This is a genomic window from Peribacillus simplex, from assembly GCF_900156045.1.
Classification (GTDB): Bacteria; Bacillota; Bacilli; order Bacillales; family DSM-1321; genus Peribacillus; species Peribacillus simplex_D.
The window spans coordinates 461373-519043 of the sequence record NZ_FTMX01000001.1 but is presented as its reverse complement, the minus strand read 5'-3'; the positions used below and the strand labels follow the sequence as shown (position 1 = coordinate 519043).

General features: G+C 42.9%; 56 protein-coding genes and 1 other annotated feature (1 of these 57 only partly in view). Of the genes, 9 read left to right on the top strand and 47 right to left on the bottom strand.

The features are described 5' to 3' along the window. Positions 1-301 carry the 5' portion of a dUTP diphosphatase gene (locus BW986_RS02475; RefSeq protein WP_076364800.1) on the bottom strand. The gene continues 188 nt to the left of window position 1, outside the view, so the window shows 301 of its 489 coding nt (coding positions 1-301); its start codon is at positions 299-301; the stop codon falls past the left edge of the window. Between the two features lie 109 nt (positions 302-410). Between BW986_RS02475 and BW986_RS02470 the strand changes: the two genes are divergently transcribed. Continuing rightward, positions 411-791, top strand: a complete 381-nt coding sequence (locus BW986_RS02470; RefSeq protein WP_076364798.1) for a sigma-w pathway protein ysdB — start codon at positions 411-413, stop codon at positions 789-791. 53 nt (positions 792-844) lie between these two features. Here the strand turns inward: BW986_RS02470 and BW986_RS02465 are convergent, their stop codons facing one another. The 26 genes from BW986_RS02465 to BW986_RS02340 form a co-directional block, all read right to left on the bottom strand. Continuing rightward, a complete protein-coding gene (locus tag BW986_RS02465; protein ID WP_034309063.1) occupies positions 845-1414 on the bottom strand; it encodes a TVP38/TMEM64 family protein in 570 nt (189 codons plus the stop codon). Between the two features lie 60 nt (positions 1415-1474). Beyond that, a complete protein-coding gene (locus BW986_RS02460) occupies positions 1475-1750 on the bottom strand; it encodes a DUF1294 domain-containing protein (RefSeq protein WP_076364796.1) in 276 nt (91 codons plus the stop codon). 68 nt (positions 1751-1818) lie between these two features. Next, entirely contained in the window at positions 1819-2178 is a 360-nt protein-coding gene (gene rplT / locus BW986_RS02455; RefSeq protein WP_034309067.1) for a 50S ribosomal protein L20, read from the bottom strand. A gap of 35 nt (positions 2179-2213) precedes the next feature. Further along, positions 2214-2414, bottom strand: coding sequence for a 50S ribosomal protein L35 (gene rpmI, locus BW986_RS02450; RefSeq protein ID WP_034309070.1), 201 nt, complete (start codon positions 2412-2414; stop codon positions 2214-2216). A gap of 34 nt (positions 2415-2448) precedes the next feature. Beyond that, the gene (gene infC / locus BW986_RS02445) at positions 2449-2949 is read right to left on the bottom strand and encodes a translation initiation factor IF-3 (protein WP_034309072.1); all 501 of its coding nucleotides are present in this window, start codon (positions 2947-2949) and stop codon (positions 2449-2451) included. 98 nt (positions 2950-3047) lie between these two features. Beyond that, positions 3048-3184, bottom strand: a sequence feature (ribosomal protein L20 leader region). A 127-nt stretch (positions 3185-3311) separates the two neighbouring features. Then, positions 3312-3806: a GNAT family N-acetyltransferase gene (locus BW986_RS02440; RefSeq protein WP_076364794.1), complete on the bottom strand. Its 495-nt coding sequence runs from the start codon at positions 3804-3806 to the stop codon at positions 3312-3314. A gap of 52 nt (positions 3807-3858) precedes the next feature. After that, positions 3859-4029 (bottom strand): hypothetical protein, encoded by a 171-nt coding sequence (locus BW986_RS29970; RefSeq protein ID WP_179085987.1) that lies wholly within the window; start codon positions 4027-4029, stop codon positions 3859-3861. A gap of 333 nt (positions 4030-4362) precedes the next feature. Then, positions 4363-6294 (bottom strand): threonine--tRNA ligase, encoded by a 1932-nt coding sequence (thrS, locus tag BW986_RS02430; protein ID WP_076364790.1) that lies wholly within the window; start codon positions 6292-6294, stop codon positions 4363-4365. 389 nt (positions 6295-6683) lie between these two features. Further along, a complete protein-coding gene (ytxC, locus tag BW986_RS02425) occupies positions 6684-7544 on the bottom strand; it encodes a sporulation protein YtxC (RefSeq protein WP_076364788.1) in 861 nt (286 codons plus the stop codon). Between the two features lie 120 nt (positions 7545-7664). Beyond that, on the bottom strand, positions 7665-8603 hold the full coding sequence (gene dnaI, locus BW986_RS02420) for a primosomal protein DnaI (protein WP_076364786.1): 939 nt from the start codon (positions 8601-8603) through the stop codon (positions 7665-7667). After that, a complete protein-coding gene (locus BW986_RS02415) occupies positions 8590-10002 on the bottom strand; it encodes a replication initiation and membrane attachment family protein (protein ID WP_260320610.1) in 1413 nt (470 codons plus the stop codon). The genes dnaI and BW986_RS02415 overlap by 14 nt, the downstream gene beginning before the upstream one ends. Positions 10003-10066: 64 nt before the next feature. After that, positions 10067-10528, bottom strand: coding sequence for a transcriptional regulator NrdR (gene nrdR, locus BW986_RS02410; RefSeq protein ID WP_076366265.1), 462 nt, complete (start codon positions 10526-10528; stop codon positions 10067-10069). Between the two features lie 270 nt (positions 10529-10798). Then, on the bottom strand, positions 10799-11179 hold the full coding sequence (gene speD / locus BW986_RS02405; RefSeq protein WP_034311443.1) for an adenosylmethionine decarboxylase: 381 nt from the start codon (positions 11177-11179) through the stop codon (positions 10799-10801). A gap of 356 nt (positions 11180-11535) precedes the next feature. Then, a complete protein-coding gene (locus BW986_RS02400; RefSeq protein WP_076364782.1) occupies positions 11536-12573 on the bottom strand; it encodes a glyceraldehyde-3-phosphate dehydrogenase in 1038 nt (345 codons plus the stop codon). 159 nt (positions 12574-12732) lie between these two features. Beyond that, entirely contained in the window at positions 12733-13332 is a 600-nt protein-coding gene (gene coaE, locus BW986_RS02395) for a dephospho-CoA kinase (RefSeq protein WP_076364780.1), read from the bottom strand. A 24-nt stretch (positions 13333-13356) separates the two neighbouring features. Continuing rightward, the gene (ytaF, locus tag BW986_RS02390; protein WP_076364778.1) at positions 13357-13989 is read right to left on the bottom strand and encodes a sporulation membrane protein YtaF; all 633 of its coding nucleotides are present in this window, start codon (positions 13987-13989) and stop codon (positions 13357-13359) included. 79 nt (positions 13990-14068) lie between these two features. Then, positions 14069-14899 (bottom strand): DNA-formamidopyrimidine glycosylase, encoded by an 831-nt coding sequence (gene mutM, locus BW986_RS02385; protein WP_076364776.1) that lies wholly within the window; start codon positions 14897-14899, stop codon positions 14069-14071. Positions 14900-14918: 19 nt separating this feature from the next. After that, positions 14919-17543 carry a DNA polymerase I gene (polA, locus tag BW986_RS02380; protein ID WP_076364774.1) on the bottom strand — a complete coding sequence of 875 codons (2625 nt, stop codon included), beginning with the start codon at positions 17541-17543 and terminating at the stop codon, positions 14919-14921. Positions 17544-17671: 128 nt separating this feature from the next. Beyond that, entirely contained in the window at positions 17672-18604 is a 933-nt protein-coding gene (gene hflC, locus BW986_RS02375) for a protease modulator HflC (protein WP_076364772.1), read from the bottom strand. Then, the gene (gene hflK, locus BW986_RS02370) at positions 18601-19635 is read right to left on the bottom strand and encodes an FtsH protease activity modulator HflK (RefSeq protein WP_076366263.1); all 1035 of its coding nucleotides are present in this window, start codon (positions 19633-19635) and stop codon (positions 18601-18603) included. The genes hflC and hflK overlap by 4 nt, the downstream gene beginning before the upstream one ends. Positions 19636-19887: 252 nt before the next feature. Next, a complete protein-coding gene (gene pnpS, locus BW986_RS02365) occupies positions 19888-21666 on the bottom strand; it encodes a two-component system histidine kinase PnpS (RefSeq protein WP_076364770.1) in 1779 nt (592 codons plus the stop codon). Next, the gene (locus tag BW986_RS02360) at positions 21663-22382 is read right to left on the bottom strand and encodes a response regulator transcription factor (RefSeq protein ID WP_076364768.1); all 720 of its coding nucleotides are present in this window, start codon (positions 22380-22382) and stop codon (positions 21663-21665) included. The genes pnpS and BW986_RS02360 overlap by 4 nt, the downstream gene beginning before the upstream one ends. 237 nt (positions 22383-22619) lie before the next feature. Continuing rightward, on the bottom strand, positions 22620-23555 hold the full coding sequence (gene mdh, locus BW986_RS02355; RefSeq protein WP_076364766.1) for a malate dehydrogenase: 936 nt from the start codon (positions 23553-23555) through the stop codon (positions 22620-22622). A gap of 121 nt (positions 23556-23676) precedes the next feature. Then, positions 23677-24993, bottom strand: coding sequence for an NADP-dependent isocitrate dehydrogenase (gene icd / locus BW986_RS02350; RefSeq protein ID WP_260320605.1), 1317 nt, complete (start codon positions 24991-24993; stop codon positions 23677-23679). Between the two features lie 95 nt (positions 24994-25088). Continuing rightward, on the bottom strand, positions 25089-26204 hold the full coding sequence (gene citZ / locus BW986_RS02345; protein ID WP_076364762.1) for a citrate synthase: 1116 nt from the start codon (positions 26202-26204) through the stop codon (positions 25089-25091). Positions 26205-26742: 538 nt separating this feature from the next. Then, on the bottom strand, positions 26743-27204 hold the full coding sequence (locus tag BW986_RS02340) for a DUF441 domain-containing protein (RefSeq protein WP_076364760.1): 462 nt from the start codon (positions 27202-27204) through the stop codon (positions 26743-26745). Between the two features lie 192 nt (positions 27205-27396). Here BW986_RS02340 and ytvI point away from each other — a divergent pair, with 192 nt between their 5' ends. After that, positions 27397-28521, top strand: coding sequence for a sporulation integral membrane protein YtvI (gene ytvI / locus BW986_RS02335; RefSeq protein ID WP_076364758.1), 1125 nt, complete (start codon positions 27397-27399; stop codon positions 28519-28521). An 86-nt stretch (positions 28522-28607) separates the two neighbouring features. Here ytvI and aceA read toward each other — a convergent pair whose 3' ends face one another. From aceA to dnaE, 10 genes are all read right to left on the bottom strand, one after another. Continuing rightward, positions 28608-29900, bottom strand: coding sequence for an isocitrate lyase (aceA, locus tag BW986_RS02330; protein ID WP_179086013.1), 1293 nt, complete (start codon positions 29898-29900; stop codon positions 28608-28610). 32 nt (positions 29901-29932) lie between these two features. After that, positions 29933-31525 carry a malate synthase A gene (gene aceB / locus BW986_RS02325; protein WP_076366259.1) on the bottom strand — a complete coding sequence of 531 codons (1593 nt, stop codon included), beginning with the start codon at positions 31523-31525 and terminating at the stop codon, positions 29933-29935. A gap of 380 nt (positions 31526-31905) precedes the next feature. Next, the gene (locus BW986_RS02320) at positions 31906-32298 is read right to left on the bottom strand and encodes an FxsA family protein (RefSeq protein ID WP_076364756.1); all 393 of its coding nucleotides are present in this window, start codon (positions 32296-32298) and stop codon (positions 31906-31908) included. Positions 32299-32379: 81 nt separating this feature from the next. Beyond that, the gene (gene pyk / locus BW986_RS02315) at positions 32380-34140 is read right to left on the bottom strand and encodes a pyruvate kinase (protein WP_076364754.1); all 1761 of its coding nucleotides are present in this window, start codon (positions 34138-34140) and stop codon (positions 32380-32382) included. A gap of 101 nt (positions 34141-34241) precedes the next feature. Continuing rightward, the gene (pfkA, locus tag BW986_RS02310) at positions 34242-35201 is read right to left on the bottom strand and encodes a 6-phosphofructokinase (RefSeq protein ID WP_076364752.1); all 960 of its coding nucleotides are present in this window, start codon (positions 35199-35201) and stop codon (positions 34242-34244) included. A 279-nt stretch (positions 35202-35480) separates the two neighbouring features. Beyond that, complete coding sequence (accA, locus tag BW986_RS02305; protein ID WP_076364750.1) at positions 35481-36479, bottom strand: acetyl-CoA carboxylase carboxyl transferase subunit alpha; 999 nt, start codon at positions 36477-36479, stop codon at positions 35481-35483. After that, positions 36476-37339 carry an acetyl-CoA carboxylase, carboxyltransferase subunit beta gene (accD, locus tag BW986_RS02300; RefSeq protein ID WP_076364748.1) on the bottom strand — a complete coding sequence of 288 codons (864 nt, stop codon included), beginning with the start codon at positions 37337-37339 and terminating at the stop codon, positions 36476-36478. Before accD ends, accA begins: the two co-directional genes overlap by 4 nt. Positions 37340-37429: 90 nt before the next feature. Further along, the gene (locus BW986_RS02295; protein ID WP_260320599.1) at positions 37430-38059 is read right to left on the bottom strand and encodes a FadR/GntR family transcriptional regulator; all 630 of its coding nucleotides are present in this window, start codon (positions 38057-38059) and stop codon (positions 37430-37432) included. A gap of 5 nt (positions 38060-38064) precedes the next feature. Next, positions 38065-39306, bottom strand: coding sequence for an NADP-dependent malic enzyme (ystJ, locus tag BW986_RS02290; RefSeq protein WP_076364744.1), 1242 nt, complete (start codon positions 39304-39306; stop codon positions 38065-38067). 112 nt (positions 39307-39418) lie between these two features. Next, positions 39419-42778 (bottom strand): DNA polymerase III subunit alpha, encoded by a 3360-nt coding sequence (gene dnaE, locus BW986_RS02285; RefSeq protein ID WP_260320598.1) that lies wholly within the window; start codon positions 42776-42778, stop codon positions 39419-39421. 183 nt (positions 42779-42961) lie between these two features. Between dnaE and ytrH the strand changes: the two genes are divergently transcribed. Further along, complete coding sequence (ytrH, locus tag BW986_RS02280; RefSeq protein ID WP_076364742.1) at positions 42962-43297, top strand: sporulation membrane protein YtrH; 336 nt, start codon at positions 42962-42964, stop codon at positions 43295-43297. Then, complete coding sequence (gene ytrI, locus BW986_RS02275) at positions 43294-43797, top strand: sporulation membrane protein YtrI (protein ID WP_076364739.1); 504 nt, start codon at positions 43294-43296, stop codon at positions 43795-43797. Before ytrH ends, ytrI begins: the two co-directional genes overlap by 4 nt. Positions 43798-43853: 56 nt before the next feature. On the opposite strand, the gene BW986_RS02270 is transcribed toward ytrI, so the two are convergent. Beyond that, entirely contained in the window at positions 43854-44792 is a 939-nt protein-coding gene (locus BW986_RS02270) for a DHH family phosphoesterase (protein ID WP_076364737.1), read from the bottom strand. Between the two features lie 168 nt (positions 44793-44960). Here BW986_RS02270 and BW986_RS02265 point away from each other — a divergent pair, with 168 nt between their 5' ends. Continuing rightward, a complete protein-coding gene (locus tag BW986_RS02265) occupies positions 44961-45263 on the top strand; it encodes a YtpI family protein (protein WP_076364735.1) in 303 nt (100 codons plus the stop codon). Between the two features lie 27 nt (positions 45264-45290). Here BW986_RS02265 and BW986_RS02260 read toward each other — a convergent pair whose 3' ends face one another. From BW986_RS02260 to BW986_RS02250, 3 genes are all read right to left on the bottom strand, one after another. Further along, positions 45291-46610: a DRTGG domain-containing protein gene (locus tag BW986_RS02260; protein WP_076366255.1), complete on the bottom strand. Its 1320-nt coding sequence runs from the start codon at positions 46608-46610 to the stop codon at positions 45291-45293. Positions 46611-46681: 71 nt separating this feature from the next. Next, positions 46682-46906 (bottom strand): hypothetical protein, encoded by a 225-nt coding sequence (locus tag BW986_RS02255; RefSeq protein ID WP_076364733.1) that lies wholly within the window; start codon positions 46904-46906, stop codon positions 46682-46684. 198 nt (positions 46907-47104) lie between these two features. Continuing rightward, the gene (locus BW986_RS02250; protein WP_076364731.1) at positions 47105-47785 is read right to left on the bottom strand and encodes a metal-dependent hydrolase; all 681 of its coding nucleotides are present in this window, start codon (positions 47783-47785) and stop codon (positions 47105-47107) included. A gap of 119 nt (positions 47786-47904) precedes the next feature. Between BW986_RS02250 and BW986_RS02245 the strand changes: the two genes are divergently transcribed. Then, entirely contained in the window at positions 47905-49002 is a 1098-nt protein-coding gene (locus BW986_RS02245; protein ID WP_076364729.1) for a M24 family metallopeptidase, read from the top strand. Positions 49003-49439: 437 nt separating this feature from the next. Further along, positions 49440-49874, top strand: coding sequence for a universal stress protein (locus BW986_RS02240; RefSeq protein ID WP_076366253.1), 435 nt, complete (start codon positions 49440-49442; stop codon positions 49872-49874). Positions 49875-49930: 56 nt separating this feature from the next. Here BW986_RS02240 and argH read toward each other — a convergent pair whose 3' ends face one another. After that, the gene (gene argH / locus BW986_RS02235; RefSeq protein ID WP_076364727.1) at positions 49931-51310 is read right to left on the bottom strand and encodes an argininosuccinate lyase; all 1380 of its coding nucleotides are present in this window, start codon (positions 51308-51310) and stop codon (positions 49931-49933) included. After that, positions 51307-52512, bottom strand: coding sequence for an argininosuccinate synthase (locus BW986_RS02230; RefSeq protein WP_076364725.1), 1206 nt, complete (start codon positions 52510-52512; stop codon positions 51307-51309). The genes argH and BW986_RS02230 overlap by 4 nt, the downstream gene beginning before the upstream one ends. 213 nt (positions 52513-52725) lie before the next feature. On the opposite strand from BW986_RS02230, the gene BW986_RS02225 reads away from it, so the two are divergent. Next, positions 52726-53040: a hypothetical protein gene (locus BW986_RS02225; protein WP_076364723.1), complete on the top strand. Its 315-nt coding sequence runs from the start codon at positions 52726-52728 to the stop codon at positions 53038-53040. A gap of 59 nt (positions 53041-53099) precedes the next feature. Here the strand turns inward: BW986_RS02225 and BW986_RS02220 are convergent, their stop codons facing one another. The 4 genes from BW986_RS02220 to BW986_RS02205 all read right to left on the bottom strand — a co-directional run bounded on the left by BW986_RS02220 (position 53100) and on the right by BW986_RS02205 (position 57028). Then, positions 53100-53612: a MogA/MoaB family molybdenum cofactor biosynthesis protein gene (locus tag BW986_RS02220; protein WP_076364721.1), complete on the bottom strand. Its 513-nt coding sequence runs from the start codon at positions 53610-53612 to the stop codon at positions 53100-53102. Further along, entirely contained in the window at positions 53609-54451 is an 843-nt protein-coding gene (locus BW986_RS02215; RefSeq protein WP_076364719.1) for an EcsC family protein, read from the bottom strand. The genes BW986_RS02220 and BW986_RS02215 overlap by 4 nt, the downstream gene beginning before the upstream one ends. A 207-nt stretch (positions 54452-54658) precedes the next feature. Continuing rightward, positions 54659-55864: an acetate kinase gene (locus tag BW986_RS02210; RefSeq protein ID WP_076364717.1), complete on the bottom strand. Its 1206-nt coding sequence runs from the start codon at positions 55862-55864 to the stop codon at positions 54659-54661. A gap of 177 nt (positions 55865-56041) precedes the next feature. Then, positions 56042-57028 (bottom strand): class I SAM-dependent methyltransferase, encoded by a 987-nt coding sequence (locus BW986_RS02205; RefSeq protein WP_076364715.1) that lies wholly within the window; start codon positions 57026-57028, stop codon positions 56042-56044. A 266-nt stretch (positions 57029-57294) separates the two neighbouring features. On the opposite strand from BW986_RS02205, the gene BW986_RS02200 reads away from it, so the two are divergent. Next, positions 57295-57612 (top strand): hypothetical protein, encoded by a 318-nt coding sequence (locus BW986_RS02200; protein ID WP_076364713.1) that lies wholly within the window; start codon positions 57295-57297, stop codon positions 57610-57612. Positions 57613-57671: the final 59 nt, after the last annotated feature.

Sequence of the window (57671 nt, the reverse complement as noted above, 5' to 3'; positions counted from 1 at the left end):
GCGTCAAATCCTCCTGATCCACCTTGAGGGCGGATGGAACTTCCGGTACAAATCCCCGTTCGATCCCGAGTGACAAAATGAAATGAATGCCATCCACGTATTCAGCCAAAATCGTTTCTTTATCAGATGGGCCTTTAAGACTCCAGAATTTAAAACATCTAGTTTCATTGGCAAGCTCTCCAAGCTCCACTAAAAGAGCAAGTATCTTTCTTTCCACTAAATCTTCAGCACCCAAATCATGCTTGGATTGTATATGCTCGTCCAAGGCTGCCTGCATTTCCATTAATTTACTTATGTTCATTTTCATCACTTCTTTCTATCGTCTTCCCCTAAATTATATCAAATAAATGAAACTTATTAAAAACCCATACGTAAATGAAGGGAATCACTCTGTTTAAGGAGGTAGCGCCATGGTATTGATCATGCGGTTCATTCTTTTGGCTCTCATCATTTTCTTAATATATACAGTCATCAAATACCTATTTAATCCGAAAAGAAAATTAGAACTGGCACATGAACAGAAAAAGTTCTTTCTGCTCGACGATACAGCCAATATACGAAAGAATTTTTTATTGACGTACAATGGGGTGATGTTTGAAGGGGAAAAGTATCTAGGGACGACGGATCGCTCCTTCGAGGTCATCTCCATCTTCATATGGCCTAAAAAAATGGCCGGCCTGAAAGGCTTGAAGCGAAATGACTTCTTAAAAATCGAGGCAGCCATTAAAAAACAATATCCGGATGCCGTCATTGATTGGAAGAGCCCGGTTAAGGAGTTTTTACAAAAATGAAAAAAATCAAACGTAATGAAGAGCCTTGAGAAAAATGGACTCAAGGCTCTATTTTAATCATCTGAACGAAAAAATTCCTTCCAAGGGACGACCGTCTGCTTCTCCCTCAATAAATAGATCAATAAGGTTAAGGATAATAAAATGATGACAATCAGCGTTGGACTGAAATCTGCAATATAGTGGCCAAAAACCGTGTATACGAAGGCTACAGGGAGATTGGTCATGAAGGATAGATAAAAATAATTTTTCAATCCTTTATTGGATTCCAATAAGCAAAGCGACAGTAAGTAAAAGTGTATGAATGGTATTAGCCTCAGTACAGCAATTTGCCGGCTATTTAGCTTTCGATTTCCAAACAGCTTATTCTTAAGCCGCAGCAGCCTATCCTTTGTTTTCGGAAATTTGCCTATCACGAAATAAAAGGCCATACTGGACAACGTCAAACCGATTACCGAATAGATGGTTCCAAAAGCTGCCCCGAATAATACTCCGCCAGACATGCAAACCACAATGACGGGAATGAATAAAAATTGCCTTAATAAATGAAAAGTGATAAAAATCAACGGTGCAAACACGCTTCCAGATTGAACGTAGCTCATCACAAGTGTCAGTTTATCATTCATGCTCTCCCTCCAGCTACTCTTTGCTGCTTCTACAAGCATATACACTATACGGGCTACATATTACAATTGAATGAATATCTTGATCAATAAGGCTATCTGAAGAATCATCAATATGGGCAGGCCCCACTTAAAAGCCGCATGCTTCGTCTTATGGCGGAATTGCTTCATCCCCAAAAAGGACCCAGTCCCTCCGCCTATGACCGCCCAAAACCAAAGTGTCCTTTCGCTGATCCGGTACTCCCCATTACGCGCTTTCCTCTTGTCGATTCCCATTAAGGCAAATCCGATGATGTTCGTGATGATCATATAAGCTGCAATGAACCATACTCCTTGCATTTTCATTCCCTCCTTTAAATATGTAAAAAGCCACCCTCTTGAAAAGAGAGTGGCTGTATCAGTCAGACTTATTTGTCTAATTGTTGTTTAGCAGCAGTTGCTAATTGAGCAAAAGCTTGTTCGTCAGCAACAGCAAGATCAGCAAGCATTTTGCGGTTCACTTCGATACCAGCAAGCTTTAGACCATGCATTAAACGGCTGTAAGAAAGACCGTTGATGCGTGCTGCAGCGTTGATACGAGTGATCCAAAGTTTGCGGAAATCACGTTTCTTTTGACGACGGTCACGGAAAGCATAGTTTCCTGACTTCATTACTTGTTGGTTAGCTACTTTGAAAAGAATATGTTTCGCGCCATAGTAACCTTTAGCTAATTTTATTACCTTTTTACGACGTTTGCGAGTAACAGTACCGCCTTTTACACGTGGCATGTTATTTCCCTCCTATTTAACTCGATAAATCGAACTTATTTAATGTTGTCTAGCATATGACGAATACGTTTGAAGTCACCTTTGCTTACAAGGCTAGCTTTGCGAAGCTTACGCTTTTGCTTAGTAGATTTGTTAGCAAATAAATGGCTTGTGTAAGCGTTAGAACGCTTAAGTTTGCCGGATCCAGTCTTTTTGAAACGTTTAGCAGATCCGCGGTGAGTTTTCATTTTAGGCATAAGGTATTCCTCCTCATTACAAATTACTTTACAATTACTTTTCGTTTTTCGGTGCTAAGATAATGAACATGCTGCGCCCGTCCATTTTTGGGTGTTGCTCGATTGTAGCCACTTCTTTACATGCTTCAGAAAAACGAACGAGTACACGTTGACCAATTTCCTTATGCGTAATGGCACGTCCTTTGAATCGGATAGAAGCTTTTACTTTATCGCCTTTTTCAAGGAATTTAATACCGTTGCGAAGCTTCGTATTGAAATCATGTTCTTCAATCGTCGGGCTCAAACGAACCTCTTTCAGACTGATGACTTTTTGATTTTTACGTGCTTCCTTGTCTTTCTTTTGCTGCTCGAAGCGGTGTTTTCCGTAGTCCATGATCCGGGCTACCGGAGGCTTTGCATTTGCAGCAACTAAAACTAGATCAAGATTTACACGAGCGGCAATTTCCAATGCTTCGAATTTCGTTTTAATTCCAAGTTGTTCTCCGTTTTGGTCAATAAGACGAACTTCACGGGCTCGGATGCCCTCGTTTACCATCGCGTCTTTACTAATAGTTAGCCACCTCCAAAGATATTGGCGAATACGAATATTTGAATAAATTCGGTCACGCTCACAACTCGCTTACAGGATATAATCATAATAAAAAAGTGTGGATGCATGCTGCACCCACACTGATAGACTCATTCAGAAAGATCCAAATAATCAAATCATGACCTGTTAACTGCATTGTTTGCGTCAACCAGGTGAGAAGCGGGTGCTTCTTCTTTTCATCAAACACGTATTCAATTCACTTTAGAAATATATCATAAACACTGATGACTTGTCAAATGCTAAATTTTATTCGTTTTTCACAACAAAATTAATATTATCAGACATTCAGTTATTTGACAATACGTTTTTTAAAGTAATTTGGACAAAAAATATTCATCATGATACTTTCCATCAAAAAACAGTGATTCCCGCTTTATTCCTTCCTTTTCAAAACCCATCTTTCGATATAAGGAAAGCGCAGGGGCGTTGTTTGCGATCACGGACAATTCCAGGCGCCGTATTTCGTTTGTCCGTGCATTCTCCTCCATTTTCTGAAATAGCTTCGTACCGATGCCTTTTCCTCTGTCCTGTTCATTGATGCCGATGACGATTTTGGCGGAATGCCTCGTTCGGCCCATTTGATTGCCCAATAAAATTAGGTAACCATTCAACTCATGGCCGCTAGCAGCAACGAGGAAAACGGAAAGGGGATTTTTTTCGATTTGCTCCATTTGCTTTTCCATTTGTTTCCCCGTCGCTTTTCTTTCCCCAGGGTTGTACAGCATATACCCGGAATCTTCGACATGATTGAACAGAGCAGCCAGGTTATCCGCGTCTTTCCTTGAAGCCTTTCTAATCTCCATTTTTCCCCACTCCCCCTTTGTTACAGTCCATACTGAGCGAAGCGATCAAATGCTAAGAGTTTTCCTTCGCCTTTTTCTTTTTCTCGATGGTGTCCCAGGAAAATAGGACTATCCAAAAAAGCAGGACCGGGACAATGGCATATTGTCGATAATCATCCAATAACAATAAGATGATGATGACAAGGAATGTCGGTCCGAATAGATAAGAAAATTTCTTTTTCATGCTGACCCTCCTTTTCATTGCTGTACATATTTTCACATGATGGTTTCATTTTATCATGACTTAATTAAAAAGAGGGACACAACTGTATGTGCCCCTCTTTTTGTTTTTGGCTGTTTTCGCTTACTTTGTTGCTATTTTCCAAGTAAAGCGGTGTGGTTGATTTCCCCTCCAGATGCTCGCTTTCCGCGGGGCGGGCGGTGAGCCTCCTCGGCGTAAACGCCTGTGGGGTCTCACCTGTCCCGCTGCTCCCGCAGGAGTCTCGCACTTGCGCTCCAATCAACCTTAAATAGTTTCGTTTTAAAAATAACAATCTTTACGAAAAGAGCCTTGTTTTTAACGGCTTACTTCCGCCTTAATAGCTGAAACGAAATCTTCAAAAGCGATCGTTTCGGATTTTTGTTCACCGTATTTACGTACATTCACGCTGCCTTCTTTGACCTCATTGTCTCCAACAACGAGCATGTACGGGATTTTTTGCATTTGCGCTTCACGGATTTTGTAACCGATTTTCTCGTCGCGTGTATCCAGGTCGACACGAATGCCTTGCGCTTTAAGTTTTTCCTGTACTTCTTTCGCATAATCCAAGTGCACTTCAGGTGAGACCGGGATCACTTGTGCTTGGATAGGTGCAAGCCAAGTCGGGAATGCCCCCTTGTATTCTTCGATCAAGTAAGCGACAAAACGCTCCATTGTGGAAACGACGCCGCGGTGGATAACAACCGGACGGTGCTGCTTGCCGTCCTCACCGACGTAATTAAGATCAAAACGTTCAGGAAGCAAGAAATCAAGCTGGACAGTGGAAAGCGTTTCATCTTTCCCTAAGGCAGTACGCACCTGAACATCAAGCTTAGGACCGTAGAATGCCGCTTCACCTTCCGCTTCAAAGTAATCCAGGCCAAGTTCGTCCATGGCGCCTTTTAACATACTTTGTGCTTTTTCCCACATGTCATCATCATCGAAGTATTTTTCTGTATCCTGAGGATCGCGATAAGACAGTCGGAATGAATAATCCTTGATATCGAAATCTTTATATACTTCCAGAACCAGGTTCACAACGCGCTTGAACTCTTCTTTGATTTGGTCGGGACGGACGAAAATGTGCGCATCATTCAATGTCATTCCACGTACACGCTGAAGGCCTGAAAGGGCACCTGACATTTCATAGCGGTGCATCAAGCCTAGCTCGGCAATCCGAATTGGCAGTTCGCGGTAGCTGTGGATACTGTTTTTATAGACCATCATGTGATGCGGACAGTTCATAGGACGCAGGACAAGCTGTTCGTTTTCCATCTCCATGACAGGGAACATGCCGTCCTGGTAATGATCCCAGTGTCCAGATGTTTTATAAAGGTCCACGCTTCCCATTACAGGTGTGTAGACATGGTCATAACCCAGACGTTCTTCCTTGTCCACGATATATCTTTCGATTGTCCGACGGATGGTCGCGCCTTTTGGCAACCACATCGGCAGCCCTTGTCCCACTTTCTGTGAGCTCATGAACAAGTTCAATTCTTTGCCGATTTTACGATGGTCACGTTCTTTGGCTTCTTCAAGGAAACGCAGGTGTTCGGCCAAATCTTCTTTTTTATAGAAAGCCGTACCGTAAATTCGTTGAAGCATTTTATTTTTGCTATCGCCTCTCCAGTAAGCTCCAGCGATGCTCAATAGCTTGAACTCTTTGATTTTCCCGGTTGATGGAACATGAATTCCACGACAAAGGTCAAAGAATTCACCCTGCTCATAAAGCGTTACCTGCTGATCGGCAGGAATCGCATCGATCAATTCCAATTTATACTCATCGCCGATTTCCTTAAAACGGGAAATCGCTTCATCACGACTCACTTCGATGCGGGAAACTTCCAAGTTTTCGTTGACGATTTTCTTCATTTCTTTTTCAATCAATGGAAGGTCTTCAGGAGTCAATGATTCCTCCAGATCCATATCATAGTAAAAGCCGCCCTCGATGACCGGACCTACGCCGAATTTGGCGTTTTTGTACAAACGTTTGATCGCTTGTGCCATCAAGTGTGCTGTACTGTGACGCAATACTTCAAGAGCATCCGCTGCGTCCTGTGTGACGATTTCGATTGTACCATCTTGTTCAATCGGACGTTTCAAATCAAATAATTCACCATTGAATTTTCCGGCAATGGATTTTTTCCTTAAACCAGGACTGATGGATGCAGCGATGTCTTCAGTTGTTGTGCCTTTAGCAAATTCCTTAACCGCTCCGTCAGGAAAAGATATTTTCAGTAATTCTGACATTCAGTTTCACTCCTTCTTATTGTTCGAACAAATTACAGGTTTTTGATTCCATTACAACACAAAAAAGCCCGCCCCTGTATAAAACAGGGACGAGCTTAGTAACAAATATCATTAACCCGCGGTTCCACCCTCGTTCCAGCTTGCTTTTCACGGCAAAATGGCACTTGTAACTTGGTAACGGCAGCTTCCCGTCAGCTCATATTCGCAGAATGCCTGCTTTCCGAGCCGAAGTTTAAAGGTGGTAAGTGTTCCATGCGAATAGGAAGCTTACAGCCTGTTGGCTCCCCTCTCTGATAATCGGCGACTAGAATACCCTTGTCCTCATCATAACTTTTAGTTTTTTAATAGTATGTAGGAAATTATAATTTGTTATACGGTGAAAATCAAGGTTAATTTTCTTTTTTCCACGAAAGGTCATTCAAATGCATTGAAAATGACGAAAGTGGCAAGATGGTCGCCCGTTCTTCGAAAATCCTTGAAATGGTCTGGATCAACCCTTCTTCCTTGTCATCGGTATAGATGCATAAGTTTTCGGGAGCAATCGATAAAAGCGGGGCAAGTATCACCGTATCGAGAAAAAGTGAACTTTTGGCAAGAAGCCTCCTGTCGATCATACTATTGATTTTTGGACGGTCGAGTTTGCTGAATTTTTGATCATAGAAATGAAAACCATCCCGGTTGACCAGGTGAAGCTTTCTTAATTTCGACTCCTGCCCATGAAGGCAATCACGGAGAGTGGCAATGAAATTTTGATAGTCCTGCTCCAGCTTGTATTCATCAATCGCCTTAAGGACATACTTTTCCAAAGTGTGCTGAAATGATTTTAAACGGAAGGTCGTAAAAGAATCGAATGAAAAAGATACCTTTCCAGCCAAGATGCTTTGAAGTCCTTCCTCAATCAATCGTTTCTCCGTACTGAATGCTCCATCTTGATTCCTGGCTCTTTCCACCTCGATGATCGATGATGCAATTTCAATGATGGCTTCAATTTCTTCCCGTTCCCTATAAAAAAATTTACCGACTATTATTTGCTCCAAAACAGGAAGTGTCTTTTCTTCCAATAAAAAAGAATGAAATGCATCACGAAGCAGAATTAGCCATTTATCACCTGAAGACTTCGTCATATCCACATGCATGCCTTGTTGCGGAAGAAATCGAATGTATGCTTGAAATTCTGCCCCGAGTGGATGGACAGAAACGAAATTCAGTAATTTCAATGCCTCTGAATCGTTTTGAAACGAAATTTGCACTACGACATCCCCCCTTCCCCCTTGCCTCTTTGTTCATGTATATGGGGGTGGGGACATGTTTAGAAGTAGGATGGGCCTTGTAAAAGAAAAAAGTGACCTCCATTAAGAGACCACTTTCCTTCATCTTCTCCGATTCACGCCATCCAGCTTGACCGGCTCCGCTAAATATTGAATTCTTTCCATTATCCTGGCCGCCTTCACTTCTTCCTTCTCTCCACGCTGTGAAAAGGTTAGGTGGTTCTCCAGGCCATTCAGGTCAAAATTCGAAGTGAAAAACGTCGGCAGGTTTTCCAGCATCCTAAATTGCAAAATCGGTCCAAAAACCTCATCGCGTCCCCAGCTCGTCATGGACTCCGCTCCAATATCATCCAGCATGAGGACAGGTGCCGTTTTCACCATCTCAATTTTTTCATTGACCGTATTATCACCTATTGATCCCTTAAGTTCCCGCAAGTAGTCAGGGACATAGACAATAAGGGAAGAAATTTGCCTTTCTGCGAGTTCATTGGCAATCGCACCTAATAAGTACGTTTTCCCAACACCGAATTTCCCATATATAAATAAGCCTTTTTGCATTTTACCTGGCTCATATTCCATGATGAACGACATCGCCTTACTTAAAACACCCAAGCGTTTATTTTCATTATCCGTTTGCGTAAAGTCCTCAATGGTCGCACTTAAAATATCCTTCGGTACATACAGGCTGCGGATCAATTTTTCCCGTTTCCGCTTTTCATCCTCTGCCAATTTCCGCGGGCAGATTTCATAATTCAGGTTCAGGGCCTTCCCTTGAACCACCAATTTGGGATAATACCCTTGCATCATATTGATGCAGCCATTCAAGCTTGGACATTTATCACATTTATTGCTTTGTGAAGTGAACTCATAAAGCTTCCCCAAGTTTTTATCAATCATTTCCTTCGTGACCGTCGAACTGTTGGCATTCAAAAATAACCGCACTTGTTCGTCTTCAAAAATCTCCTGTTTCAGCTTTTCATAACGCTGTTGAAATTGGTTTGTATTGGCCAATTTATTAAGGGATCTATTAATCTTTTCCATCGTTCATTTCACCTCCTGCTTTCCACAGCTTCCATTTCTCTTGAAGCTCGCGTTTCTGGGCATTCAATTCCGGCTGATCTGCATTCTGCTCCTGCTGTGCTTCTTCTTTTTTCTCAAGCCACTCCGGAACCACTTCTTCCCGTATCGCCTTTTTCCGGCTGCCCTTCGCAGCATTCCTGCTTCCTTGAGCCCAGTCCTGATATTTCCTATGTTCATTTTTAGCCAGTTCCATCGCCTCGACGACCGTAGAGACCTTCAGCCGTGCCCAATGGCCTGCCAGCTTTTCCACATAGCCCTTGGTGAACTTCATATCCGTTTTGAGCATGACGTATTCAATCAAGACATTGACCACACCCGGATTCAGCTTTTGATTGATCATCACGCCCTCAACCACTTTCAAATCACCGCTTGATGGCTCTGCACCGCCAGACAATTGCATCAGCCGCTCCCTCGGGGAAATCGTCTCCAAATGACGGATTAACTCTTGTTCCTGTGTTTTCGGTTCTTCTTTTTGTGTCCGTTCACGAATCGGCTGCACCCGATTGACCAGGGAAGGCATATCTGCCTGCCGTTCGATCTGATACCAGTCCCTTGCCGCCTTTCTGAGCACTTCCTCATCGATCTCATCATCCAATGAAACGGCATCCATTACTAGTTTTTGCATTTCCAGCGGATCGATGCCATATAAAAAAGCAAGTTTGGCGATCGTACTTTTTATTTTCGGAGTAAAGGCCTTTTTCGGTACGATCGATGATTTCATCCCGGATAATAAAAGGTCAAAATCAAATAAGTCGTCAAACCCCGATGGCTCGACGCCTTCCGTCCGATCGATGAATTGCTGTTCAGGCATCGGTTTCCATTCGTTTTTCGCTTCATCCGTTACATATAAAGAGTCCAAATGATCTGATGAGAATACTTCCGCAAAAGATTTAGTCACACCTTCATATTGATCGGTTAAGATATGATCATCACAAAAGAATCTCTTTAACCGGTTGAACTGCGCTTTGCCGACTTTTTTGTATAAGTAAATATTCAGCATTCCATCCGTGAAAAACTGCTGGGGGGAAAGCGGCGGGTTTAACTCATAGATGAATTCCTTCGTTTCATTTTTCGATTTCTTATATACATTCAACAGACCAATTCCTTCAAGTAAAAGGCGTGCTTCGTAAATATCACCTAACTTAAGGCCGATGGTATTCATTAATTGATAATGTGAGGAGGTTTCCGACCATAGCCTGTTTTCCTCCAGCTCACTCCATAACGTCATATATAGGCTAATGCAGATAGGTCCAATAAGAGGTTGATATAGTCGGGTAAGTATTTTCCGATCATAATCATGAAGCAGCCCCGCAGATGAGACCAAATATGAATCCGCTGGGAGCAATTCTTGCCAATGCATTGACATCTCCATTCAAACCTTTCAAAAGATGTAGTGAAAAAAGAGCCAAAGTGAATCTTCAGCTCTACTTTCTTTCTTTATTTATTAAATCTTTCAATTCATCGATAAAGACATTGATATCTTTAAATTGTCGATAGACGGATGCGAACCTTACATAGGCAACCTCATCGATTTCCGCCAGCTTGTCCATCACCATTTCTCCGACATTGTCGCTTTTCACTTCCGATATGCCCTGGTTGCGCAGTTCTTTTTCTACATAACTGGTAATTTGCTCTAGTTCCTTCAAGGGAACCGGGCGTTTTTCGCAAGCCCTGATTAAGCCACGCAGGATTTTATCACGACTGAACTCTTCCCGTGTCCCGCCCTTTTTCACTACAATAAGCGGTGTTTCCTCCACCTTTTCAAATGTCGTGAATCGAAAACCACATGCCTCACATTCACGGCGTCGTCGAATTGATTTACTTTCATCGACTGGCCTGGAATCGAGCACTCTTGTTCCGTTATATTGACATGATGGGCATTTCATCATTATCAGCTCCGTATTTTATGTAGGACTCCCCTATCTAAATGTTCCCCAAGGATTTACTTCTCTATCTTAATCTTATATTAAAAGGAACGGCCAGTACAAGTAAAAAGTGTAACTTCCAGCAGCAGGCACTTTTTGTTCTGCCCTTGGAGCACCGTTGTCAAGGTCTTTGTGCTGCAAGACAATCCTTAGCAATAAAGTGAAGCAGGCTGCCGATTCATTGCATTAAAAAAGAGATGCACCCATGGCATCTCTGTGTATACGTGTTTTTTATAGGGCACTTATATTGGCTTTTTTCATTTGTACAGGACCTAGTCCACGTGGTAATTCTATGTTTTCACGTGTTTGCGCATTCAAAGCTTCTGCAATATAATCTGCCGCAATATTCGGATCCAAGTTACCGCATGTATAGACATCGATGCTCGCATAGCCGTGTTCTGGAAAACTGTGAATCGTCAAGTGCGATTCAGAAATGATGACAACCCCGCTGACTCCTTGTGGAGCAAATTTGTGAAAGGCAACTTCCCGTACCTCTGCACCTGATTTCAAAGCAGCATCAACAAAAATCTTTTCAATTAAATCGATATTGTTCAGTTTTTCAAAGTCACAACCCCAAAGTTCAGAAATGACATGTCTACCCATTGTTTCCATAGTGTAAGCTGTTTCCATATTAAGCTTCCCCCTTACCATGATTTAAAAATAAGTTCTGATAACTACCACGGGGGAAAGTTAGTCCAAAGAGGTCCTAACCCTTTAAGTAGCCATCATGCAAACCGCTTTTGAAGAAGTTCACGATTCATAGTATATATGGTTTGAATTTTTTTTGCAACTCCAAATTGAAATTTTGGAAAGATAAACTTTATATGTAATAGGGATATAGGGAAGGTTCCAATGTGGGGAAATTTCAGTTTTCGGGTTTATTCAGCGCCTTAAAGCAGCGAGGAATTGCTGGATCACTGCATTAAAAATAGCCCGCTAAAAAATTTTAGCAGGCTCGATTTTTTTCATTATTTTACTGATAGTTCGACTTCGGAAGTTTTTTTCAACTCGGATCCCACCAATTTCACAAGGTCCACTACCCGGTTGGAGTAACCCCACTCGTTATCATACCATGCAAGGACTTTCACTTTCCTGTCCCCAATCATCATCGTCGTCAAACCATCGATGATTGCAGAGTGAGGATTCGTTTTGAAATCACTGGAAACTAAAGGTTCCATCGTGAATTCCATAATTCCTTTGAGTTCATTTTCTGAAGCATCGATGAAGGCTTGGTTCACTTCATCAATCGTGACATCACGGTTTAAATCCACAACAAGATCGACTAGAGATACGTTAGGTGTCGGTACGCGGATCGCCATTCCATGAAGCTTGCCTTTTAATTGCGGCAACACTAGTGAGATGGCTTTTGCAGCTCCTGTAGTCGTAGGAATCATGCTTTCCGCAGCGGCACGGGCACGTCTTAAGTCTTTGTGCGGGTTATCGATATTATTTTGATCATTTGTATAAGAATGTATCGTTGTCATTAAACCGTTGTTAATGCCAAATTTTTCATCAAGCACTTTTGCAACCGGTCCAAGACAGTTGGTTGTACAAGATGCATTGGATATGACGAAATGCTTGTCGATTTCCAGCACTTCCTCATTTACACCCATTACAATGGTAACGTCTTCATTTTTACCCGGCGCTGATAAAATAACTCTTTTTGCTCCTGCATCTAAATGAAGAGCAGCTTTAGAACGATCATTGAATTTGCCCGTGGCTTCAATTACAATATCTATGTTCAACTCTTTCCAAGGCAATAGCTTTGGATCGCGGTTATTTATTAGTTTTACTCGGCGGCCATTCACTACTAGTGAATCATCTTCCGCAATAATGATACCGTCGAATTTACCATGTATCGTATCATATTTTAGTAAGTGTGCTAAAGTTTCAGCTGGATAGCTTGCATTAATGGCAACAATGTCCAAACTCTCATCTAATATGGCCTTTCGGAAAACCATTCTTCCAATTCTCCCAAACCCGTTAATCGCTATTCTTGAATTCATTGTTCGGACCCTCCAGAAAATATTAATGTTATACTTATTACCCTTCACATGTAATTAGTATAACATAATTCGAAGGAATTGTGCTAATAAAAATGCGGATTGTACTTATTTTTTCAACACAAAAAGAAGAAACCGGCTGGTTTCTTCTTTTTATCATAATTATATGACATGCCATTCGCTAAGTATGGTCTTCACTTGCCTCTTCGTTTCATTAATGTTCCCATTATTGTCGATGACGGCATCCGCTAAAGCCTTTTTATCGGCTAAGGGCATTTGCGAATTGATCCTGGCAAGTGCCTCCGTCTCCGAAAGACCATTCCTGTTCATTAATCGCTGCAATTGGACTTGCTCATCTACATAGATCAAAAGCGTCTTTTCCACCATGAATGTCAGCTTACTTTCGAATAGGAGCGGAATATCCATGAACACCGTTTCTTCCCCTGATGATAGTGCCTCTTCCGTTTTGAGGCGCATCCAATTCCTGACGGCAGGATGCACGATGCCATTCAATAGCAATCTCTTTTCCTGATCATTGAATATGATCGACCCGAGCTTTGCGCGATCTATATTCCCATCCGGCAATAAGATCTCTTCACCAAATGCCTTCACAACTTGATGATAGGCTTCTTCACCTGGCTCAACGACAGCACGGGAAGCCAGATCTGCATCGACAATCGTGAATCCGAGTTCCTGTAAATAAAGGCTGACTGTGCTTTTCCCACTGGCGATGCCTCCTGTGAGTCCAATGATTTGTCCCATAAGGCTCCCCCTTTTAACCATGTATCATAACTTGAATATACCGATGATAATCAATAGTACACCTGGAAGAAAGGTCAAATGCTGGACAACTTTATTATTTGAAAGCAATTTCCCGCTTTGAATTCCGCTCCAAATGAAAATTGAACTCATAACAGCGATGCACCCTGCGAGGATAATCGGTGAAATGCCGATCATAGCCGCTCCAACTCCGGCCCCGAACGCATCCAGCGAAAGTGCAAACCCCAGAACAAGCGCTTCAACACCCGTAATCGTACCTGATTTATCAAAATCGGCATTCAATGGTTTTTGTAAAATATTAATGACTACCCCAAGTGATTTAATTTCAAAATTAAAGATGATCTTTTCATGATATCTATCATCTTTCAAATCTTTTTCAGGCTTAAAATACTGGTATACCATCCAGGCACCTAGGAAAATGAGGATGATGCCACCCGTTTTTTCAGCCGCCCCGATCGATATGAGCTGACTGATGAATTGTCCGATGACCATCGCAATACCTAAACTCAATGCAGAACAAATTGAGATGACCGCTATTGACCTTAAGGGGATTTTCATCTTCCGCATACCGAATGTCAAACCTACGCCAAATCCGTCAATACTAACTGCAAATGCGAGAAAAATAATTTGTAGCCACATCGGAATAATACTCCTTCCCTACTCGTTGCTACCCTAGTATATGGATGGAGCCCATCCGATGTGTTTGAAAAAACATTACCTATTTTAGCGGCTGGCACGACGGGCAAATATGTGTGCCGCGTCCTGCCACAACCATTTTTTCAAGTGGCGTGCCGCATGTTTTGCAGTTCTCGCCTTTTCGTCCGTAAACATTAAGTTCCAACTGAAACATGCCGATTTGCCCTTGGGAATTAATGTACGAACGAATCGTACTCCCGCCTTTTTCCACAGCTTCACCTAACGTCGCAATGATTTCTGCATGCAACGTTTTGATTTCCTGCAACGAGAGTGAAGAAGCGATTCTCTCCGGATGGATACCGGAACGGAATAACGACTCGTCTACATATATATTCCCAATCCCGACGACAACCGTTTGATCAAGGAGAACAGGCTTGATTTTCCTGTTGGTCCTTGCCAACTTCCTACTTAGCCCCTCGACAGTAAAATCTTCAGACAACGGTTCAGGCCCTAAATGCAACAGTGGCAGCCGCTCAAGTTCTTCCCCTTTGGCAAATAGATGCATCGTTCCGAATTTCCGGACATCCCTGTACCTAAGTTCACTGCCATCGGTGAAAGTGAAGATCACATGGGTATGCTTATCATACGGCTCTTCTTTTGGATGCACACCGTATTTCCCCTCCATTCTTAAATGCGAAACCAACGAATAATCATCCAAGGTAAAAATGAGGAACTTGCCCCGACGGCCTATTCCAGAAATTGTCTGTCCCCTTAAAGCATCCTGAAACTGTTCGACAGGTTCAGGCGCTTTTATGATCTTTGGCCAGAAGACTGACACTTCCTTGATCTCTTTTCCGAGTACGAGCTGCTCTAACGTTCTTCTGACTGTTTCCACTTCTGGAAGTTCTGGCATTGCAATCACCTATCTTTTATTATTTGGCATCAAACCATGTTGGCCCGAAAGCATAATCCACTTTAAGGGGCACGTTCAATTCAATGGCATTTTCCATTTCCTCCGGAACGATCACTTTAAGGATTTCGAGTTCCTCAGGAGGAGTTTCAAAAATCAATTCATCATGCACCTGGAGAAGCATTCTCGTTTTAAGCCCTTCCCGTTTCAGGCGCTTATTCATGTTTATCATGGCTAGCTTGATGATATCCGCGGCACTGCCTTGAATCGGCGTGTTCATCGCTGTCCGTTCGGCAAAGCTCCTGATATTGAAATTCCTGCTTGTTATCTCAGGTATATAGCGCCTCCTTTGCATCAGAGTCGTGCTATATCCTTTTTGACGGGCCTCATGTATGCTTTCTTCCATATATTCCTGAACACCAGGAAAGCTTTTTAAATACTTCTCGATGAACTCTCCCGCTTCTTTTCTCGTGATGCCAAGACTTTGCGATAGCCCGTAGTCACTTATACCATAAACGATTCCGAAGTTGACCGCTTTGGCATGGCGCCTCATGTTCGAAGTGACTTGCTCTGCCGGTACATGGAATACATCCATGGCTGTCCTTGTATGGATGTCCATCCCGGCCTGGAATGCTTCCACCAATCCGCTGTCATTGGCGATATGCGCCAGGACGCGTAACTCGATCTGGGAGTAATCGGCAGCAAAGATGATCCAATCCTTTTCGGAAGGGATGAAGGCCTGCCTGATTTTCCTGCCTTCTTCCAGCCTGATCGGGATATTCTGCAGATTGGGATCTGTAGAACTTAACCGGCCGGTCTGGGTCAATGCTTGGTTGAACCGGGTGTGCACCTTGTCCGTTTTGCCATTGACCACTTTAAGCAACCCTTCAATATAAGTTGATTGCAACTTACCAAGCTGGCGATACAGCAATATCTCCTTAACGATATCATGCTTGCTCTCCAGTTTTTCCAGCACATCGGCTGAAGTCGAATAACCTGTTTTGGTTTTCTTCATGACTGGAAGCTCCAACTTTTCAAACAGGATGGCCCCGAGCTGTTTAGGTGAATTGATATTGAACGCCTCTCCAGCCAAATCAAAAATTCGGGCTTCGATGTTTCTTAAGCGAATGGCTAATTCCTGTCCCATGTTTTTCAATCGGCCTATATCCACCTTTATTCCCTGCCATTCCATATTGGCCAGGATGATCGACAGTGGCAGCTCCAGTTCCGTAAATAGGTTAAATTGCTCGAACTCTTGCAGCTTATCGATCATCGGCTCTTTCAGAGAAAGGATCGCCTTCGATTTTCTTGCGATATGCTCCCTCAATTCCGCTTCCTCAGGTATCTTCCGTTTTGCACCTTTTCCATAAAAAACATCATCTGTTTCAAGACGGATCGTACCTTGAGTTTTCGTGATTTCTGCCACTTCGTCCACTGACTCTGCGGGATTCAGGATATAGGATGCCAAAAATACATCAAAATCGATGCCTTTTATTTCGACTCCTCGATGACGCAGTGCCACAACCGTACGCTTCGCATCGAAAACCGTTTTCTTTTTTGTTTCATCCTCTGCCCAGGATTTAAATGCCCCGGAACTCAGAGCATCATCACCATTGAAGTAAAAATTACCTTGTTCATTACTGATGGCGATCCCCATTATATCGGCACGATGATAGTTATCTTCTAAAATCTCAACATATAAGGCACTTTCATCTCCAAACATGGCTTCTGTCATTTCGGCCGTGTGCACCTCTATCTTCTCCTGTTCAAGCGGTGCACTTTCCGTTACATCCAATTTATCGAGCAAAGTCGAAAAGCCAAGCTCCTTATAGAATGAGATGACTCGATCCTGATCCATGCCAGTGTACTCGGTCTCGTTCACGGAAACTTCAAGCGGGGCTTCCCTCGTTATCGTAGCCAGCTCTTTGCTCAATAGGGCCAGGTCTCTATGTTCTTCTATTTTCTCTTTCAATTTTTGTCCGCTTACCTCATCAATCGACTGCAGAAGGTTTTCAACCGTTTCAAATTGATGCAATAATTTAAGGGCAGTCTTTTCACCAACACCCGGAATACCGGGAATATTGTCGGAAGCATCTCCCATCAACCCTTTTAAATCAATGATCTGCAAAGGGGATAGACCGTATTTTTCATGTATATGCTTTGGAGTGTATTCCTCAATTTCAGTAATCCCCTTTTTCGTGATGGAAACTGTCGTATTAGGGGAGGATAATTGTGTTAAATCCTTATCACCGGAAATGACCTTCACTTCAAAACCATCTTTTTCCGCCTGTAAAGACAGCGTACCGATAATATCATCGGCTTCGTAGTTCTCCAATTCATACCTTTTTATTTGAAAACAATCAAGCAGTTCGCGAATGAAAGGGAATTGCTCCGATAATTCGGGCGGCGTTTTTTGGCGCCCACCCTTATATTCTTTAAATGATGCATGTCTGAATGTCGTTTTACCCGCATCGAATGCCACAAGTATGTGTGTTGGCTTTTCTTCTTCAAGAATGCGGTTGAGCATCATCGTGAATCCGTACACGGAATTCGTATGGACCCCCTTATCATTATTCAAGAGCGGAAGCGCAAAAAACGCACGGTATGCAATGCTGTTTCCATCTATGAGTACTAACTTTTTATCCAAATCCGTCTTCCTCCAGTCATACAGGTTTATGTAGTTATAGCTTCTATATAAAAACGCAAAAAGCCGTTCATTTTCCTTTCTCTATTCTACCATGAGTAGAAGCGGAAAGAAAAATGACGGCATCAAGGTTATTTGGTATTACCCATTAACAAGCTGGCATAAGGTGAATCCGAAGGCAGAACGATGACCGTTTGATCTCCAATCGTTTTTTTGTAGGATTCAAGAGTCCGGTATAGTTTATAGAATTCAGGGTCTTTGGAAAACGACTTATTATAGATTTTCGCTGCTTCCCCTTCTCCTTCAGCCCTGATCACTTCTGCATCAGCCTCTGCAGTGGAAAGCAATTCTTTCACTTTCCGGTCAGTATCCGCAATGATACGGTTTTTCTTCGCATCACCTTTGGATAGGTATTCTTGCGCTTTCGATTCCCGCTCGGAAATCATCCTCTTGAAGACGGATGCTTCGTTTTCGGAGGGTAAGTCAGTCCGCTTTATCCGGACATCCGTCAAGCTGATTCCATAACTGTCCTTTTGCAGCAGATCGTTGACTTTTTCGGTTATGCGGTCGTTTAAACTTCCCCTGGATGACTTCTCATCATTGATGATCTCATCATAATTCAGCTGGCCCAGCTCTGAACGAACTGCCGAATAGATGAACTCTTCCATTTTCGTTTCGGCATTCTCAAGTGTCCTTGCATTTGTAATCAATTTCTTCGGATCTTCTATTCTCCAAACTGCATAGTTATCGATCAGCATCCGCTTTTTATCTTTCGTATTGATTTCCGCTTCGGACACATCAGAAGTCATCTGATACTTCGGCAAGGTCATGATACTCTGTATGAATGGCACCTTCGCCTTCAATCCCGGTGTCTTATCGATCCTTACCACCTCACCGAATTGGCGGACGACTTTGTATTCGCCCTCTTTGACGATATAGACATTGGTGAGGATGATTAGCAGCAACGCGATGAAAATAATCAGGAAAATGCCAATTCTCACATAGCCCCTCCAATGAAAATCCCCTTTTTTCAACTCAGAGAAATCTATTATTTTTCCGCTCATTGTTTAGTGCCCCCTTCCCCTACCGCTTTTTCTTCCGATGCATTCCCTTTATTCGTTTCTTCTTCAGGTATAGCGGCTTCATCAGGTGCAGGAGTTTTTTTCGTTTCCTCCTTTTCAAGCGAGCGGAGCGGCAAGTACTTCATGGTGTTTCCATCATCATTCATAATATAAATCTCTGCATTCGGCAATACTTCCTCAAGGGTTTCAATAATAAGGCGGTCCTTCGTAATCCCCTTATTGCCCTTATACTCACTGAGTAATTTTTCAAAGACCGCTACATCCCCGCGGGCAGCTTCCGTACGGGCAGCTTTATCCCCATTAGCCTGTGAAATGAGGGCATCTTTTTCCCCTTCCGCTTCATTCATACGCTTATTTTCATATTTATCCGCTTCGTTGATTTTCGTATTCGCCGTTTCCCGGGCATCCGTTACATTGGTGAATGCTTTCCGCACTTCTTCATTCGGTAACTCCACGTCCTGGAGTTTAACCGCAGATATGGAAATCCCGACATCATATTTCTCCATTAGCTGTGACAATAAATCGCGTACATCCGCTTCGATTTGCGCTTTACCGGATGTAAGGGCATCATCGATTTTCGTGCTGCCGATGATGCTCCGTAATGCAGCTGAAGTCGTATCATACAATATTTTTTCTGGATCATCTGCATTGTATAGATATTTAGGAGGATCGGTGATTTTCCACTGGACCACCAGGTCGGCCAGCACAATATTTTCATCACCCGTAATCATTTTGGTCTCACTCGGGTAATCCTTCACCTCTCCATCCTCTTCCTTATATCCAAATTTAAGACTGAATGTTTCTTTGGATAATTTCTCGACCGATTGAACGGGCCAAGGAAGTTTAAAGTGAAGTCCTGGTTCCGTTATCGTCTGCTCCACTTTACCAAACGTCATTATGACAGCTTGATCGGATTCATCAACCGTGTACCAGGTCGATATCGCAACTATACCTAAAATTAAAATAAGAAAGACAAGTCCTGTGATCGTATATATCCTTTTTAAGCTAACGATATGTATCACCCCTTCTTTGCAGTTATATCTTATTTACGCAAGGAAGGGCCTAAAGTTTCATAAAAATCTAATATTTTTCCAGGAAAATAGGATAGAGGGATGGTTCGCGGGGAATATAGCCAAAATTAAAAGACAGAGACCATGTCTCTGTCAATGTTTAACTCCTTGGATGAGGGGTTGTACAACCATTGTACCCCTGCATTATGAAGTCCGTTTTAAGGAATTGTAAAGGAAATGTAAATAAGAAACCCTCTACATTTTTCCTTTTAAGCTTTTATTTAAGGTGACTGTAAAAGTCGTCCCGGTTCCAGGTGTGCTTTCCACATTGATTTTACCTTTATGGACTTCTATTATATGCTTGACGATTGCCAGTCCAATGCCCGTTCCTCCTGAATCGCGGCTCCTCGCCTTATCGATCCGGTAAAACCGTTCAAAGATCCTCGGCAGTTCTTTTTCTTCGATGCCGATCCCGCTGTCTTGCACTGCAATATCGACCGTCTGTTCATTTTCAATGATATCAACGGTGACCCTGCCGCCATTTGGTGTGTAGGTCAATGCGTTCGTAATCAAATTGATGAAAACCTGTTTGATCCTGTCAGATTCCCCTTCAATGAATACCGGCTCCGGTGATGTTTTAATTTCAAGGGATACTTCTTTTTCTTTCAGCTTGCCTATAAGCATCTCTTGTATTTCGCCAAGCACTTTTGTAATATCCACGACCCCTGCGTTTAAAACGAATTCCTGTTGCTCCATTTTGGATAAATTCAGAAGCTCCTGAATGAGTTCTTGCAGCCGATCACTTTCTTTCAGGATAATCGATAAAAAGTGCTTTAAGGTCTTTTCGTCTTTTAAGGCGCCATCCAACAATGTTTCAGAAAAGCCTTTAATAGAAGTGATCGGGGTCCTCAATTCATGGGACACATTAGCCACGAAATCCTTCCGCATCTGCTCGAGCCTTTTCAATTCGGTGATATCATGGAAAATGAGGAGGATCCCCTTCCATTCATCATGATTCCCGATAATGGGAGCCCCATAAATCTCAAAATGCTTACGTTCTATGGCAAGCGGTATCTTCACCTGTCGTTTAATCGTTTTTTCCGTTCGAAAGATTTCTTCGATGATGGCTATGACTTCCTGATCTTTAATGACCGAATAATATTCCTGAAACAAAAACGTAGCGGAGTTCACACGGAAGCTTTTCTTGAATTCCCGGTTGATTAATGTGGTATACCCTTTACTGTCTATCAGCAAGACACCACTACCGATGTTTTCAACAAGTGTTTCCAAACGATCCTGATTCATTTCCCTCGCTATCTCTGTTTCCTGAAGATTCCTCGCCAATATGTTCAAGGAAGTTGTCAGCATTCCCGTTTCATCGGAATGCCGCCCGAATGTCCGGGTTCCATAATTCCCTTTGGCCAGTTCTATGGCCGCCATCGTCGCCTCCTCGATCGGCCGCGTATAATATGAAGTGATTTTGCTGGCAAGCATGAGAATGATGATCAAGGCCACCCCTAAACAAATGATCAATATTTGCCACATTTGTTTATTCACTTGATTGATGGCCTCTATTTCATTGCTATGAACGACAAAGCCTTCAATCTCTCCATCCTTTTCAACCGTCTTCCAATAATAATGGAGGTCCGATTCGCCTTCGACCACTTCAAACCCTTCCCCATGCTTTAGCCCTTTTTCCAAAGTTATTTTACGAAGGACATTGGCATGGCCTTTAAATATTTCATTGGATGATGTCGAATCGTATAATATTTCCCCATTCGTGGAGAGAATGGTTAAATTCGAATCTAAAAGGGGTGTCAGTTTTGCCGTCTTCCCTTTTTCCAAAAAGGACTCGATCCCGCCATGCTCCTGAATATATGTAGAAATGAAAAATGTTTCGTTCTGTATACGGTCATTAAACGTTTTAATATAATAACTTTTGAACAAGTGTCCTAATAAAAAGCCCACGGCCATCAGGACGACCATCACCAATGTGATGAGGGTATATAAGAGCTTTTTACGATAGGTCGTCATTCTTTTTTAGGCTCCTCAAGCTTATAACCCAAGCCCCTTATCGTTTTAATATATAGAGGTTTTTTTGTATCTTTTTCTATTTTTTCACGAAGATGGCTAATATGGACATCGACGATTCGTGAGTCTCCCGCGAAATCATAATTCCATACCGCACTGAGCAGTTGATCCCTGGTCAGCACTCTTCCTTTATTCTTCGCCAAGTATAAAAGTAATTCAAATTCCTTTGGAGTCAATTCTAATTGCTGTTCATCAAAGAAAGCTTCGTATCGTTCCGGGAACACTTTCAATTCCCCTAATTTCAAGAGGCCATCTTCTTGATCCTGACTTGAATCACTGCCGTTCGATTGTAACTGGGATCTTCTTAAAATGGCTTTAATCCGGGCCACTACCTCCCTAGGACTGAATGGCTTGGTCAAGTAATCATCCGCCCCCAGTTCAAGTCCCAGCACCTTGTCAAATTCATCGTCCTTAGCTGTCAGCATCAAGATCGGTATATTGATTTTTTGCTGGCGAAGCTGCTTACATACTTCAAGCCCGTCCATTTTAGGCAGCATCAAATCCAATACCACTAAATCGGGGCGTATATCCACGGCAGCCTCCAGCCCTTGTTCTCCATCCAAAGCTGTGATTACCGAATAGCCTGCTTGTTCTAAATTGTACTGAAGTAAGGTAACTATTGATTGTTCATCATCCACTACGAGAATTTTCTTTGACATTAGATCCTCCTGAATTATGTATTACCCAAAAGACCAATTTCTTGGTCTACTCATCCACTTCCATTATAAAGAATATTATATGAAATTTACACATAAAAAAACGGAAAGAAAGTTATTCCTTATCTTCAGCAGGGAGATTATTAGTTCCAAGGACTTTTGAAGCGTAAAAAAACTGTCCGGAGTCGGAAAAAGGCCATGGCCTTTTCTTCCTATATCCGAACAGTCTGATATGATCACTTATTGAAGGACTTGCATTACTGCTTTAACTGATTCAACTGATTTTGAAAGTGCCGCTTTTTCGTCTGCGGTCAATTCAAGTTCGATGATTTGTTCAATACCGTTCGCACCCAGTACAGTCGGCACTCCAAGGTAAATACCTTCAAATCCGTATTCACCTTCAAGATAAGCGATGGATGGAAGAACGCGACGTTGGTCTTTAAGGATCGCTTCAGCCATTTCCACTAGAGATGCAGCTGGTGCATAATAGGCGCTTCCGTTTCCAAGAAGGTTAACGATTTCTCCGCCGCCAGTGCGGGTACGGGCCACGATTGCTTCTAGACGATCTTGAGGGATCAATGTTTCCAAAGGAATTCCGCCTGCATAAGAGTAACGTACCAATGGAACCATATCATCTCCGTGTCCGCCAAGAACGAAACCAGTTACATCTTTAACCGATAAGTTTAATTCTTGAGCTACGAAAGTACGGAAACGAGCTGTATCAAGGACACCTGATTGTCCGATAACGCGTTCTTTAGGGAAACCTGATTCTTTGTAAACAGTGTAAGTCATTGCATCTACAGGGTTAGTCAAAACGATGATGGTTGTGTTAGGGGAATATTTAACGACTTCTTTAGTTACTGATTTCATAACCTTTTGGTTAGTTTGAACTAAGTCGTCACGGCTCATGCCGGGTTTGCGGGCAATTCCGGCAGTTATGATCACTACGTCGGAATCAGCTGTTTCTGCATAGTCGGATGTACCGATGATGTTAGCATCGAAACCTAGGACAGGTCCTGCTTCCGCCATATCAAGGGCTTTACCTTTTGTAGGGTTTTCAGCTTGCGGGATATCAACTAAAACGATATCGCCAAGTTCTTTTTGAGCGGCTAGGAATGCTGCTGTAGCACCAGTGAATCCAGCACCTACAACTGTGATTTTTTTACGTTTAGACATGTTATTTCCTCCTTAAAATATATGAATACTTTTGGAATACTTTTAACATCCTCATGAAAATATATTAAGCCTCCTGGAAAAGCAGCCCGTTCAGGCACTTTTCCAGAAAGCATATAATGAATTATTTAAGGTTTTTGATAAGCTCGTCTGCGAACTCAGAACATTTAACTTCCGTTGCACCTTCCATTAGGCGGGCAAAGTCGTATGTAACAACTTTAGAAGCGATTGTTTGTTCCACTGATTTAGTGATGCTGTTTGCAGCTTCGTTCCAGCCAAGGTGCTCAAGTAAAAGAACACCTGAAAGAAGAACTGAAGATGGGTTAACTTTATCAAGACCAGCATATTTAGGAGCCGTTCCGTGAGTTGCTTCGAAGATGGCATGTCCAGTTTCGTAGTTGATGTTTGCTCCTGGAGCGATACCGATTCCGCCAACTTGTGCAGCTAATGCATCAGAAATGTAATCTCCGTTCAAGTTCATTGTTGCAACAACATCAAACTCTTTAGGACGAGTCAGAATTTGTTGTAAGAAGATATCAGCAATGGAATCTTTAACGATGATTTTGCCTTCAGCTTCAGCAGCAGATTGCGCTTTGTTAGCAGCTTCAGTGCCTTCAGCTTCTTTAATTTTGTCATATTGGTTCCATGTGAACACTTTATCGGCGAATTCTTGTTCTGCAACTTCATAACCCCAAGTTTTGAATGCACCTTCAGTGAATTTCATGATGTTACCTTTATGAACAAGCGTTAATGATTTACGGCCTTCTTTGATCGCATAGTTAAGCGCAGAACGAACAAGACGTTTCGTTCCTTCTTCGGAAATCGGTTTAATTCCGATACCTGAAGTTTCAGGGAAACGAATGTTTTGAACACCGAATTCATTTTGCAGGAATTCGATTAATTTCTTAGCTTCGTCAGAACCTTTTGCATATTCGATACCAGCATAGATGTCTTCAGTGTTTTCACGGAAGATGACCATGTCAGTGTCTTCTGGACGTTTAACTGGTGAAGGTACACCTTCAAAGTAACGTACTGGACGAAGACATACGAATAAGTCCAATACTTGACGCAATGCAACGTTCAATGAGCGGATACCGCCACCGATTGGAGTTGTAAGAGGTCCTTTAATAGCGATTAGATATTCGTTAATGACATCAAGAGTTTCTTGTGGAAGCCATTCGCCCGTTTGGTCAAATGCTTTTTGTCCAGCTAAAACTTCTTTCCATTCGATTTTCTTTTCGCCATTGTAAGCTTTTTCAACTGCTGCGTCTAAAACGCGGGATGCTGCAGCCCAGATATCAGGACCGATTCCGTCTCCCTCAATATAAGGAACGATTGGATTGTTTGGTACGTTAAGAGCACCGTTAGTAACTGTGATTTTTTGGCTTTGTGTCATGTCTCTTACCTCCGATTCAAATTCAAAGGTTAGATGGCCTGCCATTTAATGAGGCAGAACCACTAACCTTTTTTACTCACATCTATTAATTTACTACAAATTCGATGAAATAAAAAATGATTTTTCGAAAAAACTTTTAATTAGCGTTTTTCAATCGGTACATATTTTTGCATACCTGGTCCAACATACTCTGCACGCGGACGGATAAGGCGGTTGTTTGAATATTGCTCAAGGATATGAGCGATCCAGCCTGAAGCACGGCTTACGGCAAAGATTGGTGTAAATAGGTCATGCTCGATACCTAAACTGTGGTATACGGAAGCAGAGTAGAAATCCACGTTCGGCGGAAGATTTTTTTGACCGGTCACGATTTCATGAATTTTGATGGACATATCATAATATTGAGGTTGTCCAGTAAGTTCAGTCAGTTTTTGTGACATTTCTTTAAGGTGTTTAGCACGAGGATCACCTTTACGGTATACACGGTGGCCAAAGCCCATGATTTTTTCTTTATTGGCTAATTTTTCGTTGATATATGGCTCAACGTTTTCAACTGAACCAATATCTGTAAGCATTTTCATGACTTGTTCGTTAGCTCCGCCGTGAAGAGGGCCTTTTAAAGCGCCGATGGCAGAAGTTACGCCAGAATAGATATCAGATAATGTAGCCACACAAACGCGTGCAGTGAATGTAGAAGCGTTTAATTCATGGTCAGCATGAAGAACCAATGCTTTGTTGAATGCTTCTTCTTCGATTGCCGTTGGTTCGTTACCGCTTAACATATATAAGAAGTTAGCAGCAAAGCTTAAATCTGTACGTGGAGCAACAGCTTCTTTCCCTTGACGGATGCGAGCGAAAGTTGTTACCAATGTAGGGATTTTTGCTTGGATGCGGATAGCTTTACGATAGTTAGCATCTTCACTCATTACATCTGCTTCTTCATCATAAAGACCCAGAAGAGATACTGCAGTGCGAAGAGCTCCCATTGGATGTACTTTATCGATTGGGTATGTTTTGAAGTGATTAACCACTTCAGCTGGAATTTCAGCATTTTCAGCAAGCTGTTTAGTTAATTCTTCTAATTGGCTTTTGTTCGGAAGAGCTCCGTGCCATAAAAGATAGATTACTTCCTCGAATGTTGCGTTAGAAGCTAAATCATCGATGTCATAACCTACATACGTTAATGTGTCATCGATAATGGAGCTTACTGATGAAGTTGTTGCTACCACACCTTCAAGACCTTTTGTTGCTGTCATACTAAATCTCTCCTTTTCCTAAATATTCCCCTATGCCCTTGCTATTAGCGTATAAATATAGCGCTTCCAAGAAATTAGCTATTGTAAACAACCATCTATTTTTTAGCAGAAGACATACATCTTGTATTGGAAGCGTTCACAGAATATGACCCCAACAATAGTAAAATGTACGATAATCTTTAAACGAAATTCTAAAAATAATGCTTGTAGCTATTCCTAGTGAGCGCTTGCTCAATAACTACATCTTTTTTTTAAGATTCCTCAAAAATATCAATGATATTCTGAATCCCAATTTTAATAAATCAGAGCAGTTACAACATTATTATAAACAATAAACACTTTTTTGGGAATGAAAAGCACTTAAAATGTGAAAAAATTATTATTTTATTAGAAAAATTAGCTACATATTCTCTTGCTTTTTTTTATGCGATTCAAAACGTTTTTTTGAAAATTCGCCCCAAAGCAGAATAAACGAAACATTAAATAGAAAATTTACATTCTCAGTACTGACGGGATTTTCTCCCCTTTGCCATTCGCTTCATTTAAAAAAATTGAAGATCTGCATGCATAAATAAGCAATTCCGGCCCCGATTAACGGACCGACAGCAACCCCTTTGAATAATGCGACTGCCAAAATCGTCCCAAAAACAAGAGCCGTGGTAATGTGCGGATCATGTGATAGGAGTGTAATCCCATTTTTCGCTATGAGCGCAACAGCTATTCCAGATGCAAGCGCAATCCAGGCATAAGGTGATTTAATTGCGTCTCCCAGTTCCTTGAAACCTATCGCCCCGTTTGCTATGGGTATGAGTACCGAAATCGTAATGATCGTAACGCCTAGATTGATTCCTTTCGCTTCCAGGTACGGAAACACTTTAGTGTCAAGGCCAATCAGTTTCATGCTTAAAAGAAAACCCGCAGCCATGATCAGTGAGGTGTTTTTCCCAAACCAACCGATTGCAGCAAGCAGAATTAAAAATACGACAGGACCGTTGATCATTCTCCCTTCACCTTCTTCCTTCTTTTTTGTTATTTTAACATAACAAACTCCCGTGTTTCCTGGGAGAAAAATGATTTATGGAACGATGCATCGGCGGAAAAAAGTTAAGCCGAAAGATGAAAGAATCTTTCCTTTCTTTTCCATCATCGTTACAATTATAATACAAACTTTATGATTGAAGGAGGATATGACTTGAATCCGGTATATATGTATCGTTTCATTCGCTCTTTACTGGTCATCGGAGGGATAATTTCAGGCGGAATTGCCTTGTTTTATTTATCTAAATATACATATCCATTCATCATTGCCATGATAATCGCTTTCTTGATGAATCCCCTGGTCACTTTTTTCGAAAGGAAAGGAAGGCTGCCACGGGGGTTGGCTGTATTCGTTTCCCTTTTACTCATTTTCCTTTTATTTGCGGGTCTTATCACCTTACTGGTCACCGAGATCATTTCAGGGACCAATTACCTTGCCGGAGTCATCCCGAAACATATTGAAACCATCGTGGATTATATAGAAACATACATCGCGACCACCGTCATCCCTTTATATAATCAAATAGCGGCCATGTTCAATAATTTGGATACCGAACAGCAGGACACAGTCCTCAAGAATATCCAAAATATTGGCGAATCTATCACGACCGGAGTAAGCGGCTTCATTCAAGCTTTCTTGAAGAACATCCCCACGATCATCGGATGGTTTCCAACTACAGCAACAGCACTCCTTTTTACCCTGCTGGGCACTTTCTTCATCAGCAAAGATTGGGATACCTTTAGCCGCATGACCGGAAAAGTTTTGCCTGATAAGATTTTTGCGGGTGCCAAGCGTTTATTCAGGGACTTAAAACGGGCTTTGTTCGGGTTTATCCGTGCTCAATTCACTCTTGTTTCATTGACGACTGTCACGATTTTAATCGGATTTCTCATTTTGGGGGTGAATTATTCAATTACCATTGCCCTGATATGCGGACTGGTCGATATCATCCCCTATTTAGGGACAGGTACGATTTTCATTCCTTGGATCATCTTTGAATTCATCGCCGGGAATACAAGTCTTGGAATCGGTTTGTCCGTTCTTTACATAATCGTCGTCGTCCAGCGTCAGTTAATAGAGCCAAAAGTACTTTCTTCCAGTATTGGTTTGGATCCGCTTGCCACTCTCATCGCCTTGTTCATCGGCTTCAAATTGATCGGTTTCCTAGGTCTGATTGCAGGACCAGTCGTACTTGTCATATTCAATACACTTCAGCGTGCCAATGTCTTCAAGGCCATATGGACATTCATCATCGGGGATACGAAGAAAACGACTTAAGATACTCAGACATCTATTAGCATTCACCCATTTCCATTTAAAAATCCGCCTCGGGTGCAAGGCGGATTTTTGGTTTTACCCCAAAATTATTTTGACGTCTCGAATTGTTCTGTTTCAGTAGAACCTGCAAGCGCTGTTGTGGATGATGTTCCACCAGAAACAACTTGTGCCACTTCATCAAAGTAACCGGTTCCCACTTCACGCTGATGACGTGTTGCTGTATAGCCGTCAGGCTCACTAGCGAACTCCGCTTGTTGAAGTTCTGAGTATGCAGCCATGCCGCGGTCTTTATAACCAAGAGCAAGGTTGAACATGCTATGATTCAATGAGTGGAATCCTGCAAGTGTAACGAATTGGAATTTATAACCCAATTTACCCAATTCCACCTGATAATTTGCAATTTCTTCATCACTTAATTTCGCTTTCCAGTTAAATGATGGGGAACAATTGTAGGCTAGCAGTTTGCCCGGGAACTCTGCATGGATCGCTTCGGCAAAGCGGCGAGCATCCGCTAGATTAGGTTCAGAAGTCTCACACCAGATAAGGTCGGCATACGGCGCATAAGCAAGGCCTCTTGCAATAGCTTGGTCAAGACCTGCATTCGTGCGGTAGAATCCTTCTGGAGTCCTTTCACCAGTGATGAATGGTGCATCGACCGGATCGATATCATCGGTGATTAAATCTGCAGCATCTGCATCCGTACGGGCAATCAAGATAGTCGGTGTACCCATTACGTCGGCTGCCAATCGGGCGGAAACTAAATTACGGACTGCCGTTTGGGTTGGAAGAAGGACTTTACCGCCAAGGTGACCACATTTTTTCTCGGATGAAAGCTGGTCTTCAAAATGAACGCCAGCCGCTCCAGCTTCGATCATGCCTTTCATCAATTCGAAGACGTTAAGGGAACCGCCAAAGCCTGCTTCAGCATCCGCCACGATTGGAGCGAACCAATCGATATCATCTTTTCCTTCAGCAAAGCTGATTTGGTCTGCACGCTGAAGTGTCTGATTAATGCGTTTTACTACTTGCGGCACGGAGTTGGCTGGATATAAACTTTGGTCAGGGTACATTTGCCCGGCGATGTTAGCATCTGCCGCCACTTGCCAGCCGCTTAAGTAGATTGCTTTTAAACCAGCTTTCACCTGCTGCATGGCTTGGTTACCAGTCAATGCCCCTAATGCATTGATGAAATCCTCCGTATTCAATAGATTCCATAGTTTTTCAGAACCACGGCGTGCCAATGTTTGTTCGATATCGATGGAACCTCTCAGTTTAATAACTTCTTCGGCCGTATAAGGACGTTCAATACCAGTCCACCGTGAGTCATTTTCCCAGCTTTGTTGTAATTTTTGCGCTCTCTCATTCACCATCATCATTATTTCCTCCTGATTCATCTTTTATATTTTGAATATTAAGATAATTTTTCGTATGCCGCGTTCGTTAAGAAATCAGCAAAGTCATCCGCTTCAATCAATTGTTCAAATAGTTTAGTAGACTCTTCAAACTTTCCTGATTTGAAAGTTTCTTCCCCTACTTCCGATTTAATGACCGCCAATTCTTCTTCTTTGATTTGATGGAATAATTCCTCGGTTATTTTCCTGCCATCTTCGAGAATGCCTTTTGGATGACGGATCCATTGCCAGACTTGAGCCCTTGAAATTTCAGCGGTTGCAGCATCTTCCATTAAGTTATTGATGGGTGCCGCACCTCTGCCGCTTAACCAGGAGGCGATATATTGGATGCCTACGTTAATATTCGTCCTTAAACCTGCCTCTGTGATCGTTCCCTCCGGTACAGCCAGCAACTCTTGAGCTGTTACATGGACATCTTCCCGTTTTCGGAAAATTTGATTCGGTTTTGGGACGAGCAGGTCAAAAACCTCTTTTGCCGTACTTACCATACCTGGATGGGCAACCCATGTTCCATCATGACCGTCTCTTGCTTCGCGTTCTTTATCTGCCTTTACTTTCGCAAAAGCCTCATCGTTCTTAACCGGGTCGTTTTTAACAGGAATTTGCGCCGCCATCCCGCCGATTGCAGGGGCATTACGATTGTGACATGTTTTGATTGCCAGTAAGGAATACGCTCTCATGTTCGGGACGGTCATCGTGACCTGCTGACGGTCTGGGAAAATGACATCATCCGAGTGACGGAATTTTTTCAGGAAACTAAAGATATAATCCCAGCGGCCACAGTTCAGGCCTGCTGAATGTTCTTTCAGCTCGTACAGAATTTCGTCCATTTCGAATGCAGCAAGAATCGTTTCTATCAAGACCGTTGCCTTGATGGTTCCTTGCGAAATTCTCAGATCGTTCTGTGCATATACGAATATGTCATTCCATAATCTTGCTTCTAGATGGCTTTCCATTTTTGGTAAGTAAAAGTATGGACCGCTTTGCCTTTCGACCAATGCTTTTGCGTTGTGGTAAAAGTACAGTCCAAAATCAAAAATGCTGGCTGATATAGGCTGTCCATCCAAAAGGACATGTTTCTCCTCCAAATGCCAGCCGCGTGGCCTTACCTTTAGGACAGCTGTCCTTTCATTTAATTCATACACTTTGCCATTTGGATTTTTAAATGAAATGGTTCCGCGGATTGCATCCCGCAGATTCAATTGGCCATCAATGCAATTCTCCCAAGTGGGTGAATTGGCATCTTCAAAGTCCGCCATGAAAACATTGGCACCAGAGTTCATGGCATTAATGATCATTTTGCGATCAACAGGTCCAGTGATTTCAACCCTGCGGTCCTGCAAATCATTCGGGAGGGGCGCAATCGTCCAATCACTTTCGCGAATATGCTTCGTTTCTTCAAGGAAATCAGGAAGCTTACCTTGATTCAGTTCTTCCTGAACGCTTTTCCGCCGTTCTAGAAGATCTGCCCTTCTTCCACTGAAATGCCGTTCAATTCTTTCAATGAATTGAAGAGCTTCCGTTGTAAGTATTTGTTCATATCCTGGCTTAATGTTGCCTGTAATTTGTAAGCCTTTTGCTTCCGTAATCATGTTGCCTCTCCACATCCTTTCTAACTCTCCTATGTTATAATACAGTTGTTTTATTTCCTGTTTGTATTATATAACACGTTGTATAAATTTGTCACCAGTTTTTTCTAAAAAATCTAAAAAAAGATTTTTAAGCATGAAAAAGCCTGATTTACCAATGTTTCCACAGGGTTAATCTTTATAAATCCTGTTATTATACACTTTTTCATTCTCGTGGAATTCATCATTTAATAGTGAAACAGGCAAAATTTGATTAACATTGAAACTCCCATTTCCATGTTAGTCAAAAAAGCACCCTATAAAAAACTTGTATGCTTTTTGTTGACCTTTTTTCCAGACAAAAAAAGGCTGCCTAAAAGCTTGAGCCTTTAGACAGCCTTATATTATTTATGCTGAATGATGGTAACTTTCCCTTTATTCATCCTGTTCATGATAAACCGGATAACAATCGGTTTGAGGAGATTCCGGGTTGGCGGAAACACAAGGATCAATCCCATGATATCCGAGATGAGCCCAGGGGACAGCAACAGTGCAGCTCCGATAAAGATACAGATTCCATCAATGATTTCATTTCCTGGCATCATTCCGTAACGAATCTGTTCCTGTGCCTTTTTCCACGTTTCCATCCCTTGCCGTTTAGCCAAATAGGCTCCGATCAAACCTGTGGCTACAATCAGGAACAGGGTTGGCCAAAAACCAATCAGGTTGCCCGACAGCAAAAGGACTATAATTTCAACGACCGGCATCGCAATGATAAACATTAAAAAATATTTCATCTACATTCCTCCTGCACAGCCCATTTCTGGTGCGGTACATCCATCTTACCTCATCGGCAGGGAATCAGCCAAAATTTCGTTTTACAAAACGTTGGCATGTCCATCGTAAATGACTCCGCGACCTGCATCGACTGTTATTCTTTGACCATCCTTGAAAACCTTGGTCGCGTCTTCCGCCCCAACGATGACCGGTATGCCCAATGTAACTCCTACAACAGCTGCATGGCTTGTCAAACCGCCTTCTTCCGTAATCAAGGCCGCACACTTTTCAATCGCCGGCATCATTTCGCGGTCTGAACCGATCGTAACCAATACAGAGCCTTCCGTCACTTTCTCCAAAGCTTCCTTGGCATTCTTAGCGATAACCACTTCCCCTTTAGCTGATTTCCTGCCGATTCCTTGAGCTTTCAAAAGAACCTCTCCTAACACATGAATTTTCATCAAGTTAGTCGTACCTGTTTCACCTACAGGCACACCGGCTGTAATGACGACTAAATCCCCATGGGAAACTAAGCCAGAATGCAAGCTTTCATCTATTGCGGTTTGAAGCATTTCATCGGTAGTCGTTGCTTTTGGACCAATCTGCGGATAGACTCCCCAAACCAATGCAAGCCCTCTTGTAACATGATCATTGGATGTAACCGCAATGATCGGTGCTTTAGGGCGGTATTTGGAAATCATCCTTGCCGTATGACCGCTTTCTGTAGGCGTGATGATTGCCCCTGCATTAAGATTAAGCGCGGTGTGGGCAACGGATTGACCAATAGCATCAGTGACATTATGGCGGTTCACTTTGCTTCTGACTGATAATATATCCCGATAATCAAGGGCAGTTTCAGCACGTGAAGCAATGTTATGCATCGTTTGCACCGCTTCTACAGGATAGGTTCCGGCAGCTGTTTCACCAGAAAGCATGATTGCATCCGTTCCATCAAATATGGCATTGGCCACGTCACTTGCTTCTGCACGGGTCGGCCTAGGATTACGTTGCATTGAATCGAGCATTTGTGTAGCCGTTATGACTGGTTTCCCAGCATTATTACATTTTTTGATCATTTGTTTTTGGACTAGTGGCACTTCTTCTGCGGGAATTTCCACTCCCAAGTCTCCACGTGCTACCATCAAGCCATCTGATACTTCCAAGATTTCATCAAGACGGTCCACGCCCTCTTGATTCTCGATTTTAGGGATGATTTGAATATGTTCCGCTCCATTTTGCTGCAATAATTCACTTACTTCAAGTACATCGGAAGCCCTGCGTACAAATGAGGCAGCAATGAAGTCGATACCCTGTTCGATTCCAAAAAGGATATCCTGTTCATCTTTCTCCGTTATGCCAGGCAGGTTAACCGAAACTCCAGGAACATTCACGCCTTTTTTGTTCTTAAGTGTACCGCTATTCAAGATCTTGGTATGGATTTCTCTTCTTACCTGATCTATCTTCAACACTTCAAGCCCGATCAGTCCATCATCCAAAAGGATTTTAGATCCTGGGTAGACATCATGCAGAAGCCCTTCATAGGTAATAGAGAATTTTTCAGGTGTTCCCAGGACTTCATTCATGGAAATAATGATTTCATTACCGGCAACAAGCTCTATGGAATCATTCTCCATATTATTTGTCCGTATTTCAGGTCCTTTTGTATCCAACAGGATGGCAACCTGTTTACCCGCTTTTTCGCTCGCTTCTCTGATATTGCGTATTCTGGCGGCATGTTCTTCATGATTTCCATGAGAAAAGTTAAGCCGTGCTACATTCATCCCCGCCTCTATCAATTGAACCAGCTTTTCTATACTTTCACTTGCGGGGCCAATCGTACAAACAATCTTGGTTTTACGCATGTGGTCATCCTCCTTTAAGGAAAACTGCCGCCTGTCCACCTTTTGAAGACAAGGGCGCAGTGTTTTATGTCTTCTTTAAACAATCTATCGATCAATAATGATTAAATGGATAGCTCAGCAGATAATTCATACATTTTCTTATCAATTGTATGCGGTTTAGCAAGAGCTTCGATGATATCATAATCAACGAGTTGATTTTGTTCTATCCCGACAGCCCTGCCTCCTTTTCCTTCAAGAAGCAATTCAACGGCTTTTGCTCCAAGACGGCTTGCCAATACACGGTCATTTGCCGAAGGAGATCCTCCGCGCTGAACATGGCCCAGGACCGTTACACGGGTTTCAAACCCTGCCTTTTCCTCAATTTTCCTGGAGATATCAACGGCACTTCCAACACCTTCAGCTACAATGATGATACTGTGCTTTTTCCCACGGTCATGTCCGCGGTTCAGCTTCCCAATCAGATCTTCTATATCATATTCATATTCAGGACAAAGAATCGTTTCAGCTCCGCCAGCCAATCCAGCCCAAAGTGCAATATCGCCGGCATCTCTTCCCATCACTTCAACCACATAAGTCCTTTCATGAGAAGTGGCCGTATCCCGAATTTTATCGATAGCATCGATGACTGTATTAAGGGCCGTATCGAAACCAATCGTGAAGTCCGTGCCCGGTATGTCATTATCGATCGTTCCAGGAACCCCGATACAAGGGAAGCCCCTTTCCGTTAAAGCTTTCGCTCCGCGGTATGATCCATCGCCACCAATGATGACAATGCCCTCGATACCTAGTTTATTCAATTGTTCAATCGCTTTCAGCTGGCCTTCCTCCGTCTTAAATTCCGGACAGCGAGCCGTATGTAACATCGTGCCGCCTCGATGGATGATATCCCCGACTGACCCAAGTTCAAGCTTCTTTATATTTCCATTTATCAGTCCCTGATAGCCATGATAAATTCCGAAGACCTCAATTTCATGAAAAATTGCTTTCCGGACAACCGCTCGGACTGCCGCATTCATGCCAGGAGAATCTCCTCCACTTGTCAATACACCTATTCTTTTCATAAATGTCACCTCTCTACAGCACTAATCAATTTTTAGCCTCGTTATATCATTGTACCCTTTTTCAAGCCTCAATAAGCAGGAAACTGCTTCACTTATGCTTACTTGATGTTATAAGACTAACCGATTCTCATCAGAAATTGAAGTAAAATGGCGCAAAAGTTTACATTCTACACACAAACCATATTCTTTACACGTTTCTGTAATGAATGCATATGCGCCCATGAAAGGATGAAAAAACGTGTTGCCCGAGGCAGCACGTTTTCCCTTTTGTAAATGTGATTATGAATGCTGTTCAACTTCCTTAGGTTCGCCCTCAGGCTGTTTTGCAAATTCATATTCACCGATTTTCTTGAATTTCATATAACGCTGGTTGATAAGATCATCACTATTCAATGGCAGAAGTTCATTGAATGAACGTTTTAGAATATCCTTGATGGCCTCTGCCTGTAAATTTGAATCCCGATGGGCTCCGCCCCTCACTTCAGGAATGATCTCATCGATGACTCCTAAGCGGTTTAAATCAGGAGCCGTGATTTTCATCGATTCCGCAGCTCTCTTAGCCTGAGAAGCATCCTTCCACAGCAAGGCTGCAGCACCTTCAGGGGAAATTACCGAATATGTTGAGTTCTCAAGCATGAAAATTCGGTCCCCGACGCCAAGTGCCAATGCACCGCCGCTTCCGCCTTCACCGATGACAATACTGATGACAGGCACCTTCAGCCCTGCCATTTCGAAAAGGTTCTTCGCAATGGCTTCACTTTGCCCGCGCTCTTCAGCAGCTTTACCTGGGAAAGCTCCCTTCGTATCAATGAAACAAATAATCGGACGGTTGAATTTTTCCGCCTGTTTCATCAGACGTAAAGCTTTTCGATAGCCTTCAGGATGGGGCATGCCAAAGTTACGACGGATGTTTTCCTTCGTATCCTTACCTCGCTGATGACCGATGACAGTCACGGCAAGTCCATCAAATTCTGCGATTCCAGCGACAATCGCTTCATCATCCCCATAATAACGATCACCATGAAACTCGATGAAGTCATTGAATAATAGCGGAATGTAATCAAGCGTCGTCGGACGGGCTGGATGCCGGGCAATCTGAACACGATCCCACGGTTTAAGATGGTTATAAATATCCACTTCCAGCTTCTCTAAACGCTTTTCCAATGTTTCGATTTCAGCTGTAAGGTCTACATCAGCGTCCTTCGAAATGGACTTTAGCTCTTTAATTTTATTTCTAAGGTCCGTAATGGGACGCTCGAACTCTAATTCGTAAATCATGACCATTCACCGCCCGGAGCATGGATTTTAAGGATTGTCGTCAAGGTTTCCTTCATTTCAGTGCGTTTGACGACCGCATCCAATTGGCCGTGCTTCATCAAGAATTCAGCCGTTTGGAAATCTTCAGGAAGCTCTTCATGGATTGTCTGTTCAATGATTCTTCGTCCTGCAAAACCAATAAGGGCTCCAGGTTCGGCTAGATTAATATCGCCAAGTGACGCGAAACTTGCCGAAACCCCGCCTGTAGTAGGATGGGTCATCATTGATATGATCAGTCCGCCTTCATTGCTGAATATCTTGAGTGCCGCACTTGTCTTCGCCATCTGCATCAAGCTTAAAACACCCTCCTGCATACGAGCGCCGCCTGATGCCGTAAATATGATGAACGGAATCTTCAATTCACCTGCACGTTCGATGGCACGGGTGATTTTTTCCCCAACAACGGATCCCATGCTTCCCATCCGGAAATTAGAATCCATGATGGCTGTTGAGACTTGGTACCCATTGATGCTTCCCACTCCTGTAACAACCGCCTCATTAATCTTGGCTTTCTTTCTATCTTTTTCCAATTTATCTAAGTAATCCGGAAATTCAAGCGGGTTAACTGAAATCATTTCTTTATCAAATTCATTGAAAGTGCCTTCGTCGAATAAAAATTCGATGCGCTCATGGGAAGACATCGGATGATGGTACCCGCAATGCAGACAGACTTTCTTGTTTTTCACCAATTCTTTTGTATACATGATTTTTTTACAGCCGGTGCACTTTGTCATGATTCCTTCCGGTACATCTTGTTTCTCCCGGTCTAAAGGAACCGTTGCATATTTCTTCTTAGATTTCGCAAATAGCTCTTTAAGCAAGCTTAATCCTCCCTTTACCACCAATTATCTATTATATGATACTTGGTACAAACTATATCAGAAATAAAATTAGTATCGTGTAAAAAGGTGTCACTCGTCCTTCGACATATTTCTAATTCTAATAAGATACGTTTCGATGGCTTTTTCTTCATCACGTTCGAGCAAATATGTAAGAAGTGCCAGATAATCTTCTTTTTTCACATTACCCTGTACCATCTCTGATGTTCTAGCATAGCTGTTGACAATGCGCCAAATTCTTTCCAGCAATCGATTGCGATTCAAAATGGCAATTCTTAAGAAGAAATCATCATCATGAAACTCATCCGCTTTGACCCAGACCATTAATCTTTTGATATCCTCAGCCGTAGCGAAAAAGGCGACGATCCGCAAACAGTCAATTTCAATCAGTCTTTTCGTCTCTGACAAATCTTCTTGTACTTTTTTATCTTGCAAAAAAAAGGTTCCCAGAAGCTCGACTAGCTTATGCTCCTGGAAATCCCTGATAAACGTCCCTTCACCACGCCTTGTTTCTATTAACCCTAATAGTTCTAAGGCACGCAATGCTTCACGGACAGAGGAACGGCCAACATTAAAACGATCCGATAACTCCCGTTCTGATGGGATTTTGTCTCCCGGCAGGAGGCCGTCCGCTTCAATCATGGTACGTAGGCTCTCAACGACATCGAGATAAATTTTGGATGAAGAAGTACGACCTGCCAAATTAATTATTCCTCACTTTTTCCAATGATCGCTAATTTCCTTGTTTTTTCTTTAATTTCCTCTGGATCTACATTAATCCTGGCTACTCCGGTTTCCATCGCTGCCTTGGCAACAGCAGCCGCGACGGCAGGTGCTACCCTCTCATCGAATGGAGCAGGGATGACGTAGTCTTCGTGTAACTCATGTTCCTGTATTAAACCGGCAATGGCTTGCACTGCAGCAACCTTCATTTTTTCATTGATATGAGTCGCACGTACATCCAGGGCACCACGGAAAATCCCTGGGAAAGCAAGGACGTTATTGACCTGATTCGGGAAATCCGAACGGCCTGTTCCAACAACCTTGGCACCTGCCGCTTTTGCATCTTCCGGCATGATTTCCGGATCTGGATTGGCCATCGCGAAAATGATCGCATCCCGGTTCATAGTAGAAACCATTTCTTTCGTCAATGCACCTGCAGCAGAAACACCAATAAATACATCAGCGTTTTGAATGACAGTTTCCAAAGGTCCTGAAACCCTATTTCGATTGGTCACTTTCGCCACTTGTTCTTTTGTATCATTCATACCTGTCGAACGGCCCTCATAAATGGCACCCTTCGTATCACACATGATGATGTCACGAACTCCATAGCTATAAAGCAATTTAATGATGGCAATGCCCGCAGCGCCTGCTCCATTCGCAACCACTTTAATTTCTGACATTGATTTATTAACTAGTCGTAATGCGTTCACAAGACCGGCAACAGTAACAATGGCTGTACCATGCTGATCATCATGAAAAACAGGAATATTCATTTCTTTCTTGAGTCTTTCTTCAATTTCAAAACAATTCGGTGCGGCTATGTCCTCTAAGTTCACTCCACCGAAAGTCGGTTCGAGTAATTTAACGGTCTCTACAATTTTGTCCACATCCGTCGTTTTTAAACAGATTGGGAAAGCGTCTACTCCAGCGAAACTTTTAAATAGAACGGCTTTACCTTCCATAACCGGCATGGCAGCTTCCGGACCGATGTTTCCAAGTCCCAATACAGCCGTTCCATCAGAAATAACAGCAACAGTATTCCCCTTCATTGTATAGTCATAAACGGTATCCGGCTTATCGTAAATATCTTTACACGGTTCTGCGACACCAGGAGAATAAGCCAGGCTTAAATCTACTGCATTCCTTACCGGTACTTTCGAAACTGTTTCTAATTTTCCTTGATTCAAGCGGTGCATATGTAATGCTTCTTCTCTTAATGTCATAGTTTCACTCCTAAACCAAATTGGGTAACCCATATCTTATATGCTGAAATCTAGTGGTCAGACCACAGCGGCCTGTTTTCAATATAACATAACTATTAAAGTTGTAAAACAGTTATTCTTTCTTGTAAACCACATTCCCTTTTCCGACCAAGTCAAATAATGCCTGCATCAATCTATCTGTAGGATTGACCCAATCCCAATAAGATAGCTGTACATAGCGGTTTTCCCTCTCGTAAAAAAGCATGACCTTCGTTTCACCGCTATGCTGCATTAAAATTTTTTTTATTTTTTGCAGTGTATCCTTCGTTTGCTTGCCGGCCTCGATTTTCAGGAATATCGTTCCGTTCTTTTCCTCTTTCATCTGTTTCACTTTTTCAAGCGGGTATACGTTCCTGATCAGGAGCTGTGTCTTTCCATCCCGCTCTTCCAATGTTCCTTGCAGCATAACGAGTTGTCCGTTATTCAAGTCGGCAGAGTGATTTTTATAAACATTTGGAAAAACGACCGCTTCAATATCCCCCTCTTCATCACTAACGCTCAAGAAAGCCATCACATCGCCCTTTTTTGTCCGTATGGTTTTAACCGACGTAATGTATGCGCCAAGCAACACTTTTGATTCCTTTTTATTGGTAGCTTCATCTATGGTCAAACAGCCGAAGTGCTGAAAAAGTTCCCTGTAGCTTGTCACCGGATGATTCGATAGATAAAGCCCCAATGCGCTTTTTTCCAATGAGAGTTTGTGCTCGATGGGTATAGGCTCGACCCGGTTGTATTTCGGTTTGAGTGAAAACTCGCCATCCGAAAACATATCGAAAAGGTCATCATCCGGATTGACCAATTCCGTATGATTAATCGCAACGTCCAAGCTCGCCAACAATGTTGCCCGGTCTTCACCGAATTCATCAAATGCACCTGAATGCACAAGCGCCTCCAACACTTTTCTATTTACGATTTTCCCCGAAACGCGCAAACAGAAATCGAATAAATCAGCGAACTTCTTCTGCCTCCTTGCAGCAAAGATTTCTTTCAGGACCGTACCGCCTATCCCTTTAATGGCTCCAAGGCTATAACGGATCCCTTCCTTTTCCGGTAAAAACGGGTAACCGCTCCGGTTAATCGAGGGAGTCAGAACCATTATCCCTTTCTTTTTGGCTTCACGGATATATTGCGAAATCTTTTCATCATTCCCGACGACCGATGTCAGGAGTGCTGCCATGAAATATTCCGGATGGTGGGTTTTCAAGTAACCCAGCTGATAAGCGATGAAACTATACGCCACCGCATGGCTTCGGTTGAATCCATAGTTAGCGAAGCGGACAATCAAGGAATAAATCTCATCTGCCGTTTTTTCGGAGTATCCTTGTTTCAATGAGCCGTTCACGAAATGCTGCCGCTCTTGATCCAGAACATCCTTCTTCTTCTTCGAAACGGCACGACGGAGCAGGTCTGCCTCCCCTAATGAAAACCCGGCTAAGCGGGAGGCGATTTGCATGATTTGCTCTTGATAAACGATGACCCCGTATGTAGGCTCGAGGATATCCTTCAAATCCTCGTGCAGGTAATCAATCGGAGCCAGTCCATGTTTTCGTTCGATGAACAGCGGTATATTTTCCATCGGACCTGGACGATACAGGGCATTGACCGCGACGATATCCTCGAATCGATTCGGTTTCAGCTTGATCAAAACCTTTCGGATGCCATCCGATTCAAATTGAAACACTCCGGTTGTTTCGCCTCTCCCTAAAAGAGCCAGCGTCTCGGGGTCATCCATTGGGATATGGGACAAGTCGATCTTTTTCCCCGTTCCCTTTTTGATATTATTTAAAATATTATCGATGAGCGTTAAATTGCGGAGTCCCAGAAAATCCATTTTAAGAAGTCCCAGTTCTTCGAGAAGGTCCATTGGATATTGAGTCAGATGGATGCCTTCATGCCCCCCCTGAATCGGAATATGCTCGGTCAGTGCCTGATCGCTGATGACGACGCCTGCGGCATGTGTCGAAGCATGGCGAGGCAGTCCTTCAAGCAATAAAGCGGTTTGAAAAAGTTTTTGATTCAGGTCACTCTCATTAACGAATTCCCTGAGCCTTTTCGATTCCTTGAAAGCCTCGGGAAGCGTGATGCCCAGGCGGCCTGGAATCATTTTCGATACCGCTTCCTGTTCCTTTGAATTCAAGCCGAAAACACGTCCTGTGTCCCTTAACGCAGCCTTGGCAGCCAATGTTCCGAATGTAATGATTTGTGCCACATGAAGTTCCCCGTACTTCTTCGCGACATAGGCAATCACTTCTTCACGGCGGTTATCCGGAAAGTCAATGTCGATATCCGGCATCGAGACACGTTCCGGATTCAGGAAACGCTCGAACAGCAAGGAATGTTCGATCGGATCGACATCGGTTATCGACAGCACATAAGCGACCATCGATCCGGCGGCCGACCCCCTTCCAGGACCAGTCAGGATTTGATGTTCCTTAGCGAATTTCATGAAATCCCAAACGATCAAAAAGTAATCGCTGAATTTCATCTTGGTGATGATATCCAATTCATATCGCAGGCGCTCTTCATATTGAATGGATGGCTCCGGCAACCTTTTCTTCAGCCCTTGGAAACAAATGGCTTCGAGCATTTCCTCGGCTGTGACTCCATCTTCAGTGGGGTACTTAGGAAGCAGTGAACGGTGAAATGGAATTTCCAGATTGCATTGCGCGGCAATATGCAGTGTATTTTCGAGTGCATCCGGTCTGTCATGGAATAGTTCTGCCATCCGGGCCCGGCTTTTTAAATAAAATTGATCGGATTCAAGAACCGTATGCGTCTCATCCGCCAGCTTGTCGCCATTTCCAATTGCCAATAGTACTTCTTGAGCGAGTGCATCGCTTTCATTCAAATAATAGACTGGATTCGTCGCGACAATCTTTATCTCTAAATCTCTCGCCAACTGACTTATGGCTTCGTTACCTTTTTCCTCATTCGCGATCGAAAGTCTCTGTATGGATACATAAAAGTCATCATGACCAAAAATTTGCAGGAATCGCCCCGCTGCCTGTCTGGCTTCCTCAGGATTTTCTTCTCTAAATAGCGTTTCTATTTGCCCCTCCGCACCCGGAGTGATTGCTATCAAGCCCCGGGAATAGGCTTTAAGCCAATTCATTGGAATGCCTGACGGGGATTTCGTTTTTATGGCACTGCTTATTTTAAGCAGGTTTTGATATCCTTGTAGACTTTTTGCCAATAAAAGAAGTCCATGTGGCGAATCCCGTTCATCAAGGACATCGGCAAGTATGCCGATGATCGGCTTTATACCCTGTCTCTTGCATTCTTTATAAAAATAGACCGAACCGTACATAACATTTCGATCGGTTAAAGCAAGACTTGTACAGCCATCCGCTTTCGCTTTGGCCACAAGTTCAGTGATCTTCACCGTACTTGTCAGCAGGCTGTATCCGCTCTGAATATGGAGATGAGTATACACGTTTTTTCCCCCACCTTTGTAAGGCATGTTTCTTTTCATTATAGTGTTTTTTATCAAAAAAAGAAAATATGTTCTCATTTCCAATGCAATTTAACTTCCTGATTTCCGGCGACTATCATATTACCTCTGAACTTCCCATATAAATGAAATAGAAGAATATCAATAAAAAAAGGATGATGATATATGAATGAAGCCTTTGTTCCAGCCTTCCTCAACAGCTTTTTCATATCGCTTGGCGTTTTGCTTGGCGGCTCGATAATCGGGGGCCTCGCCGCTTTTTTTACTGGACAGGCCCCGATGACGACTGTATTCCGGCTATCGGACAGCCTTCGTATTTGGGCGATCGTCGCTGCGATCGGGGGTACTTTTGATATGGTCTATAATTTCGAACGCGGTATTTTCCACGGGGAAACGAAGGATATAGTCAAGCAGGTCCTATTGATTCTATCTGCACTTGGCGGAGCACAGACCGGAGCACTGATCATAAACTGGTTCACGCAAGAGCATATTTCATCATGAGGATCCCTCCCTATCACCGGTCTCCCACCTGGCAGCGCTTCTTTGCCGGAGCCGCACTTGGCGGATTGATCAGTTGGATGATTTTCTTTTATATGCATGGTGTCCAGCAGGAGAAGCAGATCCGGACCCTTCACGAACAAAGAGAAGTGATCAAGGATTTAAACGGGAAAATCGCAATTTGGGAGCAGGATTATAAAAAATTGAACCAGAAAAACGAGGAGATATTGACGATTCAGGAAGTGGAAGTAACCATTACGAATGAAAAATACAGTCTGGATCGGCTGAGTATTGCAGAAGCCGAGGATGTGATCGAGGACGACCTTTCCTCTCTTCTCGCCAAAGATGTCGCCAGTGTCTATGATGGAAAGGTGCTTTTGAAGAAGTCCATAGAAAATAAGATCGTGACCATCAATAAAAAGCGCTATCGACTTGAAGTCGTCGAGATCATGTTTTATACGAAAATGAATATCGAAATCGAACTAAAAAGGACTACTTCTTAATACTATCCACTAAACGTAAAGACCAAATCATAGGCGATTTGGTCTTTACGTTTTTTTCATTCCGCTTTATTCAACTCTTCCATGTCGGCAAGGATATTATCCACTTCATCCCAAGAATGAATCGAAGCCCCAGCTGCAAGCGGGTGGCCTCCTCCGTTATACTTACGGGCAATCGTATTGATGATCGGTCCTTTAGAACGGAAACGGACTCTGATTTCTTTATTCTCTTCAATGAAAAAGACCCATGACTTTACATTTTTAATCGAACCGAGCGAGGAAACGAGCTGAGATGCCTCAGATGTAGAAGCCTGGAACTGTTCAAGTATATCTTTTGTGATGATCATTTTCCCTGTGCCATATGGAAGGATTTCGAAATGCTGCAGCACATAGCCATTCAACCGGACTATGCTTTCCTCGACGTCATACATTTCCTGATATAACTGCGGGCGGGAGAACGAATAGTTGATCAATTCACTGGCATGGGCAAATGTCTTTTCAGTCGTATTCTGGAATAGGAAACGACCTGTATCGCCAACAATTCCTGCATATAGAAGGCGTGCCGCTTCATCACTCATCTTCAAGCCCTGTTCTTTACCGAACTGGTAAAACTCATAAATCATTTCACTTGTTGAACTTGCCGATGTATCGACCCAACGCATATCCCCATATGGATCTTCATTAGGATGATGATCGATCTTAATCAGTTTATCACCCGTCGTGTACCTTGCATCACAAATCCGGTCCGTATTTGCGGTATCACAAACGATGACCAAGGCACCTTGATATGTTTCATCCGAAATCACATCGAGCCTTCTTAAATAATTCAATGATGGTTCTTCTTTCCCGACCGTAAAAATTCGCTTTTCGGGGAAAGATGCTTTCAGGATTTCCGCCAATCCCCCCTGTGAACCATAAGCGTCCGGATCTGGACGGACATGACGATGGAGAATGATAGTATCATAACGCTTTATATCTGCTAATATTTCAGCTTTCATATAGATCTCCCCTTAACATATGTATTATCGAGCCTTATAAAGATGATATATTTCATTTAATCAAAAAATTGGGGAAATAGGAAGACTCATCTTGTTTACTGTGGCATTCTCTTTCATTTCCCGCTACAATAAAAAGGTACATATGTTAAATTGGGGGAATTTCAAACGATGCCTATTCTTGTCACCTTGATCGTTCTTTCGCTAGGGGTCTATCTGTTTTATAAAATCAAATCGGTCCGAACCAGGATGCCGATGGAGAAAAAATGGATTTCAGGTAAGTCTTCCATTGCCCTTGGTGCGTTTGTCGCACTATTCGGAATCAATCAGCTTTTTCTGTTCCACACGACCATCACTTATATCATTGCTGCCGTTTTCATCTTCGTTGGGCTATTCAGTGTTTGGGGCGGCTATAAAATGTATAAATTTTATTTGCCGCATGCAATCGAAGAAGCTGCAAATCAAAAAGGATAATCGAATTTCGATTATCCTTTTTATTTTTCATGATCGGTCCAGCAATTGGCAAGTCAACATCGCCTTGCCGACAAGTTTGCCTTGGTTAAACACCTCGACATCCACTTTTCCGAATTTACGTCCTACATCCAGGACACGCGGATGGATTTCAAGCGTACTGTCGATCTGGACTGGCTTGATGAAGTAGATCGTCATGTTTTCCACGACCAGGTCACCGCGCTTATAGCTTCGAAGTGCACGGTTTGCCGAGTCGGTGACCAATGTCGTGAACACACCGCTTGAAATGGTTCCAAGGTAATTGGTCATCTGCGGAGTGACGCCATAGTTATACACTTCCTCGCCCTTGCCGCGATTCGAAGTCATCACAAGCTGGCTTGTGATCGTATCGTCGATCGTTTCGCCGACCTGAGGCTGCCTTTGACTCATTTGCAGTGCCTTCAGCACATCCTGCCTGCTCACGATTCCCTTTAGGATATTACTGTCATTCACGACCGGGATTAACTCAATCCCTTCCCAAACCATCATATGTGCAGAAGATGCCACACTCATTTTATCGCCTACGGTCATCGGGTTTTTCGTCATAACCTTATCAATGAGCGTCAGCTCTTCCTGTCCGATGATATCTTTTGATGTGACCATTCCTTGAACCTTCATATTATCATCGACAACAGGGAAACGGCTATGCCCGGATTCCTGATTCAGTTCATGCCAAGTCTGAACCCGGTCACCCACAGTCAAAAAGGTCGTTTCCTGTACGGGTGTCAAAATATCTTCCACCAGCAAGATTTCCTTTTTGATCAATTGGTCATAAATCGCCCGATTGATCATCGTTGCGACGGTAAACGTATCGTAACTCGTTGAGATGACTGGCATCTCCAATTCATCGGCTAACCTTTTAACGGGCTCTTCCGTATCGAATCCCCCGGTGATCAGCACCGCTGCACCCGCTTTTAACGCGTGCTCGTGGGCCTGTGTACGGTTCCCGACGATCAGCAGGTTCCCTGCCCCTGTATATCTCATCATGGCATCCAGCTTCATCGCCCCGATGACGAATTTATTTAATGTCTTATGAAGTCCCGTTTTCCCTCCAAGAACTTGTCCGTCAACAATATTGACTACTTCTGCAAAAGTGAGCTTTTCAATATTCTCTTTTTTCTTTTTCTCAATACGGATCGTGCCTACCCGCTCAATCGAGCTCACGTAGCCCTGGTTCTCCGCCTCTTTAATTGCCCGGTATGCCGTACCTTCACTAACATTCAATGCTTTCGCAATTTGACGGACGGAAATCTTTTCGCCAACAGGGAGCCCATCGATATGTTTTAATATTTGTTCATGCTTTGTAGCCAAGCGCTTCACCCTTTTCACGGTATTCCTATTCTCCATTATAAGGTCAAAGAGCCTAGTTTATCAAACAACTACTAGTATTGGCGCAACCTTTTGTATTCCTGCTTGCGTTTTACCTTTTGTTTCTTAGGAGAATATAGTATGCCCGTCAAGTTTCCAGCTACCGCCAACAATGCAAACAACAGCCAGGATCCAGCAAACAGGCTCTCCAGACCGCCACTTTCCAACGACAAACGCGGCACGGCATAATACAGCATCACACCGCATAAAAGCAAACACAGCAATAATCTCTGTTTCATCCAATCCCCCCCTTTTTTTACATCTATTCATTTTATGCCTGTGAAAGGAAAAAAGACTTGGCTGCAGAACGAGACTTTACTTTTCATTGCTGGAATCATCTGCGTAAAAGGCAATGCTGCACGGAGATCGGTCAATTCGGTCGGCTATCCCAACACGTTACACAAAAAAACGGAAGCCCATGCAGGCTCCCGATCCTATTAAAAATCTATTTCATCCCCGGCATCCATGATCAGTCCATTTCCCTCTTCAAGCAAGTCGATGAATTTGTCAGGATCTTGTTTGATGACAGGGAATGTATTGTAATGAATCGGCACGACTTGTTTGGCTTGAAGGAATTTCGCAGCAAGTGCCGCATCTTCAGGGCCCATGGTGTAATTGTCGCCGATTGGCAAGAACGCCAAGTCAATCGGATGTCGCTCCCCGATCAGTTTCATATCGGAAAATACCGCTGTATCCCCTGCATGATAGATCGTTTTCCCATCTATCATAAGCAATATGCCAGCAGGCATTCCTAAATAAATGATTTGCCCCTCTCCGTTATTGAATCCCGTTCCATGGAAAGCTGGCGTCAGTTTCACTTTTCCAAAATCGAACTCGAAAGCCCCGCCGATGCTCATCCCGTGGGTCCTAACCCCTTGAGCACCCAGGTAGTCGGCAATCTCAGCAATGCCGATGACAAGTGCATCATGCCTTTTGGCCAATTCAACCGTATCACCGACGTGGTCATTATGGCCATGTGTTAAGATGATCACATCCGGTTTCACATCTTCTACCTTCAAATCGGTCAATTCGTTTCCAGTAATGAATGGATCGATTAAAATCGTTTTACCATTCGTTTCGACTTTTACAACTGCATGTCCATGAAAAGATACTTTCATTTTTGATGCTCCCTTCCCAATACCCACTAATTTTTTAAGTAGCTTTCTTAGGCCTTTCCCATTTACTATACTTTTAAATATTGCTAAGGTAATTATATCTTATTAATGGAGGTATCGTCATGAATGAACGTTTGACAGAACTACAAAATTGGCTACAGGCCAATGAGGCTGAAGCCGCTTTACTTACATCTACAGAGAGCATCTTCTATTTGAGCGGTTTTTATAGTGATCCTCATGAAAGACTGCTAGCACTTGCCATTTTTGCAAATGCCGACCCATTCCTTGTCTGCCCGCAGATGGAAGTCCCGGATGCTAAACAGGCTGGATGGGCTGGAGATATCATCGGCTACACCGATATTGAAAATCCTTGGGAAAAAGTTAAGCAAGCAGTGAAGAATCGCGGGTTGACCATTAATACAATGGCCATTGAAAAAGAGCATATGAATGTAGAACGTTATGAAAAGGTCCAACAATACTTTGGAGCACCAAATCTCGTTTCCGCAGAAGAAAAACTTCAAAGGATGCGAATGATCAAATCGGAAGATGAAATGGTCAAAATCCGTGAAGCTTGCCGACTTGCCGACTTTGCGATCGAAGTGGGTGTCAGCGAAATTCATGAGGGTAAAACGGAAATGGAAATCCTTGCAGCGATAGAATACGAATTGAAAAAGGCAGGCGTCAGCCAAATGTCTTTTTCCACCATGGTCCTGACTGGTAAAAATGGCGCTTCCCCACATGGCACACCCGGTAATACGAAGGTTCAGCGCGGCGACCTTGTCCTATTTGACCTGGGCGTCGTTCATGAAGGGTACTGCTCTGACATCACTAGAACGGTTGCTTACGGGGATATCAATGATAAACAGGCAGAAATATATGATACTGTACTTAGAGCCCAAGAAGCTGCCGTTGCAGCCAGTAAACCTGGTGTATCCTGTTCCGAGATAGACTTGACTGCCAGAAACATCATCAGGAATAAAGGATACGGTGATTTCTTCCCGCACAGGCTCGGCCACGGACTTGGGATCAGCGTGCATGAGTATCCATCCTTGACTGAAACGAATTCCCTCGAACTTCAATCCGGAATGGTTTATACCATCGAACCTGGCATATATGTTCCGAATGTTGCCGGCGTAAGGATTGAAGATGATCTACTGATCACCGATACCGGCTGTGAAGTTTTGACCAAATTCCCTAAGAGCCTGCAAATCATAAAGTGATGATGTCTTAACCAATTAATAGATCGAACCCCGGATACCCCCGCCTTCATTTAAGACGGGGGTATCTATTATTCAAAATTCATTTCAACTAATCGGTCCGAACCAGATATCTTCTTGTGGTGAACCTTGATTCGCCTTCATTTACCCCTGACATAACCACACTATAATGGAAGAAAAATGCCAATCCTTGAAATGATTATAAATCTAATCCTTTTATTATGCTGATCTAAGAATATTAAGCTATGCATTATATTTATACGTGATTTGCATGCTTTAATATAATCATTTATTTTTTTCACATCACTTAATATGGTTAGAATCTTTTTCCAGATCATTGGCTAAAACATTCGCTAATTTGTTACAATTGAAATCAGATCCATCAGGTAAACCATAGTATAATAGGAATATAATAGAAGGAGGAGATTCACTTGAATAGTATAGATTATAAAAATATTCTTGTAGCAGTGGACGGTTCGGAAGAAGCAGAGTGGGCCCTAAAAAAGGCAATCTATTTAGCAAAACTCAGTGACGCTACCCTTGTGCTCACACATATCGTGGATACAAGGAATTTCCCAACTGTCGAAGCTTATGATATGACTATCCGTGATCACTCTGAAACCTTTGCCAATGAGCTTTTGGACAAGTATAAAACGGAAGCCATTGCATCCGGGATTGTAAAGGTCCAAACAGAAGTTGCATATGGTTCCCCTAAAGTTCAAATTCCAAGGGATTTAGCGAAAAAGCATTCGATCGATTTAATTGTATGCGGTGCAACGGGCCTTAACGCAGTCGAACGTTTCCTTATCGGCAGCGTGTCGGAAGGCATCGTTCGCCATTCCAACTGTGATGTAATGGTCGTGCGTACGAATTGATAAAAGAAAATGATATAAAAAGCTCGTTCGCCAAATTGGTGAACGAGCTTTTCCTGTTATTCACTTACCAGTTTTTCCGCCTTTTCAATCGCAAGCAAGACTTGGGCAAAACCTGTACCGCCCGCACTGTTACGGCGTTTAACTGCTTCATAAGGATTTAATGCATCATAAATATCCTGTTCAAACAACTCGGAAGCTTCCTGGAATTGTTCCATGCTTAGGTCCACTAAATAGCAGCCATTCTGGACACAGAACAATACAAGTTTCCCGACCACTTCGTGCGCCTTACGGAAAGGCATACCCTTAGAAGCTAGGTAATCAGCTAATTCCGTCGCATTCGAGAAGTCATTTTTTGTTGCTTTTTCCATTACGTCCGTTTTCACTTTCATCGTTGAGATCATGCCGGCAAATATTTTCAGTGAACCAACAATGGTCTTAACCGTATCAAAAACGCCTTCTTTATCTTCTTGCATATCTTTGTTATAAGCAAGCGGCAGTCCTTTCAAAACAGTCAATAACCCCGTTAGGTTCCCATAAACCCGTCCTGTTTTACCACGGATCAATTCCGCCATATCAGGGTTTTTCTTTTGCGGCATGATGCTGCTTCCCGTGGAAAACGCATCATCCAATTCAATGAATTGGAATTCCTGGCTTGACCAGAGAATGATTTCTTCGCTGAAACGGGATAAATGCATCATCATTGTCGCACTGTTGCTCATGAATTCAATGGCAAAATCACGATCACTCACTGCATCAAGGCTGTTTTCGTAAATCCCCTCAAACCCCAAGAGTTCCGCACTGAAGGCACGGTCAATCGGGAAAGTCGTCCCAGCTAATGCCCCGGCACCCAATGGAGAGATATTGATCCTTTTGTAACTCTCGGTGAAGCGCTGCTTATCACGCTCAAGCATCCAAAAATAAGCCATTAAATGGTGGGCAAATGAAATGGGCTGCGCACGCTGCAGATGTGTATAACCTGGAATTAGTGTTTCCACATTTTTCTTGGATTGTCCCAAAATCGCCATTTGCAAATCATTGATGAGTTCCAGAATCACTTTCGTTTGGTTCCGCATATACAGATGAAGGTCGGTTGCAACTTGGTCATTACGGCTTCTTCCTGTATGAAGCTTTCCGCCAACTGGACCGATTTCGCTTATTAGAATACTTTCCAGGTTAAGATGGATATCTTCCATCTCAACCTTAAAAGTCAATTCACCCTTCTCAGCTTTTTCCTGTAAACTTTTCAGTCCCGCAATGATCTGATCCGCATCTTCTTCAGGTAAAATGCTGCATTTCTTTAACATGGTTACATGAGCTAAACTGCCTTGAATATCTTCAAGGACAAGTTCCTGGTCAAAGGATATGGAAGCTCCAAACTCATCTACCCATTCTTCGGCAGATTTCGTGAACCTTCCTCCCCAAAGCTTGCTGCTCACACTGTCACCTTCTTGTTACTGACCATGCTGTTCACTTTCGTTGGAAGTCCCCATAATTTAATGAATCCAACTGCTGCATCATGATCGAATTCGTCAGCTTTTGTATAAGTAGCCAATTTTTCATCATATAGGGAGTACTCGGATTTTCTTCCTTCAACAATCGCATGACCTTTGAATAGTTTCACACGGACCGTACCGGTTACATTCACTTGTGTTTCTTTCAGGAATGCAGCCAAAGCTTTTTGAAGCGGAGAGAACCAAAGTCCTTCATAAATCAATTCAGTCATTTTCTTCTCGATCACCGGTTTGAAGTGAGCCAATTCTTTTACAAGCGTGATATCTTCAAGTTCTTTGTGTGCAGCTATCAATGTCATCGCACCAGGAGCTTCATAGACTTCACGCGATTTGATTCCTACTAATCTATTTTCAACGTGATCGATACGTCCAACTCCGTGCTTGCCGGCAATTTGATTCAACTCGACGATCAGATCAGCCAATTTATAGTTTTTATCATTCAATGTAACCGGCACACCTTGTTCAAAGCCAATTTCAATGATATCAGCAGTATCTGGCGTACTTTCAAGGCTTGCAGTTAAATCATATGCCTCTTCCGGCGGAGCTGCCCATGGATCTTCCAGGATTCCACATTCGTTACTTCTTCCCCAAAGGTTTTGGTCAATCGAGAATGGACTCGCCATGCCAATCGGAACGGGAATGCCATTTTTCGCTGCATATTCAATCTCCTCTTCACGAGACCATTTCCAGTCACGAACAGGTGCAAGAACTTGCAAATTAGGGTTCAATGCAGAGATGGAAACTTCGAAACGCACTTGGTCATTTCCTTTTCCCGTACAACCGTGTGCAACGGCTACCGCGTTTTCCGCTTCAGCCACTTCCACTAATTTCTTCGCGATCAGCGGACGTGATAAAGCTGATACCAATGGATATTTCCCTTCATACAAAGTATGTGCCTGAAGAGCCGTCAATGCGAATTCATCAGCGAATTCGTCCTTCGCATCAATGACATAGGAACTTACCGCACCAACAGTGATCGCTTTTTCTTTAATGAAGTCCAAATCTTTCCCTTCACCGACATCCAAGCAGCATGCCACAACTTCGTACCCTTGATCTTGTAACCATTTAATTGCAACGGAAGTATCCAAACCTCCGGAATATGCTAAAACAACTTTTTGATTATTCATTTCCATCGTCCTTTCGTGTGAATAAAAATTCATCGTTTGTTATTTTTATTCAATCTATGATTAGTACTTTATCATCTTTATTAAAGGAATACAAGGGGTATTTTAAAGATTTTGCTAAATAATCCGCTAATATTTTCAAGTAATTTACACATTGGATGCTTCCCCGAGAATATAGTAAACTAGGAGTATGATAAATCGAAAAGCGGAGGGCATATGAAAGAACTATTTATCTATGATGAACGGCTTGGCATCTCCATTCCCGATTTGAATCTGGAGTGGGATGAATATACAAAAGGCGAGCAACAGCAAATACTCGTACATTGGGAGAATATCCGGGGAAGCATCCCGGACCGCATCAAGGAACTGGAATCCACCATTAACCGAAAGCAGTTTCGGCTCTCCGACGAAAGTAATTTTGCCAAATCATGCCAGCTCAATTCCGAAATTGCGGAACTTGCTTCCATCATCAATGATTTATGGCTATGGTATCGTGCCAATCAAGGCGTAACTGAAAAGATGCATAATTAAGGTCATTTCCATGCAAAAAAAAGCCACAGTTTAAAACCGTGGCTTTTTTTGCATCCCTCTTATAATTCCTTGCGAAGTTCACCGACGACATGTCCCAATTCCGGGAGAATCAATTTATTCATCGCAAGCCTAACCGCCCCTGAAGAGCCTGGGGTGGAAAAAACCGCTTTGTTGTTCACGACTCCCGCAATCGCCCTGGATAGAATGGCGGCAGACCCGATATCCTCTTGATAGCTGAGCATTCGAAAAATCTCGCCAAAACCGGGAATTTCCTTGGTCATCAACTCTTTGACCGCCTCGATCGTCACATCCCTATTGGCGATGCCAGTGCCTCCATTTGTTAATATGACATCGACCGTACTGCTTTGGCTACCGGAAGTGACCGCATCCTGAATCGCTTTCCGCTCATCTTTAACGATTACATAATCCGTCACTTCATGCCCATTCGACTTCAGCAATTCCATCATCAGTGCTCCGCTTTTATCCGTTTCTTCATTTCGCGTATCGCTGACGGTTATCACCATGCAGCGAACTGCCTCCGTGATGGCTTTTTTATGCTTCTTGACACTCATTCTTCATCAGCCTTCTTCTCCAGTAAATAACGGAATTGATAGAACTTCTGGGCAAATTCACTGACACTCCGGGTCATTTGATAATTGGACCCGGCCCCTATGGCCATGCTGATGAATGGTATGCCCCGAACCAGTTTTTTTCGGAAAACAGTAATGGATAATGCTTTCAACAGCTGCTTCAGCGGCTGTTCCATCCAGGTAGGGTTTGTCAGTTCCTCGATTCCTAAATAAAAATAATCATCTTCTGCGGTCTGGACCTCGCGGATCAATTCTTCCCAAGCTATTCCTTGGAGCCTCTTTGGCATCGCTCCTGCATTGAATACCTTAAGGGCCAGCATCATTTCAAACGGTGTATTCACCTCAACACCATAAGACATCGCAATCAACTGTACGATCCTGACATTGATGACCGTCATGGCCGGAATATCGCTCCCTAGCAGAAGCAGGCCTCCTGATCCGCTCATCCCGCCTTGTGCAAATGAATATAAGCGATGCTTTGCGATATGCTGATTGGCTATGTAATTCAACTGATCTATCGATAAGTGATTCAAATCACTCAACGTTTCGATTTCTTCATTAAACACGCGCGCAGATGCTAATATCCGCTCTCTTGCATCTATTTGAACTTGTGAGCTCTGAACCATGGCATGCAAATGAAAAAGCCAAGTATCAAGCTTGTCAAAAAACTGTTGCTGGACGTTTTCCGGTAGCAGGGCAAACCCCTGCTCCAACCATTTATCATACAGTGCAGCCAGGTCCGTTGGCTCATATTGATAAAGTTTTTCCTGCCATTCACTAATTTCATTCCAAAGTTTCATTTCCCGGTTCGTGAATTCCATGCATCAAGCCTCCTATGTACAGAATTGGTGGATTCTACCTCAAGTATAACATAGAGGGAAGCTTTTTTAGAGATAGATGATGGCGATCCAGCGTTCAAGGGTTTGGATTGCATGGACATAAAACCATGAGAAGGCGGATTTTGAGGATGAAATTTCATGGGAAAGACCCCTTACCAGAGAGATAAGGGGATCATTATTAACAGGAAGTCATGTTTTCCAAGTTTCGCTCAAAGCTATTTTCATGGTGTCCCTGACAATCATGATTTCTTCATTAGTTGGGATGACCATGACTTTCACAGGGGAATAGGGTGCATTGATGAACGCTTCCTTACCCGTGGTGCGATTGAGATCCTTGTCCCAATATACCCCCATGAATTCAAGTCCCTCCAAGATTCGCCCCCTAATGGTTTGACTGTTTTCACCGATGCCCGCGGTAAAAATGATGCCGTCCACACCTCCCATTTTAGCCGAATAGGAGCCTATGTATTTGTGAATCCGGTCTGCGAATACTTTAAGTGCGAGTTCAGCCCGCACATTGCCTTTATCCGCTTCAATTTGAATATCACGCAGGTCGCTGGAAAAACCGGAAAGGGCCAGAATGCCGCTCTTCTTATTCAGGACATCCAGCACTTCATCTGCTGTTTTTCCCGTCTTCTCCATGATATAAGGAATCAATGCAGGGTCGATGTTCCCTGAACGCGTTCCCATAGTAACACCGGCCAATGGTGTAAATCCCATTGATGTATCAATTGATTTGCCGCCCTTTATGGCAGTAATGCTTGCACCGTTCCCTAAATGGCACGATATCAACCGAAGCTGTTCAATTGGGCGGCCAATCATTTCGGCAGCACGCTGCGATACATATTTATGTGAAGTACCATGAAACCCATACTTCCTTATTCCGTAATTTTCATAATATTCAAGGGGTAAGCTGTACAAATAGGAACCTGCTGCCATCGTTTGGTGGAAGGCAGTGTCGAATACCGCAACCGCTGGTACATCATCCAGTATTCGCCTGAAGGCTTTAATCCCGGTGATATTGGCAGGATTATGAAGGGGCGCCAACTCGGAAAGCTTTTCGATTTCCTCTATTACGTCCTCCGTAATCAAGACCGAGTCCGTGAATATCTCACCGCCATGCACCACCCGATGCCCTACGCCATCTATCTCTTCAAAGGAGCCAATGATGCGATGGTCAATCAGCTTTTTCAATAAAAGCCCTACAGCTATTTCATGATTGGGTATATCAATCGTTTCAGAAACATTTTCGCCTTCGACGCTTAAGGTAAATGCGGAATTTTTCAAGCCGATTCTTTCTACAAGACCTTTTGTAATTACTTTTTCACAAGGCATCTCAAAAAGCTGAAACTTCAATGAAGAGCTGCCCGCATTAATAGCCATGATTTTTGACATCCATCCTGCTCCTTTACTCTAAGCTAGTTCTTCCTATGTTCATCCCAACGAAACGTGCAGTGTATTGTACAATCTTATCATGGCAAGCGGATTCAACCAAATAATAATGAAAAATTGCAAATAATCACTCTTTCAGAAAAAAAGAAAGCCAATGCCTGCGGCATCAGCTTTCATTGACTATTTTTCCTCTTTAAACCAATCGTCCATCTGTTGCATGACAGACCTGGTCGCTTCAAAATCCGACAACTTCGGAAGTTGTACGAGCAATGCCTTCTTCGGAGCTTCGATACCCTCTTTTTTCTTTTGCAGGATCAGGATGCTTTTAGCAGCCGCTTCACTCTTAAACATGGAAAGCGGCAGTTGCACCATCCCTTGGATATGTGTATGCTTCTTCAGGAAATCATTGAGTTTCGGAGCTTCCTCCGAGACGAACAGGTTATTCGGGACAATGAAGAATAGGTGTCCGCCATCCTTCGCGTGTTTAACACCTTGTTCAATAAACAAATGATGTGCATACGAATGTCCCTTATCGGCCTTCAATTCATACTCAGCTGCACGCACATCATTCGGGTAATAACCAATCGGCAAATCGCTGACCACAACATCTGAAGGATCGATGAAAAGCGGCTCCAAGCTGTCCTGGTTGAAAAATTCCAGCGGGTGTTCTTGCAGGTTGGCACCTGCATATGCAAGCCTGATCAAGGTTTCATCAATCTCGACACCATATGAAGCGATGTTTTTATCAGTAAGCTGATTCAAGATCGCAAATAGTAAATTCCCCGTTCCAATGGCTGGATCGAGCATGACTATCTCTTTTTGATCCTTGGTGAATTTACCGACTAAATAGCTGACGAACATGCCGACTGCATCAGGGGTCATATGATGATTCGGCTGAACGCTCTGCTGCATGCCTTTTAAAATGGCAAGCTGATACGCTTTTCGGATTGCTTCCTTCTCATATTTCTCTGGTGAAAAATCTGCATAATGCTTCACTAACCTTTTCTTCGATACTTCACTGATTTCCTCCTGCAGGACTTTCCCTTGGAAGAAATTCTCGCCCGTTTCACCCAGGGCATCCAGATACGTACATGATAGTTCACTTTGCAATATTTGAGCTGTTTCATCAAATTCATAAAATAATTGTTCAACTGGGGTAGACTTCACTTATTAATTCCTCCTGTTTGCTTCTGTCCCTATTTTAAAGGTAAGAAGAAAGAGATACAAGCCGTACGTCCTGGTTATCATTCTTCGGTTGTTTAACCTACTGTTTTCCGATTTGAAAGTTACATATATGGACTCTCGCGGGCAACTCTTTTTTAAAAATCAGGCGTAAATAAAAGGTATATAGGGTTGTTGTTCTGTATTTTTTATTACTTGGAAAGGCTCAATGAATGCCCAAACCGAATACCATACATGAGGTGGTGATTATTATGGATAATCAATATCAATACTATCATGGGCAGGTTAATCCAATAAATCAGCAACATGATACACAGTCAGCAGATGAATTTAACAGGCAACAACAAGGGTTTCAACAAGGGTTTAGGCAAGGATATCGCCAAGGGTATCGACAAGGCTATAGGGATGGATATCGAGCAGGGCAACAAGCGGGGTTTTTTCCTGGACCTCATCAAAGACAAATGCCGTCGTGGCCTAATGAAATTGACATAAAAGTGGGTACACCTAATGGTCAAGAGTGGTCTGGCAAAATTGTTTTACCACTGAATGGTCCGAGTTTGGAGCCATAACTAATTCAAGCGTATAGATAATAAAAACAGTGTATTAGAAAAGAGCTAATGGTCTGCAC

What these genes read in the sequence shown, in the direction of transcription:
- BW986_RS02470 (WP_076364798.1), top strand. Translation starts at nt 411, where the DNA reads ATGGTATTGATCATGCGGTTCATTCTTTTGGCTCTCATCATTTTCTTA.
- BW986_RS02465 (WP_034309063.1), bottom strand. Translation starts at nt 1,414, where the DNA reads ATGAATGATAAACTGACACTTGTGATGAGCTACGTTCAATCTGGAAGC.
- BW986_RS02460 (WP_076364796.1), bottom strand. Translation starts at nt 1,750, where the DNA reads ATGCAAGGAGTATGGTTCATTGCAGCTTATATGATCATCACGAACATC.
- rplT (WP_034309067.1), bottom strand. Translation starts at nt 2,178, where the DNA reads ATGCCACGTGTAAAAGGCGGTACTGTTACTCGCAAACGTCGTAAAAAG.
- rpmI (WP_034309070.1), bottom strand. Translation starts at nt 2,414, where the DNA reads ATGCCTAAAATGAAAACTCACCGCGGATCTGCTAAACGTTTCAAAAAG.
- infC (WP_034309072.1), bottom strand. Translation starts at nt 2,949, where the DNA reads ATGGTAAACGAGGGCATCCGAGCCCGTGAAGTTCGTCTTATTGACCAA.
- BW986_RS02440 (WP_076364794.1), bottom strand. Translation starts at nt 3,806, where the DNA reads ATGGAGATTAGAAAGGCTTCAAGGAAAGACGCGGATAACCTGGCTGCT.
- BW986_RS29970 (WP_179085987.1), bottom strand. Translation starts at nt 4,029, where the DNA reads ATGAAAAAGAAATTTTCTTATCTATTCGGACCGACATTCCTTGTCATC.
- thrS (WP_076364790.1), bottom strand. Translation starts at nt 6,294, where the DNA reads ATGTCAGAATTACTGAAAATATCTTTTCCTGACGGAGCGGTTAAGGAA.
- dnaI (WP_076364786.1), bottom strand. Translation starts at nt 8,603, where the DNA reads ATGGAAAAGATTAATAGATCCCTTAATAAATTGGCCAATACAAACCAA.
- BW986_RS02415 (WP_260320610.1), bottom strand. Translation starts at nt 10,002, where the DNA reads ATGCATTGGCAAGAATTGCTCCCAGCGGATTCATATTTGGTCTCATCT.
- nrdR (WP_076366265.1), bottom strand. Translation starts at nt 10,528, where the DNA reads ATGAAATGCCCATCATGTCAATATAACGGAACAAGAGTGCTCGATTCC.
- speD (WP_034311443.1), bottom strand. Translation starts at nt 11,179, where the DNA reads ATGGAAACAATGGGTAGACATGTCATTTCTGAACTTTGGGGTTGTGAC.
- BW986_RS02400 (WP_076364782.1), bottom strand. Translation starts at nt 12,573, where the DNA reads ATGAATTCAAGAATAGCGATTAACGGGTTTGGGAGAATTGGAAGAATG.
- coaE (WP_076364780.1), bottom strand. Translation starts at nt 13,332, where the DNA reads ATGGGACAAATCATTGGACTCACAGGAGGCATCGCCAGTGGGAAAAGC.
- ytaF (WP_076364778.1), bottom strand. Translation starts at nt 13,989, where the DNA reads ATGTGGCTACAAATTATTTTTCTCGCATTTGCAGTTAGTATTGACGGA.
- mutM (WP_076364776.1), bottom strand. Translation starts at nt 14,899, where the DNA reads ATGCCAGAACTTCCAGAAGTGGAAACAGTCAGAAGAACGTTAGAGCAG.
- hflC (WP_076364772.1), bottom strand. Translation starts at nt 18,604, where the DNA reads ATGAGCGGAAAAATAATAGATTTCTCTGAGTTGAAAAAAGGGGATTTT.
- pnpS (WP_076364770.1), bottom strand. Translation starts at nt 21,666, where the DNA reads ATGACGACCTATCGTAAAAAGCTCTTATATACCCTCATCACATTGGTG.
- BW986_RS02360 (WP_076364768.1), bottom strand. Translation starts at nt 22,382, where the DNA reads ATGTCAAAGAAAATTCTCGTAGTGGATGATGAACAATCAATAGTTACC.
- mdh (WP_076364766.1), bottom strand. Translation starts at nt 23,555, where the DNA reads ATGTCTAAACGTAAAAAAATCACAGTTGTAGGTGCTGGATTCACTGGT.
- icd (WP_260320605.1), bottom strand. Translation starts at nt 24,993, where the DNA reads ATGGCAGGCCATCTAACCTTTGAATTTGAATCGGAGGTAAGAGACATG.
- citZ (WP_076364762.1), bottom strand. Translation starts at nt 26,204, where the DNA reads ATGACAGCAACAAAAGGTCTTGAAGGTGTGGTAGCAACAACTTCATCA.
- BW986_RS02340 (WP_076364760.1), bottom strand. Translation starts at nt 27,204, where the DNA reads ATGATCAACGGTCCTGTCGTATTTTTAATTCTGCTTGCTGCAATCGGT.
- aceB (WP_076366259.1), bottom strand. Translation starts at nt 31,525, where the DNA reads ATGATTACGGAAGCAAAAGGCTTACAAATTACAGGCAACATTAAGCCA.
- BW986_RS02320 (WP_076364756.1), bottom strand. Translation starts at nt 32,298, where the DNA reads ATGAAATATTTTTTAATGTTTATCATTGCGATGCCGGTCGTTGAAATT.
- pyk (WP_076364754.1), bottom strand. Translation starts at nt 34,140, where the DNA reads ATGCGTAAAACCAAGATTGTTTGTACGATTGGCCCCGCAAGTGAAAGT.
- pfkA (WP_076364752.1), bottom strand. Translation starts at nt 35,201, where the DNA reads ATGAAAAGAATAGGTGTATTGACAAGTGGAGGAGATTCTCCTGGCATG.
- accA (WP_076364750.1), bottom strand. Translation starts at nt 36,479, where the DNA reads ATGATTTACGAATTAGAGTTCGAGCGTCCCATTACGGACCTTAGAAAT.
- ystJ (WP_076364744.1), bottom strand. Translation starts at nt 39,306, where the DNA reads ATGACATTAAGAGAAGAAGCATTACATATGCACCGCTTGAATCAAGGA.
- ytrH (WP_076364742.1), top strand. Translation starts at nt 42,962, where the DNA reads ATGAATGAAGCCTTTGTTCCAGCCTTCCTCAACAGCTTTTTCATATCG.
- ytrI (WP_076364739.1), top strand. Translation starts at nt 43,294, where the DNA reads ATGAGGATCCCTCCCTATCACCGGTCTCCCACCTGGCAGCGCTTCTTT.
- BW986_RS02270 (WP_076364737.1), bottom strand. Translation starts at nt 44,792, where the DNA reads ATGAAAGCTGAAATATTAGCAGATATAAAGCGTTATGATACTATCATT.
- BW986_RS02265 (WP_076364735.1), top strand. Translation starts at nt 44,961, where the DNA reads ATGCCTATTCTTGTCACCTTGATCGTTCTTTCGCTAGGGGTCTATCTG.
- BW986_RS02255 (WP_076364733.1), bottom strand. Translation starts at nt 46,906, where the DNA reads ATGAAACAGAGATTATTGCTGTGTTTGCTTTTATGCGGTGTGATGCTG.
- BW986_RS02250 (WP_076364731.1), bottom strand. Translation starts at nt 47,785, where the DNA reads ATGAAAGTATCTTTTCATGGACATGCAGTTGTAAAAGTCGAAACGAAT.
- BW986_RS02245 (WP_076364729.1), top strand. Translation starts at nt 47,905, where the DNA reads ATGAATGAACGTTTGACAGAACTACAAAATTGGCTACAGGCCAATGAG.
- BW986_RS02230 (WP_076364725.1), bottom strand. Translation starts at nt 52,512, where the DNA reads ATGAATAATCAAAAAGTTGTTTTAGCATATTCCGGAGGTTTGGATACT.
- BW986_RS02225 (WP_076364723.1), top strand. Translation starts at nt 52,726, where the DNA reads ATGAAAGAACTATTTATCTATGATGAACGGCTTGGCATCTCCATTCCC.
- BW986_RS02220 (WP_076364721.1), bottom strand. Translation starts at nt 53,612, where the DNA reads ATGAGTGTCAAGAAGCATAAAAAAGCCATCACGGAGGCAGTTCGCTGC.
- BW986_RS02215 (WP_076364719.1), bottom strand. Translation starts at nt 54,451, where the DNA reads ATGGAATTCACGAACCGGGAAATGAAACTTTGGAATGAAATTAGTGAA.
- BW986_RS02210 (WP_076364717.1), bottom strand. Translation starts at nt 55,864, where the DNA reads ATGTCAAAAATCATGGCTATTAATGCGGGCAGCTCTTCATTGAAGTTT.
- BW986_RS02200 (WP_076364713.1), top strand. Translation starts at nt 57,295, where the DNA reads ATGGATAATCAATATCAATACTATCATGGGCAGGTTAATCCAATAAAT.